A 57,317-nucleotide genomic window follows, 5' to 3' on the forward strand; every position below is an offset into this window, starting at 1 on the left:
TTGAAAACATTTAGAATATTAAGTGAACGCTATCGAAATAGACGGAAAAGATTCGGTTTACGCATTAACTTAATCGCTGCACTGGTAAACCGGATAAATTTTCAATAATGACTTTCGCAAGAGATCTAATATGTATTTTTAATGAGTAGGGTATCTCAAAATAAAAAATCAGGTGGATAAAAAAAGCCAATTCAGGAACTGGCTTTCAAGATCGGTTTTATGAAATAGGATTAAAGCTTAGCGACTAGCTCTACGGGCCTTGTTTTCTGGCTTAGGCGCAGAAATTTCACGTTCACCTTGCCAGACATCCATAAAGTCTTTTTCGTTGATATTGTAGAGTTCAAGCAAAGCCAGAATGACTCCGCCAAACATCATCGAACCTTCTGAATGGTCTTGCCAGTCAAAAATCTTACCGTTTAACACATGCAAAATGTCTGAAATTTCAAAATTTCGGTCCCGGCCATTACTGTCGGTTGGGTACATTTGGGTATTGAGAATAATTCGGGCGGCACTTTTTTCATTTTCTGATAAATCTAAAGAGGCAGTAATATCTTCATCTGGGGAGGAGAAGATGACCTCATCGGTAAATACCGTTCTGAGAAAATGACGGGTCAGCTTGGGTAAGGCTCTTTCTACAAAAGGACGGAATGAAATGGGAAAAATCACATTATGTGAAATACCCTTAAACATTGGGGCAATTTCTTCGGTTTTATAGCCAGCAATGCCACAACCCACCGAGGTAATGAAATAGGTCATTTTCGGATGATTTTTGGTATAAATCTTGAAGTCATCAATATAGTGCTGAATTTGCGACAAGGGCATCTGTTGCAAATGTTCGTTCATGGTGGGAATGGCATAACTTTGACCTGACCAGCCACGTCCTACGCCTTGCATTGCGCCAAAATATTGCAGGGCAGTACGCGCAGCCCCACCTGCATGGTTTCCTGCCATGTTGCTGCCAAAGACAAAAACGGTATCTTCCGGTAGATTTTTGACAATACTTTCGTCATGGTAATGGTAAGTCATAGGCTTTATTGTGATCATGAGGCTTTGTCTCATGTTGCTATTGAATGCACATGCGGTCAAGACAAAAATGTTGGAATTTTCTTTATATGAGTCCCTCGCTAAATATCAGGAGATTGATATTGAATGTTGAGCTTTAACCCTCATATCATTCAAACTGCATTAGTGTATAGAAGCTGAATAATATGTCGGATAGTCATCAACCTTTTGAATTAGTGACCAGCTATCAGCCTGCGGGGGATCAGCCACAAGCCATTGAAAAATTAGTCAAAGGTATTCAAAAAGGCTATCACGACCAGTTGTTGTTGGGGGTAACCGGTTCAGGTAAAACCTATACCATGGCCAATGTGATTTCCCAGTTACAGCGTCCTACCATCGTCATGGCACATAACAAAACCTTGGCTGCACAGCTGTATGGCGAGTTCAAGTCATTTTTCCCGAATAATGCGGTTGAATATTTCGTCAGCTATTACGACTATTATCAGCCTGAAGCGTATGTGCCATCTTCCGATACCTTTATTGAAAAAGACTCGGCGATTAATGACCATATAGACCAGATGCGCCTTTCAGCGACCCGGTCATTACTCGAACGCCGTGATGCCATCATTGTCGCGTCGGTGTCTGCTATTTATGGTCTGGGTGATCCGAATGCCTATATGAGCATGTTGCTGCATATTGTGCAGGGCGACCGGATCAGCCGTGATGACATTATTCGCCGTCTGGTAGAAATGCAATATAGCCGTAACGAACTGGAATTCTTGCGTGGTACTTACCGTATCCGTGGTGAAATTATTGATATTTTCCCGGCCGAGTCGGATCAGGATGCCATCCGCATTGAACTGTTTGATGATGAAGTCGATTCCATTCGCTGGTTTGATCCCTTAACCGGAAAAATGGTGCGTAAAGTACCGCGTGTGACCATTTATCCTAAAAGTCATTATGTTACTCCGAAGGATAATTTACAGCGTGCCATTGGTACCATCCGTGAAGAACTTCAGGAGCGTTTAGGCTTCTTTAGGGCCAATGACAAATTACTGGAAGCACAGCGTATTGAACAGCGTACCCGCTATGACTTGGAAATGATGCAGCAATTGGGCTATACCAACGGCATCGAAAACTATTCACGTCATTTGTCCGGTCGACCGGCAGGCGAGGCACCACCGACCTTATTTGACTATATTCCCGATGATGCCTTGCTGATTATTGATGAATCGCATGTCACGGTGCCACAAATTGGTGCCATGTATAAAGGCGACCGCTCACGTAAGGAAAATCTGGTCAATTATGGTTTCCGTTTGCCAAGTGCGCTGGATAACCGTCCGATGCAGTTTGAAGAATGGGAACGTATTATTCCATCCACGATTTATGTCAGTGCAACACCGGCAAAATATGAGCTGGAAAAAGCGCAGCAAATTGCCGAGCAGGTGGTTCGCCCAACCGGACTGGTCGATCCTGAAATAGAAATTCGTCCCGTGCTGACTCAGGTCGATGATGTGCTTTCGGAAATCAATATCCGTAAGGAACTGGATGAACGTGTTCTGGTCACGACCTTGACCAAACGCATGGCGGAAGACTTAACCTCGTACTTGAAAGAATACGGCGTCAAGGTGGCTTATCTGCATTCAGACATTGATACCGTAGAACGGACCAAAATTATTCATGAGCTACGTAGCGGTGTGCATGACGTACTGGTCGGGATTAACTTGCTGCGTGAAGGTCTGGATATGCCGGAAGTGTCCCTTGTGGCCATTCTGGACGCCGATAAAGAAGGCTTCTTGCGCTCGGAACGTTCATTGATCCAAACCATTGGTCGTGCTGCACGTAACGTGAATGGTAAAGCCATTCTGTATGCGGATCGCATTACCGACTCCATGCAAAAAGCCATGGATGAAACTGAGCGCCGCCGTGCCAAACAGATTGAGTTTAATACCCTGCATGGTATTACACCGCGCAGTACCAAGCGTCAGAATAACCAGGATATCGATACCGGTGAAGTGCTGACTGATGACCAAATTGACGAGAAGATTTCGGATCAGGCCCGTGCCCTAAGTGCCGATGAGCGTCATATTTTGGCTGATCCTAAATTGCTGGCAAAACATTTGTCCAAACTTGAAAAAGAGATGCTCAAAGCTTCGAAAGAATTGCAGTTTGAACAGGCAGCGCGACTGCGTGATGAAATAGTTCGTCTGAAGGCACAGATGCTGAGTTAGCTTGATGATTTTCATTGCAAAATAATTAAGGTCTGTTGGCAATCCATATATGAAATGTCAACAGACCTTACATAACGCTACAGTATGGTGGGGTTGGAGTCGTTATTTTTAAATGTGTAAGCACTTAAAGAATTTAAAATTTTGACTGAAAGGTACTTTTATGACAGGCGATAATCTTCCAAAAGCGGGCTATAAACTGGCTAAAATTGCCGTCGGTGGAGCTGTATTGCTGGGTTTGGGTATGGCGACAATGGCATATGCGCAAACCAAGCCACTACAAACGGTGGAAAAGGTTGAGCTGGATAAATATCTGGGTGTCTGGTATGAAGTGGCTCGCAAGCCGCTGTATTTTCAAAATAAGTGTGATCGTGATGTCACCGCGACCTATACCCTGAACGAGAACGGCAATGTGGTTGTAGATAACCGCTGCTATACCAAAGAGGGTAACCTCACCCAGTCGAGTGGAGAGGCATTTATTGAAAATGCACCTTTTAATAGCAAATTAAAAGTCAGTTTCTTGCCTGAGGCGATTCGCTGGTTACCCTTCGGTCGAGGGGATTATTGGGTGCTTAAGCTTGATGAGAATTATCAGACGGTATTAGTGGGGGAACCACGCCGCAAATACATGTGGGTATTGTCCCGTACTCCACAACCTGATCAGGCAGTCGTCAACGAATATTTGGAATATGCCAAGTCGTTGGGCTATGACGTGGGTGATGTGATTCATACCAAGCAGACGATCAGGTAACATACTACATACTTTAACAAAAGTTCAAAACCATGCTTAGGCATGGTTTTTTATTTGTTAAGATAGCTCCGATTTTAAAGTTGAATGATCCAGTATTTTGGATGGTTTCGCAAAGTCATGAAATGAATAATCCCCTTGAGGTAAAAGATGTATAAAGGCTTGGCTTTGTCAGTATTGGCATCCGTTACTTTTGGGGTGTTGTATTTTTATACGCAATTTTTAAAACCTTTGGACAGCGAACAGACTTTTGCCTGGCGCATGCTGGCCACGCTGCCTTTTCTAACCCTGTTTATGTGGTGGTCGGGTGATTTGCAGCATATTTCCCAGATTTTTAAGCGTATGGTTAAACAGCCTGTGTTCCTGATCTGGCTGATTTTTAGCTCCCTGCTTTGTACCACACAACTGTGGCTGTTTCTCTGGGGTCCCATTAATGGCCGTGGTCTGCAAGTTTCACTGGGGTATTTCCTGTTGCCTTTGGTGATGGTGCTGGTGGGTTGTGTGCTTTATAAGGAAAAACTGTCGAAATGGCAGTTGGCTGCCGTGATATTGGCCATTTTAGGGGTAGGACACGAAATCTGGCGCATCGGCAGTATCGCCTGGGAAACAGTTTATGTCGCTTTGGCTTATCCCTTATATTTCTTTTTACGCCGGGTCTTTAAAACGGATCATTTGGGCGGTTTCTGGTGGGATTTATGCCTCATTTTGCCAGTGGCTTTTTACTTGGGCTTTATGCATAGCGATAGTCTGAGTTTAATGGCTCATTTTCCACATTTAATTATCGCCGTGATTGGCCTGGGTTTTTTAAGTGCGTTGGGACTGGGCAGTTATATGCTGGCCAGCCGTTATTTGCCTTTTGTGATTTTTGGATTGCTGAGTTATCTCGAGCCCGTGCTTTTGGCCTTTGCTTCTATTGTGTTAGGGGAGCGGGTTGAGGCAGGAGAATGGCTGACGTATATCCCCATCTGGATTGCCGTTTTATTGCTGGTCATTGAGGGCACAATTCATATCATCAAACAAAAGCATAAACAGCGTGCACTGAATCAAAATGTGGAAAACTATCAGGATCGTTTGAAATAGACTGCAGTCGGTAAACTGGGTAAAAACTCAGGTTGTTTGATTAAGCAACATTTAACAAAAAAGTATACTTTCACTTTTTAAATCGCTTTCTGATCTTTTAACAGTAAAATCATGAAAATAATTACAACTATTTTATAAATTTATAGTGAATATATCGTAAAAAGCACGTTGAACATTCAGCTTTTGATTCAAAGTTGCTGATAATTCCTTTACAATTGTCGGGTTTGAAATTTATGCCTAGATATACAATTAATTAGAGGACGTAGCTGTGAGCAAAGACACTATCATCGCCCTACATGCAGAGCACCAAGGTCGCTGGAAAAACCGTGAAGAAATCGCGGAACGTATGATTGCCCTGATTGGTCAACTATATCGTGAAAAAAATATCGTGACTTCTGTATACGGTCGTTCTTTAGTTAACCGTTCAGTAATCCAGATTTTAAAAGCGCATCGCCGTACACGTGTTATGGATGTTGAGCTTTCTGTGGTTCACACTTTCCCGATTTTAGAAGCTTTAGCTAAAATTGAAAATATTGGTTCAGCAGAAATTGATCTAGGTAAACTTGCTGTTGAATTCAAGGAAAAAGGCGGTGACGTAGACGCTTTTGTTGCTGAAGCAGTGAAATCTTTAGCAGGTAATGCGAAGGTTGTAGAAGGCAAAGATGTTGTTCTTTACGGTTTTGGTCGTATCGGTCGTATTCTTGCGCGTTTAATCATTGGTCAATCAGGTTTGGGTCGTGGTTTAAATCTTAAAGCAATCGTGGTGCGTAAATCATCTGATGGTGATTTGGAAAAACGTGCTTCATTGCTGCGTCGCGACTCTATCCATGGTCCGTTCCAAGGCACAATTTCAGTTGATGAAGAAAACGAAGCCATTATTGCAAACGGTAACTTCATTAAAGTGATCTATGCATCTAGCCCATCTGAAGTGGACTACACTGCTTACGGTATTAACAATGCACTGGTGATTGATAACACTGGTAAATGGCGTGATGCTGAAGGTCTTGCTCAACACCTTCAATGCCCAGGCGCTGCACGCGTAATCTTGACTGCACCTGGTAAAGGTGACATGAAGAACGTTGTATACGGTGTGAACCAAGCCGACATTCTTGATGAAGATACTATCATCTCTGCTGCAAGCTGTACGACTAACGCTATCACGCCAACACTTAAAGTATTAGAAGACAAATACAAAGTGCTGAATGGTCACGTTGAAACAGTTCACTCGTTCACAAACGACCAGAACCTGATCGACAACTACCATAAAGCTGACCGTCGTGGCCGTGCTGCAACATTGAACATGGTTATTACGGAAACAGGTGCTGCTAAAGCGGTTGCTAAAGCACTACCTGCGCTTAAAGGCAAGTTGACTGGTAACTCTGTACGCGTTCCTACACCAAACGTTTCATTGGCTATTCTTAACTTAACCCTTGAGAAAGAAGTAGATCGTGAAGAAGTGAATGAATACATTCGTCAAATCTCAATCAACTCAAATCTTCAAGGTCAAATCGGTTATACCAACTCAACTGAAGTGGTATCTTCTGACTTTATCGGTTCACGTACTGCAGGTGTATTTGATGCGCAAGCAACTATCACTTCAGGCAACCGTTTAACTTGCTACGTTTGGTACGACAACGAAGTGGGTTATAGCTGCCAGGTATTGCGTATCGCAGAACAGATGGGCGGCGTAAGCTACCCAAAAATTCCTGCTGAAACAAATGCATAATTTGTTAAAGTAGTAAAAGGGAGTCTCTATAGAGGCTCCTTTTTTATGCCGTTATTTTAAGCTCATGCTATAAGCAGAAATTTTTACTGAATTTAATTAAAAAATGATACTTGTAGCCGAAATTCTAATCTGATAGCTTACAAATGGTAAGTACATTAAAAATAGTAAGTAAAAGATAAAAATATACAGATGGAGAGAGCTTGAATGAGTAAATATGCGATCAGTCCTTTGTTGGGGCAGGTGTTATCGAATGAATGTCCATCACGGGAAATATTGGAACATCTCGCGAACAAATGGTCGGTATTGGTTCTACGTTGTTTAAGTGAAGGGGTACATCGTTTTAGTGAGCTGAAACAGCGCATTGAAGGGGTGAGTGAAAAAATGCTGTCACAAACGCTAAAAATGCTGGAACAGGATGGTTTTATCCTGCGCACGGTCTATCCGGTGGTGCCACCCAAAGTGGAATATCAGCTGACCATTTTAGGTTCGCAAGCAGCAGAAAAAATGAATTATTTGATTGGCTGGGTAGAGCGGAGTTTGCCTGAGATTTTGGAAAATAAAGACCGTATTGCTAAATAAGAATTAAATTGTCTTGAGGGAAGCAATAAATGAAAAAATCTGAAAATTTGGTTGCTACTTTATTGGCGATCTATGGGATTTTATGTGCTATCAGCATTGCACTTTATGCGCTGATACAAATGTTTGTAGAAGATAAGTCTACTGCAACAAACCTTTTGATTTGGTCGGCGACAATGTTTGCCCCAATTGTTTTAATCATAAGTTTGAAGCAATGGAGTTTGCAAAAGAGATTAGAAGATTGTGCTTTATTAGCACAAAAAATCAGAAAAATAATGGAATTAAAATCAGCAGATATATGGTTTATAACTTGGTTCTTAAAAGAATATGAATATAAAGAAAATGAATCTAATGCTTTGATATTTGATAAGTGTAAGGAATTGCAAAATATTTTTCTCCAATATCATTACGATTTAAATGTAATTGAAGCTTCATACCATGGAGAAGATTCGGAGATTTTAGAAAAATACTTAAGTCAATTATGGGAAATTGAAGCGGGTATATTATTAGATATTGATGAGGTTAAAAGAGCAGAAGAAATTGAAACATTAAAGTATTTATTAGGTGATCCAAGCAGATTTATGCTCTTACACAAACAAGTTATAGATTTGTTACTTAAAATTTCGCTTTATCGGTTTGAATAATGTGCTTTTAAAGATTAAGAAGGAACAGGCTCTTTTAACCTATTCCTTCATTTAAATTTAAGCCTGCTTCATCTTTTTAAAATCAAAACGGTCAATCAGCAAAATTCCAATTGAAAAGCCCAAGCCAAGCGCGACACAGCCAATCCACCCAAAGTGTTCCCATGCATATACTGCACCCAGCGAACCCAAAGCTGCACCCGAAAAATAGATGGTCATATAGACTGCATTAATCCGTGAACGTGCTTTCAGGTCAATCCGGTAAACCAGATTTTGGTTTAGTACATGAAAGGCGGTGAGACCAAAATAACTCATCAAAACCCCAATTGCGTAAACCCAGATATTCTGCTGGGCAAAGAACAGGGGAATACATGAAAACAGCATCAGAAAAATACACAGTTTTGCGACCAGATTTTCTTTGCCTCGCCCCACGGTTTTGCCCGACCAGCTAGATGAATAAATCCCGATAACACCGAGCAAGCCAAACAGGCCAATTTCAAAATCACTAAAGTAGTAAGGCGCATTGCCTAGGACAAAGGTCATCGAGGTAAATACCATCGACAAGATGCCAAAGCCCAAAGCACCGGCACAGGCACGACGGATTAAATGTGGATTGTTTCGGGCAAGTGCAAACAGTGAACGGTAAATACTGCAGATGGTTAAGCCGGTTTGAGGTTGAGTATTCGGTAATTTTTTCCACATCACAACAGCAAACAGCAGGGTGATCACGCCACTGGATAAATACACACCTTCCCAGGACCAGTACGTTGAGACAAAACCGGCAAAGGTCCGTGACAGGATAATCCCCATTACCAAACCGCTCATGAGTTTTCCAACCGTTGCAGCACTGGATTCTGGTGGACTAATTGTTGAGGCAAAAGGAATCAGAACCTGAGCGGAAATTGCCCCAAAGGTGGCACACAGGGTGAAAAGGTATAAGGTGCTAAGGGTGGTGCTCAATGACAGCAGAATTTGCGAGATGGCAGCAAATACCATCAAACTGACCACAAGTTTACGTTTATTCAGGAAGTCGCCTAAAGGCACTAACAGCATTAAGCCAAGCACATAACCAATTTGGGCAAGCACGACGGTTAAGCCAGCCTGACTGGTGCTAATTTTCAAACTCTTTTCAATCGAATAAATTAGCGGCTGATTAAAATAAGCCGAACCGGCACATAAACCGCAGGCGATTGCCATAAGTAATACAAATTGTGATGACAAAAGGCTGACAGTTTCAGGTTTTGGCAAAGACATGATCAGGACTCAAACAACGCTGCATGCACTATAAGGAGAGTTGTTCAGATTCTGAAATAAGTAAAATCAATCATGTGATCATTAATTTATATCAACGGTTGGAAAATAATTGCTTGGCAAAAAGATCGGACAACATCAGCTTTTTGATAGATGTTTATAAAATAAAACTGAATTCAGTCATCTTCATGGAGTGCTGAATAAATATATTCGAGAAATTCTTTAAAATATGGCAGAATATGGGGTTTTAAAGTTTTTAGAGGATTGGCAGCATGCGCTTTGTTGATGAAGCAGTCATTACCGTAGAGGCTGGCGACGGTGGCAATGGCGTAGCCAGTTTTCGCCGTGAAAAGTTCGTACCATTTGGTGGTCCAGATGGTGGTGACGGTGGCCGTGGCGGTAGTATTTATATTCAGGCCGACGACGACACCAGCACCCTAGTAGATTATCGTTATACACGTAAATTCCGTGCAGAACGTGCAAAAAATGGTCGCGGTGCAAACTGTGCAGGCCGCGGCGGTGAAGACACCGTATTACTGGTTCCGGTTGGAACCACCATTGTAGATACAGAATCTGGCGATATCATCGGTGACTTGGTCGCTGATGGTCAGCGTGTATTGGTTGCAGCAGGCGGTGAAGGTGGTTTAGGGAATACTCACTTCAAATCTTCGACCAACCGTTCACCACGTAAATGTACTCACGGTGCTAAAGGTGAATTCCGTGAAGTGCGTCTAGAACTTAAAGTATTGGCGGATGTTGGCTTGCTTGGGATGCCTAACGCAGGTAAATCGACCTTTATTCGTGCGGTTTCTGCTGCAAAACCAAAAGTTGCAGACTATCCATTTACCACCATGGTGCCGAATCTGGGCGTGGTAGATGCCGACCGTCACCGTTCATTTGTGATGGCCGATATTCCCGGACTGATTGAAGGTGCATCTGAAGGTGCGGGTCTGGGTATTCGTTTCCTTAAGCATCTGGCCCGTACCCGTATTTTGTTGCACATTGTTGATGTACAGCCTATTGACGGTTCAGATCCGGCACACAATGCCAAAGCAATTTTGAATGAGTTAAAAAAATTCTCTCCAACACTTGCTAAATTGCCAGTGGTACTGGTGCTGAACAAGGTTGACCAACTTGACGAAGATACGCGTGAAGAATGGTGTAAGCATCTTCTTGAGGAAATGCAATGGACAGGTCCGGTATTCAAAACTTCAGGCCTCATGTCTGAAGGGACTAAAGAAGTTGTGTATTACCTCATGGATGAAATCGAGAAACAACGTGAACTCGAAGCTGAAGATCCAGAATACGCAGCACAATTAAAAGCGTTCCGTGACCAGCTTGAAGCTGAAACACGTGAACAAACCATCGCAGCGAAAGAAGCGTATCGTGAGATGCGTCGTCAACAGCGTCTTGCCGGTATTCTAGGTGATGACGATGATGATGAAGACGGTGATGATGGTGAAATGGAAGTGTACTACGTACGTTAAGCTCTGCAATAAGAGTAACTGAGGACAAGATGATAGAAGTGGTAGATGGGCAACGTCAGCTCAAGGCTTGTAAACGAATCGTTGTTAAAATCGGATCATCTTTACTCACAGCAAACGGAACAGGGTTAGATCTGGATGCAATTTCGCATTGGGCGAAACAGATTGCAGATCTGCACAATGCAGGACATGAGATTATTCTGGTGTCTTCCGGTGCTGTGGCTGAAGGTATGGTGCGAATGAAACTTGAGAATCGACCCACCGATCTACCCAGTCTTCAGGCTTGTGCTGCCATTGGTCAAATGGGGCTGATTCAAACCTGGTCGAGTGTTCTGGAAAATCATTCCATTCAAACGGCGCAGGTTTTATTGACTCACGATGACCTGGCAGACCGCCGTCGCTATCTCAATTCATGTGATGCCTTACAGAACCTGATTGACTGGCGTGTGATTCCCGTGATCAATGAAAATGACACGGTTTCTACTGATGAAATCCGCTTTGGTGATAACGATACCTTGGCCGCTATGGTGGCAGGTCAGGTGCATGCCGATTTGCTGATTATCCTGACCGATCAGCAAGGCATGTTTGACTCCGATCCACGTTCTAATCCGAATGCCAAACTGTTCCATACCGTGCGTGCTTTGGATGAAAGCCTGTTTGATATGGCCGGTGGTGGCGGTAAATTTGGTCGTGGCGGTATGCTGACCAAAGTCCGTGCTGCGCGTCTGGCGGCAAAATCGGGTTGTCCAACCCTGATTGCCAGTGGTGAAAGTGATAATGTGCTTGCTCGCTTAATGTCGGGTGAATTGTTAGGTACTTTGTTTATTACTGACAATGACCGTATTACCGCACATCAGCAATGGTTGGCGGCACATCTACAAACTGCTGGTCGTCTGGTTCTTGATGATGGTGCAGTCAAAGCGATTAAAGACAATCACCGCAGCTTGTTACCTGTAGGGGTAAAAGCGGTGGAAGGTCACTTTGAGCGTGGTGATGTGGTGGAGTGTGTAGACCAAGAGGGTCATCGCATTGCTGTTGGTCGCGTCAACTTCAGTTCACGTTCTGCGGAAATTGTCAAAGGTCTGGCCTCTGATAAAGTGCATCAGGTGTTAGGTGAAGCACGTTCGCTGGAAATGATTCACCGCAATCATATGGCGATTTACTAATTGCATAGTTTATAGCTTGAAAATCCCGCTTTAGAGCGGGATTTTTTATATCTATCTAGCAAGTTAGCCAGCTTAAATATCTTTCTGGTTCACTCGTTTTGACAGCTCTTCCGCACTTTCAACCCGTTCAAAATATCGGTCACAGTTGTATTATCACGAAGACGATGCAACTGCAGTTGAAGCAGTTCAATGTGCAAAAAAAATTGGAACTCGGTTACGAAACAGAAGAAGACATTGATGTGCCATGTCTTGAGAATGAAGGCGATAAAAGTGTAATTGCTGACTGGATTGCACTGACGCGTGTTGATGAGGTGGGTGGTGCAATATTCACAACTGAACAGGTTGAAGAAAATTTCACTCAATCGCTCGCAGATCAGGTGTTTTCTGAAGTTTCTGGATTTAAAGGTTTGCAATAATTTGCTGAAAAACAGGAAAAGGAATTGAAAACCGAGACGAGTTCTGGGCAGAGTTAGTTCTGAATGGCATCAGTGATCGAACAATAGCTGAGGCAGAAAAATTCTTAGCTATGAGGAATTTATGTTTTGGTCAGGTTACCGAAAAAACGAGGTTTGTTATTTATCAGTAGACGAATTGAGCAAGCCTTCGGAAATTTCTCAAAAGTATATATATCGTCGAAAGGTGCGAAAGATGTAGATGTAACATTATTTATGTCGAATTAAGATACTCCTATGGTGAAAGGGTTGACTTAGGCTTGGTTCCTTTATGCTATTCCAATGTAGTCTAGTTTCTTTTTATTCAATAAATTAGTATCTTATTTTCTTACTATAAGGGGGTATTATGAAAAAATTATTAGCATTAAGTGCTTTGGGTTTGGCTGTATCTGGCTGCACATCAATTCAGGTTAAAAATAACGAAGGATTTCAGCCAAAGACCATTAAGCAAATATGTGTGATCAATAATCCTAAGGTTACAATTGCCGGATTTGATGACTCAATAGTTCGTAGTTTCGCAAGATACAATATCAATGCACGCATTTATCCTGAAAATTCCAAAACGGCATTATGTGAAACCACGATGAACTACACTGCATTGCGCACATGGGATGTTGTGACCTACATGAGTTATGCAAAATTCACATTAATGAAAGAAGGGCAAGTTGTTTCTGAGGCTGAGTTTAAGTTGAAAGGCAAAGGCGGTTTGGCTTTGAATAAATGGCGCAGTACAGATACAAAGATTGATGAGCTAGTAGATGAGCTTGTTGATGCCAAGAAATAGAATAAATTAGCGGCGGCCATCACCCTCTTTAGGCCGTCTCACACTTGATTTAGCTGTAAAGATAGAGGGGAGAAGATTAAGAGCAACACTATCAGCAAAAACCGTGTGTTTACACGGTTTTAAATGAATCTTAAATATTTACTTAAACTGAATCGAACCATTGGCATTAACTGTAATTTTTGATTCACCGGCCTCAACATTTTGCGCATCAGCGGCCTCAGCACCTGCAAATTTCGCCATATTGGCACGCATCATTACCGGTTGTGGGTAGTAGTTATTGGTATTCAGGTTGAGGTTGACCAATTGATAGCCTGATTTATTCCAGGCCGAAGTTAACATTTGTGCGCGTTGCTGAAAGTTTTTCGATGCCTCCACCATCAATTCATTTTCCACTTTTTTACGTTCTGCATCGGAAACGGTAAAGTTGATCGACTGGGTTTGGAAGTTTTGTTGCAATTCGCTGATCAACTGGCTGACGGCTTTAAAATCGGTACTTTTTAGGCGAATTTCAGCCCGGCCACGCCATTCTTTCAATTTCTGGCTGTCATTGTCATACACCGGATAAGTGCTCTGTGTACCCGTTTCAACTTTCACTTGCGGGTATTTTTTCGATGCTGCAATGGCTTGATTCATGAGTTGTGTGATGAGTGCAGAAAGTTCAGCTGGCTGCTTCTTGCTTCTTTCAATATATAAAACCGCATACATTTCATCATTGGAAATCTGGCGAGTGGCTTCAGCCTGGACATTGACTAAATTATAATTCAGCTGCTCTGTTGGCTGCGCAAAGGTAGCTGTTGAAAGTAGGCTAGTAAGTACTAGAGAGGAGAGAGTTAAATATCGCATTATTTTTACCTATTTTTTGTAAAGAAAACTTCAGCCTTTAATAAACATGGTATCGCTACTTCATGAGGATTTTTTGTAGACTTTGTGTCAAGATTGTAAATGGTTTGATTGATCTTATAAAAAAGGCTTTTAAATAAAATATTTAAAAATTAATCACTTAAATTGATTTAACTTGAACAGTTACGTTCATTCAATCTTTTGCATAAAAAAAGTATAAAAATAAGGTTTTCTTTAGTCTGTCACACTGTAAGATGATAATTCAATCTAAGAATTGGCTTGATATATTTTTTTGATCGGTTTTGGGCAGATAAAGTCATAAAACTTGTTTATTTTATTGAAAAATTCTGTATCATCCGCCGTTTAGTTATGATGTATAAATCAAGTCGTCAAACTAGATTCTATAAAGCACCGAGTCAAAGGACCACAAGTCACCCGACTTATTTCTTTCAACCCATATCAGAGATGGTAATTCGATATGAGCGTTTCTTCTGTAAATCCTGCCACTAAGTCTACTAACGAATACTATTTGACTCGCCAAAGCCAGATGGAATCCAATGTTCGTAGCTATCCACGTAAATTGCCGTTAGCGATAGCAAAAGCCTTAGGTTGTTGGGTTACTGATGTTGAAGGTACAGAGTACCTCGATTGTTTAGCTGGGGCAGGAACATTGGCTTTAGGCCATAATCATCCTGCGGTAATTCAAAGTATCCAAGATACGCTAGCAAGCGGTCTTCCATTACATACTTTAGATTTAACGACACCTTTAAAAGATGCATTTACTGAAGCATTACTTGAACAGCTCCCTGGTGGGAAGGAAGAGTATTGCCTACAGTTCTGTGGTCCGTCTGGTGCAGACGGTACAGAAGCAGCAATTAAATTAGCAAAAACTTATACCGGTCGTAGCTCAGTGATCAGCTTCTCAGGTGGCTATCACGGTATGACACACGGTTCTTTGGCAATGACAGGTAACCTGTCTGCGAAGAATGCAGTCAATGGCTTGATGCCAGGCGTACAGTTTATGCCATATCCGCATGAATACCGTTGCCCATTAGGCATTGGCGGTGAAGCGGGTGTTGATGCCTTGACTTATTATTTCGAAAACTTCATTGAAGATGTAGAAAGCGGTGTAACCAAGCCAGCAGCTGTGATTCTTGAAGCGATTCAAGGTGAAGGCGGTGTGGTGACTGCACCGGTTAAATGGTTGAAGAAAATCCGTGAAGTGACTGAAAAACACAATATCGTGTTGATTCTTGACGAAGTTCAAGCAGGCTTTGGACGTTCAGGCAAAATGTTTGCCTTTGAACATGCGGGTATTGAACCTGACGTGGTCGTAATGTCTAAAGCTGTGGGTGGTAGCTTGCCGCTTGCAGTACTGGGTATTAAACGTAAATTTGATGCTTGGCAGCCAGCAGGTCACACCGGTACTTTCCGTGGTAACCAATTGGCGATGGGTACAGGTCTTGCGACCATCAAAACCATCAAAGAACAAAATCTTGCACAAAATGCGCAAGAACGTGGCGATTTCTTACAAGCTGAATTGAAAAAATTAGCAGTGGAATTCCCATGTCTCGGTAACGTACGTGGCCGTGGTTTGATGATCGGTATTGAAATCGTTGACGAACGTCAAAAAGCAGATCATATGGGTTCATTCCCTGGTGATTCTCAATTGGCTGCTGCAATCCAGGCTGCATGTTTCGATAACAAACTGTTGTTAGAAAAAGGTGGTCGTAACGGTACTGTGATTCGTTTACTTTGCCCGCTTATCATCACCCAAGACGAATGTGTTGAAGTGATTGCCCGCTTTAAGAAAGCAATTGCTGAAGCGCTTGTTGCAGTTCGAGGTGCATAAGGCATGGTAGATTTTGCAGAACACCGTAAAGCGTTATTCTGCAATGATGCAGGTTCCATTGCTGACTATCAGTCAGCAATGGACGAAGCGGTAAAAGCCGTTTCTGCATGGTTGCAAAACGACAAAATGTACACCGGCGGCAGCATTAAAGAGCTACGCAGTGCAATTGCATTTCATCCTTCAAAAGAAGGCATGGGTCTACACAAATCGCTTGAACGTATGGTTGAGCTTTTCTTAAACAAAAGCCTGAAAGTTCATCATCCGCACTCGTTAGCACATTTGCATTGCCCGACCATGGTGGCAAGCCAGATTGCAGAAGTATTGATTAATGCAACCAACCAGTCTATGGACTCATGGGATCAAAGCCCTGCCGGTTCATTGATAGAAGTGCAGTTGATTGACTGGCTGCGTCAAAAAGTCGGCTATGGTTCAGGTCAGGCAGGTGTATTTACCTCTGGCGGTACCCAGTCGAACCTGATGGGTGTACTGCTTGCGCGTGATGCCTGCATTGCGAAAAACTGGAAAGATGAAAACGGCAATCCGTGGTCAGTTCAGCGCGATGGTATTCCTGCGGATGCGATGCGTAATGTCAAAGTCATCTGTTCTGAAAATGCACACTTCTCTGTGCAAAAGAATATGGCGATGATGGGCATGGGCTTCCAGTCCGTAGTCACTGTTCCTGTAAATGAAAATGCACAGATGGATGTCGATGCACTGGAAAAAACCATGGCTCACCTTCAAGCTGAAGGCAAGATCGTGGCATGTGTAGTTGCTACTGCAGGTACGACCGATGCCGGTGCGATTGATCCATTAAAACAGATTCGTGAAATCACCAACAAATATGGCGCGTGGATGCACATCGATGCAGCTTGGGGTGGTGCACTGATTCTGTCTAATGACTACCGTTCTATGCTCGATGGCATTGAGTTGTCTGATTCCGTGACGCTCGATTTCCATAAACATTACTTCCAGACCATTTCTTGTGGCGCGTTCTTGCTGAAAGACGAAGCGAACTACCGTTTCATGCATTATGAAGCTGAGTACTTGAACTCTGCTTATGATGAAGAACATGGCGTGCCAAACCTGGTGTCTAAATCACTGCAAACAACACGTCGCTTTGATGCATTGAAATTGTGGATGACGGTTGAAGCATTGGGTGAAGAGCTTTACGGTTCAATGATCGATCATGGCGTGAAACTGACCCGTGATGTTGCTGATTATATTAAAGCGACTGATGGTTTAGAGCTTCTGGTTGAACCGCAATTTGCTTCGGTCTTGTTCCGTGTAGTGCCAGCAGGCTATCCTGCTGAATTGTTAGATACATTGAACCAGAACGTTGCGGATGAACTGTTTGCTCGCGGTGAAGCGAATATTGGCGTGACTAAAGTGGGTCAGGTTCAATCCTTGAAGATGACTACACTTAGTCCAGTTGCGACTTTAGATAACGTGAAGAACCTGCTTGGCCTTGTGCTTGCAGAGGCTGATCGTATCAAAGGTCCAATCGCGGATGGTACATATACGCCTGCAATTGATTAATTGATTGTCTGTGTGAAATGAGGAGGCCATACGGTCTCCTTTTTTTTATTTAAGATTGTACAACCTCATTTGATTTATGAGGTATCAATATTGATCTGATTGGAAGAGATGTGGTTGAAAAGTTTTGCTTTAAATTCAAGCTGTAAATTACAGACTAAAACTTTTTAGAGACCAGTATTCTGCAAGCAAGTCCCAGTCATGTTCTTTAAAGACCATGTGAGCGGGTCAATCAGGATTAGAATTTTTAATTGTTTTAATGTTTATGGTCATATCATTGTCATTATTTATTTTTGACTATATGACAAAATCATGTTTATGAATTTCAGAGATTTGGACAAGTGGTGGTAAAAATTAGAGTAGTGTAACTTTGAGACGGGACAGAGAAAGCCTGATACAGATAGAAAAGAAATCCAGAAACAGAACATTTTTATGGTCTGTACATAGAATAAACACCCTGCAAGTAGAAACAGAAGGCATGAGAAAATGACAGATTTAAGAAATATTACAAATTCGTACTCAAAAACAATGTTTGAATAATATTTTTGATTGGTTTTTAGTTATTGAATTTAAAAGATATTTTTAAAAACCCTACAAAAGAAATGAATTATCATAAAAGCGTCACAAAGCTGTAACTTGATTGTCATATTCTAAAATCAAAATGCAATCATCGAAATAAGTACAAAACTTTATAAAAAGTAGCGTACTTCAAAATTGCATCTATTGAAGAGAGAAAAGAATGCGCTTAAACCACATCGCACTTGCTTTAGCACTTTCAGGGGCAGCTGTAGCAACAACAGCAAATGCAGCTCGTGATACTATCCAGATCGCTGGTTCTTCGACTGTTTTGCCATACGCAAGTATTGTAGCAGAAGAATTTGGTAATACTTTCCCGCAATTTAAAGCACCGGTGGTGGGTTCTGGTGGTACATCTGGCGGTTTAAAACAATTCTGTCAGGGTGTAGGTGATAATACCATCGACATCGCCAATGCATCTCGTAAAATTAAAGATACTGAATTGGCTGCATGTAAAAAAGCTGGCGTAAACCAAGTAATCGAAGTTAAAGTAGGTTATGACGGTATTGTATTCGCATCTAACTCAAAGAAAGCAGCTTATAAATTACGTCCACAACATGTATTTGCTGCACTGGCTGCACAGTTGCCTTCACAAGGCAAATTGGTTCCAAACCCGTATACACGCTGGAATCAAATTGACAAAGCACTTCCAAATGAACCAATCACATTGGTAATTCCAGCTTCTAACCACGGTACACGTGAAGTGTTCCAGGAAAAAATGGTTGAAGCAGGTTGTGAATCTTACGCATATTTCAAAAACTTAGATAAAGATGCTCAGAAGAAAGCATGTTCAAATTTCCGTAAAGACGGAAAAGTCATTGAAATTTCTGGTGATTATACTGAAACACTTGCACGTTTAAAAACTTCTCCAAGTGCAGTTGGTGTGTTTGGTTTAGGTTTCTATGACCAAAACCGTGACAAATTACGTGTAGCTACAGTGAATAATGTGACCCCATCAGAGAAAACGATTCTAAATGGTTCTTACCCGGTATCACGTCCATTGTACTTCTACGTAAAAGGTGAGCACCTTAAATCAATCAAAGGCTTACAACAGTATTCTGAGTACTTCCTGAATAAGAAAGTTTCAGGTAAAGGCTCTAAACTGGAAAAAGCTGGTCTGATTTCTATGTCAGACAAAGAACGTGCCAAAGTTCTTGCAAATTTGAAAGCCGGTAAAGCGGTTAAGTAATTAGGATAAATGAGCTGACGGTAGAATAATTTCTACCTTCGGCTTTTTTGTATAGACAAGTTTTTCAAAGCATGAAAATTGAAAAATGCTGGAGAATACATGAATCTGCTACTTATGGGCGTGTTGTTGGCATTAATTGCCATCGCCTATCAAATCGGGTTATCAAAAAGCCGTAACCTAGCAGGTAAGGGAAATAACACTGCAAAGTTGCACTCGCGTCCTGGCTATTACGGGGCACTGGTGGCTTTATGGTGTGGTATCCCTGCTTTTTTAATTTTACTGGTTTGGAATATTGTCGAACCGAACATTCTGCGCCATGTGGTGTTAAATAATGTCCCTGCAAACGTTGCAGCGACATTGGATCGTGCCGGTATAGAAGTGCTCATTGATCGTGTTAAAGCGATTGCTTCGGGTTTTGGTGTGAGTGATCAAGCCGCAGCCTATGAAATTGCAGCCGCACAGCAACTCGCGAAAATTGAAACGATTAGTTCTTTTGCTAAATTGGCTTTAGTGATTTGTGCCGCTTTGGCGGGTCTGGTGATGGCTAAAAAGCGCATTGCCCAGCAATATCGTGCCCGTAACCAGGTTGAAAAAATCATTAATTGGGGCTTGGCTCTATGTTCCGGTGTGGCCATCTTAACCACCATCGGCATTGTACTTTCGATGTTTAGCGAAGCCATGCGCTTTTTCCATTTTGTCAGTCCGATCGATTTCTTTTTTGGTACGGAATGGAACCCTGGATTTAGTACTTCTGGAAATGCAGAAGGCAGTTATGGCCTGTTGCCATTAATCTGGGGAACCCTGATGGTGAGCGGAATCGCCTTATTGGTTGCGGTTCCTGTTGGACTGATGATTGCTATCTATCTGGCTGAATATGCACCTTCAAGTTTTCGTGCCTGGGCAAAACCTGCCATTGAAGTTTTAGCCGGTATTCCAACCATTGTTTATGGCGTGTTTGCATTGATGGTGATTGGCCCATTCTTCAAGTTGCTTGGCGAAAGCATTGGACTACACATTAATGCAACCAGTGCCTTAACTGCTGGTTTTGTCATGGGCATCATGATTATTCCGTTTGTATCTTCATTGTCGGATGACATTATTACCCAGGTGCCACGTGCACTACGCGATGGTTCTTTAGGGTTGGGTGCAACCAAGTCTGAAACCATTCGTCAGGTGGTTCTGCCTGCTGCACTGCCGGGGATTATTGGCGCATTCCTACTTGCCGCATCACGTGCGATTGGTGAAACCATGATTGTGGTTCTGGCAGCAGGGAATAGTCCATTATTGCATGTCAATCCGCTAGAAGCCGTATCTACAGTTACTATTACCATTGTGAACCAGTTAACCGGCGATACCGACTTTGCCAGCCCGCAAGCTTTGGTGGCATTTGCATTAGGTCTAACGCTGTTTGTCATTACGTTAGGTTTAAACATTGTTGCACTGTATATCGTGCGTAAATATCGCGAGCAATACGAATGAGTACATCAAATACATCTTCTATGGGGCAAAGCTTTGACCCACAAGCTGCAGCTGAATTACGCGAAAAACGTAAACAGAGAATTGCCAGTTCTTTAGCCAAACGTCATCGTAAAGAAAAGACATTCCGTATTTTAGGCTTTTCTGCAGTTGTGACAGGTTTGTTCTTTGTGGTGCTTTTATTCGGAAGTATTTTAGCGAAAGGCTTACCTGCATTCTGGCAAAGCAGTCTCTCTGTACCGGTCTATTTCGATCCTGCCATCATTCAGGTGGGTGCAAAACCTACGCAGAAGGATGGCGAATCTCCAGCCCAGTTTGCAGAGCGTACCATTGCCTGGCAAACCGAAATGGGCATGGTGGATTGGGATGCCTTGATTGTTAATGGCATGATTGCAAAAGATCCTTCAATTGCCTCAAAACGTGATGATTTATCCGCTTTGTATACCAGTTCAGAGGCCTATCGCTTGCGTGATATGGTAATGGCTGATCCAACGCTGATTGGCAAAAAAGAAGAGATCAAGATTCTGGCCGATGCCAATGTCGATGTATGGCTAGCAGGTAATATTGATCGCAGTTTACCTGATGACCAGCAACAGCTTAGTCCTGAAATTCGCCAGCTTGCCGATGATTTAAAAGCCAAAGGTGTGATTGAGAATAGCTTTAATACCAATATCTTTACCAATCCAGACTCACGCAGTTCACCTGCAACTTCTGGTCTTGCAGGTGCATTCATGGGCTCAGTGTTCATGATGCTGATCGTGATTTTTATCTCGATTCCGATTGGTGTGGCATCAGCGATTTATCTTGAAGAATTTGCGCCTAAAAATTGGATTACAGATGTTGTTGAAGTGAATATCAATAACTTGGCAGCGGTTCCTTCGATCGTCTTTGGTTTGCTCGGCGCTGCCATTTTTATTGGCTGGATGCATTTACCCCTTTCTGCCCCCTTGGTCGGTGGTCTGGTACTGAGTCTGATGACCTTGCCAACCGTGATTATTACCACACGTGCATCACTGAAAGCAGTACCACCATCCATTCGTCAGGCGGCATTGGGTCTGGGTGCTTCCCGTGTACAAACGGTATTTCATCACGTGCTGCCTTTGGCGCTTCCGGGCATTTTAACCGGCGCCATTATTGGGGTAGCACAAGCCCTCGGTGAAACCGCACCCTTACTTCTGATTGGGATGAGTGCTTTTGTAGCAAGCGTGCCAGCGACACCACTCGATCAATCTACTGCATTACCGGTACAAATTTTCTTATGGCAGGGTAACGAATTACGTAACTTCTTTGAAGGACGTACTGCTGCCGCAATTATTGTCTTACTGGCGCTGATGGTTGGTTTGAACAGCCTTGCCATCTGGTTACGTAAGAAACTTGAAGTGCGCTGGTAAGTGAGGACAATATATGAATACTGTAACAGCTATGACACAAGCAAATTCCTTAGAACAGGATGAATCCGTGAATCCAGAACAGAAACAGTTTATCGCTCCCGAAGTCGATCAAAAACATCCTGGTACTTCATTTGTTTCTCAATTCGATACTCATACTTCAACGAAAAAAGAAAATGAAACATCGAATGTTAAAATAAGTACTTCAGATGTCCATGTTTACTATGGCGAAGCAGAAGCCATTAAAGGTATTGACATCAATATCTATGAAAATGAAGTGATTGCCTTTATTGGTCCATCGGGATGTGGTAAATCAACTTTCCTGCGTACCTTAAACCGTATGAACGACACCATTGATACCTGTCGCGTGACCGGTAAGGTGATGCTTGATAATCAGGATATCTATGACCCGAATCTGGACGTGGTTTTACTGCGTGCACAGGTTGGTATGGTGTTCCAGAAACCGAACCCATTCCCGAAATCAATTTTTGATAACGTGGCGTATGGTCCTAAACTGCATGGTTTGGCGCGTGATAAATACGACCTGGAAGAAATTGTGGAAAATAGCCTGCATAAAGCGGGGCTGTGGAATGAAGTCAAAGACCGTTTAAACCAGCCGGGTACAGGTCTTTCAGGTGGTCAGCAGCAGCGTTTATGTATTGCGCGTACTATTGCGGTGAGTCCGGAAGTGATTCTGATGGATGAGCCATGTTCAGCGCTGGACCCGATTGCAACGGCTAAAATTGAAGAACTGATTTCAGAACTTTCAACCCAATATACCATTGCGATTGTAACGCACTCGATGCAACAGGCTGCACGTGTATCTGACCGTACTGCCTATTTCCATTTGGGTGACTTGATTGAAGTCAATTCGACTGAAAAAGTCTTTACTCAGCCAGATCACCAATTGACTGAAGCGTATATTACCGGTCGCTTCGGTTAATCTGAACACCATTTCTAAAAAGAGCCGTAAGGCTCTTTTTTATTTCACTATTGTTGTATTGAAGTTAGAAAGACTGGTTTTCTTTTTGGTTAATGATCATTATTTGCAAAATATAAATTGAATTTTTGTGTGATTGCCCACATCTTATGCAAGATAAATATGAATTAAATGAGTCTGTATCTGTATGTTATTTCACAATCCCAAATTACCCGCTGAAATCCGTATCAACCATTTAAACGCACGTGTAAATGAACAACGAAAAAAAATTGCACAAGCGACTGCATCTAAATTGGAACAACTGCATCTTGCCCAACAGCTTTCAAAAGAAGCGCGTTTACGTAAAAAGAATAATCAAAAAATTTATGTGCTTGACTTCAAAGGTGACACAGCAGCCTCTGCCGTAGAAAACTTGCGTGAAGAAATTACCCTGATTTTAGCCACTGCAAAAGCAGGGTGTGATCGTGTTGTGGTGCGTCTGGAAAGCCCAGGCGGTATGGTGCACGGCTATGGTCTGGCAGCTGCCCAGCTGGTGCGTTTGCGGGATGCCGGTTTTAACCTGACGATTTGTGTCGATAAAGTTGCAGCCAGTGGCGGCTATATGATGGCCTGTATTGCCAATGAAATTGTATCTGCACCATTTGCCGTCGTCGGTTCCATTGGTGTGGTTGCACAGGTACCAAACTTTAACCGTCTGCTGAAAGAAAAGCACATTGACTTTGAACTTTATACCGCAGGTCAGTTTAAACGTACCGTGACCATGTTTGGTGAAAATACCGCTGAAGGTAAAGCCAAATTTGAACAAGAGTTACAGCAGACGCATGAGCTGTTTAAGCACTTTGTTGAAAAGTACCGTCCGCAGTTGAATGTTGAAAAAGTGGCAACAGGTGAGCACTGGTATGGAAAAGATGCGCTTGAATTGAATCTGGTAGATAAGCTGCAAACTTCAGATGAATATTTGCTTGCTTTATTGCCACAACATGAAGTCTTTGTGATTGAAACTCGACGTAAACCGACACTGGGTGAAAAGCTGGGTCTACAAGCGGCGCAAATAGCTGACGGTCTAGTCCCTGCAGTGATGAATAAAGTGATGGAATCATTGAGTAAAGCCAATGCAAATTTGCTACAAATGCGTGACCCTAAACTTTAATTGAAAGCTGTTTGCTGATTTTAAAATTGCGCTCTGATGAGCGCAATTTTTTTGACTGACTGTAGCTTAATATCCGATTCAATTTGATCCCCCCTTATGAGGAAATTAAAATAAATGAGCACAGGTTTTTTATGCTTTAGCGTAGAACCACTTCTGCAACGGATTTACTGATCCGGTTTCAGTATATTGGGAGTAAATAGTATTCTGCTTGAAAAATGGCTGACAAAGTAGAGCTGGGGGAGGCTGAAGCTGACTCATGGTTCCCTATTTGCCTGAATGCTATCCTTGGACGTGTGGTCACTTTCTGGTTGCGGTATTTTAGCTAAGTTTTTATAACATAAATCAAGAAGGCCATAGCCTGCAGCGCCGACTGTTGCAAGCAGCATATCTTTATGTGCATCCCACATATCTCCCTGTTGCCCATTATAATTTTCTGCTTCCTCCGGTGATAAACCAATGGCAATCAGCCATTCAAGCCATTCATAAATTAAGCTGGTGGCCATGATAAACTGCACCACCAATAAAAATAGCATGAAGGGTTTAGCCCCAGGCAGCCATACATGAAACAGCCGTAGTAACACTGGGTAGAGCAGTACACCACAGGCAAGATGCACCAGACGGTCATACATATTGCGTGACCAGCCCATCGATTGATTAAGGTCAAAATTGAACAGCTGAATCAGCCATTCGTTATAGGGAACATAGGAATACAGGTAATGTGCACCGATAATATGGATCAGTAAAAAAATGAGATAGAGCACAAAACTATAAAAACTCATGCCAATTTTTTTTTGGGTAAACAATAACAGCGCAAGCATAAACACGGTACCGGCTTGATGCAGTAGATATGCTTCAAATTCTAAAGGCCGAATACTGGCGATGATTACCGCAACAGTGAGCACTGTAAGTGCCAGCCAGTGTTTGATACTCAGTTGATGTTCAATCATTATTTCTTGTATTGGCAAAGTTTTATTGGGAGTGCTGAAATTTTATCAATGGCTTATGTGGTTACAAACATAGATGAATTATCAACAGATTCTATTCTAATAAAAAAGCGAAGCCGAAGCTTCGCTTTTTAGATTTATTTCGAATTAAATTTTAGAAATTAAATCCTTAATCTGTTTCGCTTGAGTTGACGCATTACCTGTATAAGTTGCAGGAGTCATTTCAGCCAGACGGGCACGGTCAGCAGCAGGAACGGCTTCCAGCTCGTTACCATTCACGAAATCAACCATCATGTCGCGAGTCATGGCCTGACCACGAGTCAGGGCTTTTAATTTCTCGTATGGTTTTTCAACTGCATAACGACGCATTACCGTTTGAATTGGTTCAGCAAGCACTTCTTGAGCATGGTCAAGATCTTCCAGAATACGCTGTGCATTCAATTCAAGTTTGCCAATACCTTTAGAGCAAGCTTCGAATGCGATCAAGCTTTGCGCAAAACCAACCCCCATGTTACGAAGCACAGTAGAGTCAGTTAAGTCACGTTGCCAGCGAGAGATTGGAAGTTTTTCGCCCAAGTGTGCAAGAACTGCATTGGCAATACCCAGGTTACCTTCAGAGTTTTCGAAGTCGATCGGGTTGACTTTGTGCGGCATAGTTGAAGAACCAACTTCACCTTCTTTCAAACGTTGTTTGAAGAAACCAAGCGAGATATAACCCCATACGTCACGGTTAAAGTCGATCAAGATGGTATTGAAACGACGTAACGCATCAAAAAGTTCCGCCATGTAGTCATGTGGTTCAATCTGAGTGGTGTACGGGTTAAACTGTAAACCTAAAGATTCCACAAATGCTTGTGAATGAGCAGGCCAGTTGATTTCTGGGTAAGCAGAGTAGTGCGCGTTGTAGTTACCTACAGCACCGTTGATTTTGCCTAGAAGTTCAACTTGTTTGAACTGTTTGATTTGGCGCGCTAAACGGTAAGCCACGTTCGCCATTTCTTTACCCAAAGTGGTTGGGCTAGCAGTTTGACCATGGGTACGAGACAACATTGGTTGTTCAGCATGAGTTTCAGCCAAAGCAACGATTGAATCGATGATTTGTTGCATTGCAGCAACTAAAACTTCACGACCATTTTTCAGCATTAAAGCATGAGACAAGTTGTTGATGTCTTCAGAAGTACAGGCAAAGTGAATGAATTCACCGGCATTCTTCAATTCTTCGATATCAGCAATCTGTTCTTTAAGGAAATACTCAACTGCTTTAACATCATGGTTTGTGGTACGTTCAATTTCTTTAATGCGGTTGGCATTGTCTTCAGAGAAGTTGGCAACAATTGCATCAAGCGCAGCATTGGTTTCTGCACTGAAAGCAGGAACTTCAGTGATTTCAGGACGGTTTGCAAGCGCTTGTAACCAGCGTACTTCAACAGTCACACGAGCGTGGATTAAACCAAACTCAGAGAGGAAAGGGCGCAAAGCATCACATTTGCTAGCATAGCGTCCATCTAATGGAGAAAGTGCGGTTAAAGCGTTCATAGCGATTCCTTAAACTTTGGAATTAAACGTAAAGCGAATAATAAAAATTCGTTCATGATCAGGTTAAACTACCTGATACTGTAAACGGGCAAGATCTTGAATATCCTGGAGCAGTTTGCGCTTGCTAAAAATCATGCCCCATGAGCTGCCACCTAACTGACGCCATAAGTGCGCCAGTTGCAGGCCAGTAAACAGGGAAGCGCGAATTCGGTTGGTATGGGCACTATCTTTAAATGCTTCGGCATTGCCCTTGACCATAATCCGCGGATTAATTTGTCCGGCAGTGTCTATATAGGTTTGGGCAAGGTTAGCAATAATGCTGGGATGCAGATAGTTATTATCGAAAAAAGACAGCTGTTTTAGAATTTTTTGTTGTGATTGTTCAATAATTTCAACAAATTTGGGATTGCTATAGACTTTTTTCTCTAACTGTAACAACGCCATAGCATAGCTCATTGGCAATTTGGCGTTGGAAAATTTCGGTAAACGTGATTTAGGAGAAGGATTAAAGGGTTGGGTAATACTGCTTTCTAAGGTTTTTAAGCCAAGGGAAATATCGGCCAGTTGATTAAAAAAGTCTAGGGTTTGACAGGATTCATTGGAAGTAGGACGGATATTCAGGCTGGCTTTAATCAATTGTTCTAAATAGAAGCTGCCATTTTCACCAATACTGTGTTGTCCTGACATGGCTGTCATATGGGTCAGCTGTGTTGACTGGAACACAGCTGCCAACGCCAAAGCACGGTTCTGACGTACATTCAAAGTCTGAGGCTGTTGAAAGGGTAACTCAGCCATGCCTATCGCTTCCTTTTTAAATAAAATCAGGTTTTGGTGCATTGGTATGATGAATCACACCGCCACCTAAACAAACTTCATCTGCGTAGAACACTACACTTTGTCCTGGAGTCACCGCACGTTGCGGTTCGTCAAATTCAACACGTACGCCATTTGGCATATTGGCATCTTGATAAATGACACAAGCCTGATCCGGCTGGCGATAACGGGTTTTAGCCGTACAGCGGAAACCTGTTACTGGAATATTCTGCTCACCCGCGACCCAGTCAATCGCTTCACTCCAAAGTATAGTACTTTGCATGAGTGGATGCTCATGACCCTGACCAATAACAAGGCGATTGTTTTCAATATCTTTATAAAGCACAAACCAGGCGCCTTCGGCTTCGCCTTTCAGACCACCTAAGCCGATACCGCCACGTTGACCGAGCGTATAGTACATTAAGCCGTGATGTTCACCAACCTCTTTGCCGGTATCCAGTAAAATTTTTCCGGGTTGGGCTGGAAGATATTGTTTTAAAAAGTCATTAAAACGGCGTTCACCAATAAAGCAGATTCCGGTAGAGTCTTTTTTCTTTGCAGTTGCCAGACCCAGTTCTTCAGCAATTTTACGTACTTGTGGCTTTTCAATTTCACCGACAGGGAACAAAGTCTTGTTAATTTCACGGCCATGTACCGCATGCAGGAAATAAGTCTGGTCTTTGTTTTGGTCAAATCCGCGTAATAAAGGTGCATATTCTTCACCACGCGAGTTGGTCATGGTTTCACCACGACGGCAGTAATGACCTGTGGCAATAAAGTCTGCACCCAAGTTCACGGCATGGTCTAAAAAGGCGCGAAATTTGATTTCTTTATTACATAAAATATCCGGGTTTGGGGTACGACCTGCGGCATATTCTGCGAGGAAATGCTCAAACACGCGATCCCAGTATTCCATGGCAAAGTTGGCAGTATGCAGTTTGATGCCAATTTTGTCGCACACGGCTTGCGCATCGGCAAGGTCTTCCATGGCCGTACAATATTCCGTGCCGTCATCTTCTTCCCAGTTTTTCATGAAAAGTCCTTCAACCTGATAACCTTGTTGAAGAAGAAGTGCTGCAGACACAGATGAATCTACACCACCAGACATACCGACGATGACACGTTGTTGCATAGGATTAGGCATCCAAAGTTGTATATAGGGGAGAATTTTGGTGCTCATAAACGAGCGATAAAGGATATTTTTGACCGGATAAGGCATCTTTGACGGCTTTAATCACCAAGGGACTACGTGCGCGTGCAGATTCTTCCAGTTCGTCCAATGTCATCCAGACGGCACCCACGATTCCAGTATCCAGTTTTGCATCTGTATGATGATGCAGATCTGTGGCTAAAAAGCAAAAACGGAAATAGGTACGGTCAGGGAACATTGGCGGAGTATAGGTATATATGCCAAGCAGGTCTGTAATTTCTACATCATGCCCAGTTTCTTCCATGGTTTCACGAATGGCCGCCTGTATAAGCGTTTCTCCACATTCGACATGACCTGCAGGCTGGTTAAATACGGTATGCGTTACACCTTGAGTATGTTCTTCAACAAAAAGGAATTTTCCATTTTTTTCAACAACAGTAGCGACGGTAACGTGGGCAGTCCAAGCGGTCATAGAAAAGCACCATGGGATAAAAGAGGTATTCTACAAAATTTAGGGCGCGGTGGCTATGATGAAGGGCTTTTTCTTTCTAATCAGCTTTTCTGATGCTGACTTGCATGGTTGAAATACATTAAGAATTGGGTTGATAAGCCCAGACACTATGTAGAAACTTCTGTTCTGAGCCCCACGGGGTCAGGTGAATATCATGTTCAAAATGCATTAAATGAAAATCGGCACCGAGTTTTTCCTGTAACTCTTCAATGCTATAACGCTGAATAGTTAAACCGCTGCATTGGGTTGGACCATCTTCAGCAAAGTTGGACATGATCAGATGACCACCTTTTTTTAAAGAGGTCTTTAGGTTGGAAATATATTGCTGCTGTTGCTCAGCACTGACCATGAAATGAAATACGGCACGGTCATGCCATAAATCAAAATAATTGGCGGGAAGCATGACGGTACAGATATCTTCTACCAGCCAAGTGATTTGTTCTGCATGCAGATTTTTCTCCCGTAGTCTGGTTTGGGTTTTTCCCAGAGCTGTCTGGGAGAGATCTAATACATGGATATGTTTAAATCCAAGCTCTAAAAGTTGATCGATAAATACCGACGCACCACTTCCCACATCAATAATCTGCACAGTTAAATCAAGTTTATGTTTATCTCTTAATCTCTGGATCAGTTCTAAAGATTTTTGATCCTGTTCCTGATACCAACTGACTTGATCAGTAGGTTTAGTCTGATAGACATCTTCCCAATGCTTTTTGCTCATGGTGTGACATCCTTAATTTAGAGAAAATTGAACCTGTAAAGTTCATGCCTTGAACTGAACGAACTAGCGAACTTAAACTCTGACCGTTATTGGTAATTCCCCGCCACTTTCACATAATGCCGTGCTGAATAAGGTAAAAATTCTTTTTCTTTCTCTGTAAGCGGACGAACTTTCTGTACCGGACTGCCGACATATAAATAACCACTTTCCAGACGTTTGCGTGGTGGAACCAATGAGCCTGCACCAATCATCACGTCATCTTCAATCACCACATCATCTAAAACGATGGTATTGATCCCCACTAATACCCGATTGCCAATGGTACAGCCATGTAAAGTCACATGATGGCCAATCGTCACATCTTCGCCAATAATTAAAGGTGAACCTTCAGGTTTATCGGCTTTTTTATGGCTGACATGCAGCATGGCATGATCCTGCACATTGGAGTTTTTGCCAATATGAATATGATTGACATCACCACGAATCACGGCAAAAGGCCACACCGAAACATTTTCAGCAAGTACCACATCGCCAATGACGACTGACATATCATCGATATAACATGAGTCATCAACTTGCGGTGCGGTATTTAAATAGGGACGAATATTTTTAGCCATGTGAGGGGTTCAGTCTGTCAATTTTCAAGCATTATAAAATAAAAAAGCATCCAAACCGAAGTAGGGATGCTTTGGTCTAAGCTTAAAAAATTAAACTTAGAACAAGTTTGCGAAGAATTGTTTGATGTGATCAATCATTTTTGCAAAGAAACCAGCTTCTTCAACAGCTTGAAGGGCAACCAGCGGTTTTTCTGCAATCACTTTACCGTTCAAGGTAGCTACATATTTACCGACTACTTGACCTTTTTTAAGTGGTGCAGTCAGTTTAGGTTGAACCACCAATTGAGTTTTAATGGCATTGGCTTCGCCTTTAGGCATGGTCACGTTAAAGTTTTCAGGTAGGCCAATTTGAACATCATTGCTTTTACCGTACCAAACTTTTGACTTGGCTAAAACCTGATTGGCAGGTTGAACTTTTACGGTTTCAAAGCTTGCATAACCCCAAGCTAAAAGTTCACGTGTTTGTGAGGCACGCTCGTTCATGCTTGGTGCGCCAAAAATCACGGAAATTAAACGCATTGGACCACGTTTAGCTGAAGTCGTTAAGCAATAACCGGCTTCTTCAGTATGACCGGTTTTTAAACCGTCTACACTTGGGTCTGTATAAAGCAAGGCATTACGGTTACCTTGTTTAATGCCGTTAAAGCTAAATTCTTTTTCAGAGTAGATTGGGTAATATTTTGAACTGTCATGAATGATATGTTGCGCAAGTGTCGCCATATCTTTGGCAGTCGAGTAGTGACCTTCAGCAGGCATCCCTGTTGCGTTGATGAAGCTGGTATTGGTCATGCCAATACGTTTTGCTTCCTGGTTCATCATGTGCGCAAAGGTACCTTCATTGCCGGCAATATGCTCTGCCATGGCTTTAGAGGCATCATTACCAGACTGAATGATAATCCCACGCAGCATTTCCAGTGCTGTTGCAGTACCGTTAAGCGGGACATACATACATGATTCCGTGCTGCTACCACGACACCACGCCGATTCGTTCATACGAACTTTTTCATTTTCAGTGAGTTCACCGCTCAATAACTTTTGTTCGATGATATAGCTGGTCATCATCTTGGTCATTGAAGCAGGTGCTAATTTTTCATTTTCATTTTTTGATGCGAGGATTTGCCCTGTCTCATAATCCATTAAAACATAAGATTTATTATTGAGTTCTGGCGGTGCAGATAAGACAGTTGCTGCGTATGTGAAGCTCGGCAATAGTAATAATGCAGCAAGGGCGCTTTTGTGGGTCATTCTGGGTGGTTCCAATATCTTAATAATAAGCACAAAGAGCTTTGCATTTTAGGACAAAGCAAAGCTGACTTCTATGGGGGAAATCAGCTTATTTTCAAAAGTATTGTAACCAATTTGTGTTATTTGCTGTATGTGGTGAGTTCTTGGCAAATTTCCTGATTTTTTGCATCTCCAGCTTTTTTTGCATCGTTACGTGCTTCAGCTAAAACAGGCTCAAATTTTTTCTCTTGGCTGAGTTTAGCCAGGCTCGAAACCGCATTATTGTCGGCAGGTAAATATTCTTGTGCCAGCTTGGCATAACCTTGTTCAAATTGAGCGCGATCATTCACTAAATCTGGACATACTTCTGAAAGTACATAAATGGCTGCCAGCTCTTGCTGGGTGACTTTTTGTAGTGGCGTTACTTCAATATTTTCATCTGGTGTGGCTGCATGAATCATAGACAGGGTCATGGCAGCGGTGGTTAACAGTCCCAAAGAAAGCGGTTTAAGCATAGATAATTTCATTAAACAGACCTGAATGATTTAAAAACATCACAATAATAAAAATAAGATTAACGGTATTTTGGGTAATTGTAAGTACACAAATGTATTAAAGCTGTTGAAAATGATGAGGTTCATCAAGAAAATATGAAAACAGCAAAGAATTTAAAAAGGCATAAAGAGGAATCTGCTTTATGCCTGTGGTCATAATAAGAGGTTTAATATTTTAGATAACTTATATAAAACAAGACCGAATGATCAAACCTGATAATTTACAACATCTTCGCAAACCGATTTTTGTTCATCTTTACTGGTTTCTTTTGCAGCTTGGCGAGCTTCCTCCAGAACAGATTTATACTCTGAATCTGCTTGAATTTTATCAAAAGTCATCGACTGATCTGAATAGTCTTGCAGATAAGCTTTAATCAACAGCTGAATGTTTTGATCAAATTTTGCATTTTTACCAATAATGGCAGGGCATACTTCAGCCATCACCTGAGTTGAAGCAAGGTCTTCTTTCACAATTGTGTTGGCTTCTTCCAGAGATAAACCGTCATTGGCGAACACTGTAGAAGATAATAATGCCGCAATGCCTAACCCCAATAAGCCACGAAATGATATGCTTTTAGTCATTTTTAAATCACACTTTTTGAATGGATGTTGAGCGTCAAATATATATAATTTTCTATACAATTCAATCAAATGTTCTGATTAGTCATTTTTAACCGTTAAGAGATGTTTAAGTGAATATATTAATTGCCAATGATGATGGCGTTTTTGCTCCCGGTATTCAGGCCTTGGCTCAAGCTTTGGCTCCCCTTGGTCGTGTAGTCATCGTTGCTCCTGAAAGTGAACGCAGTGGTTTTTCCAGTGCACTTACCTTAGATCGTCCTTTACGACCTGTTCAAATTTCAGCAGATGTCTGGGCAGTCAATGGAACACCCGCAGATTGTGTATATCTGTCCATGAACGGCTTATTTGATTTTGAATTTGATCTGGTGGTCAGCGGAATTAACAGTGGGGCAAATCTGGGCGATGATGTGCTTTATTCTGGTACTGTCGGAGCTGCCTTCGAAGGCCGCCTAATGAAACAACCGGCTATTGCCGTTTCCATGGCCGGTCCCAATGTCCGTTCTTATGACAATCCAAATGATTATGCCGTAGCAGCAAAATGGGTGCATGATTTTATTGCCCAGGGTTTGCCGACTTTACCGCCACGTCATATTTTTAACGTGAATATTCCAGATATATCTGAATTGAGAGGTTCGAAAATTACTTATCAGGGACGTCGCAGTCAATCTAAACCGATTACCAGTCATGTAGACCCACGTGGACGTCAGGTTTATTGGATTGGTTTGTCAGGTGAGGCTGTCGCTGAACCTAAAAAAGGTTTAACTGAAATAGAATCGGATTTTTTTGCGGTGGCAAATGGCTATGTCAGCATTACGCCAATTCAAATGGACGCGACAAATTATGAGATTTTGCACACATTACATGCAGAGTTTTCCAAATAATGCCCAGTAGTGTTATAACTTTGTGAAAAAGCAGAATTGACCCTATTTTTCAGATGCTTTTTTGCTAATCTTAGTGCAAACCAATAAATAGACTTAATGTGTAGAGAGGAAGATTAATGCACTTGGTGTCACCATATCGCTTATTTGCTGCGCCTGTGGGTTTGTTGAAAACCATGGTCTTGTCTACAGCTGTTATTGCCACAGCCATTTTGAGTGGCTGTGCTTCAAAACCACAAGTTCATAATGCGACACGTTATGCGGCTGCACCAGATTACTATACGGTTCGATCTGGAGATACATTAAGCGGAATTGCTGCACGTTATGGTCTGTCTTATACCAGTGTTGCCGATATGAACGATATAGCGCCACCCTATCGCATTTATGTCGGTCAATCTTTACGTTTAAAAGATTCAGGCTCACGTCGCACCACCACTACACAAGCGGTGACCCAAGCCGCACCGATTCAGCGTCAAACAGTTCAACTTCCGACTACACCGGCTAAAACTACAGTTCCTGCAACCACGGCGACTGCCCCCGTAGCATCTTCGAAAGTCTCTGCTTTGCGCTGGGTAAAACCAAGTAATGGCGCAGTCATTGCAAACTTTAATGTGGCTGCAAATGTAAAGGGTATTCGTTATGGTGGTAATACTGGAGATGCGGTTTTTGCTGCGGCTGATGGTCAAGTGGTCTATGCGGCTGATGGTTTGAAAGAATATGGCAATTTAGTTCTGATCAAGCATATCGATGGCTACATTACCGCTTATGCCCACAACAGCAAAATGAATGTGAGCAGTGGCCAGAATGTGACAGCAGGGCAGAAAATTGCTGAAATGGGTTCAACGGGTACAAATCGTACTATGCTGGAGTTTCAGGTGCGTTTAAATGGTAAACCTATCAATCCGACCATCGTTTTACCAATAAATTAAATTTCACAAATACAAAACATAAATTTCGCCGTATAATACAATGAGTTGCTTTTATCGGAAAGATAAAGTAATTATAAGTTCAGAGGGAAATTTATGTTAGATCAACTTCGAGCAATGGGTGTGTTTGCTTGTGTTGTTGAAAAAAACTCGTTTAGCGGTGCTGCACGTGAGTTAGGAATCACGACCAGCGCCGTGAGTCAGCAAATTCGTTCTTTAGAAAATGAAATGGAAGTGACACTTCTACATCGATCTACAAGAAAATTGAATTTGACTGAAGCTGGACAGGCTTTTTTCCACAGCTGTCAAGAAATGCTTGCCGCTGCAGAGCGTGGGAAAATCCGTATCAACGAGTTACGCGATGACTTGGTGGGGGATTTACGCATTGCTACAACCCCGGAACTTGGTGCCAATCATGTGATTCCTGCATTGTCTCACTGGATGCAGGCACATCGTGGTTTAGCAGTCCATTTAGAAGCCGATAATCAATATATTGATATACTTGAAGGGCGTATCGATATCGCTTTACGCATGAGCCCAAAAATAGAAGATCATCATTTGAATGTGATGCCTCTGGCTCTGGTAGAGCAGGTGTTGGTGGCTTCTCCAAGTTATTTGAATCAGTCGGCGCCTGTATCGCGGCCTGAAGATTTAAACCATCATGACCTGATTCCAATCAATATTATGAAAAATTATCAACATTTTTCATTTCAACATGCGGCGTCAGATAAAACAGTGAATCTGGAAATGAAATCACGTTTAAGTACCAATAATGTCCTGGTTGCAAAATCATTATGTTTGCAAGGGCATGGTATTGCCCGAATTTTATATCTGGATGTACAAAAGGATTTAATGAATGGTGCTCTGGTGGAGGTTTTACCAGAGTGGAAACTGGAAAATTTCACTTTATATGCCATCACGGCAAAAAAAGATCAGCAACCCATGAAGGTTCATCGCTGTCTGGATGCATTAAAACAATACTTTAGCCAGTTACCCGGCGGAAGAATTTACCAGGCAGTTTCATAAAAATGAAGCATAAAAAAGCCGCGATTAGCGGCTTTTTTAGACTGGATTGAAGGCTTAAGCTAAATAATCCTTGATCATTTTAACCAGACGTTCAATCAACTGATCAGCCTGTTGTTGGCTAATGTTGAGTGGCGGTAATAAACGGATTACAGAACCTGCAGTCACATTGATAATTAAATGATATTCATCACGTGCCACATTGACCAATTCGCCACAGGCTTTTGGTAACTCAATACCAATCATCAGACCGAAACCACGAACGCTAATATTTTGATCAGCCAGTTGCTGGGTTAACTGCTCAACGATATAACTTCCCATTTTTGCGGCATTTTCAACCAGATGTTCTTTTTGAATGGTATCAATAACCGTATAAACCACACGTGAACCCAGAGCAGTACCACTATAAGTTGAACCATGGTTGCCGGCAGTTAAAACACCCACGCCGCGGCCTTGAGTCATCACCGCACCAATCGGGAAACCATTGCCTAGCCCTTTGGCAGTAGTGAGTACATCGGGAACAATATTGGTGTGCTGGTAAGCAAAGTATTTACCGGTACGACCGTTACCTGTTTGAACTTCATCCAGCATCATCAACCAGCTATGCTGATTACAGATTTGACGGATTTCTTCCAGATAGCTAAAACCTTGAGGTGCAGTATTGACACCACCTTCACCTTGAATTGGTTCAACTAAAATCGCAACGATATCTGGATGGTGAATTGCAGCTTCTTCAATCGCTTCGATATCACCAAATGGCACGCGGATAAAACCTTCAACCAAAGGTGCAAAACCTTCCTGAACCTTTTTGTTGCCCGTTGCTGACAGGGTCGCCATAGTACGGCCATGGAAAGAATGATCTGCAACAATGATTTTAGGTGTGGCTACCCCTTGCATATGACCAAATTTACGCGCAATTTTAATTGCACCTTCATTTGATTCTGCACCACTATTCGAGAAGAAAATTTCTTCCATACCTGAAACTTCAGCCAGTTTTTGTGCAGCAGCAGTTTGCCAAGGTACTTCAAAAATGTTGCTGGTATGAATCAGGGTAGCTGCCTGTTCAGCAATTGCTTCAGTTACCGCAGGGTGTGAGTGACCCAAGCCACATACTGCAATACCGGTCAATGCATCTAAATATTCAGTACCGTCTTCAGTATAAAGATAAGAACCTCGTCCTCGGACAAAGCTGATCGGCTGACGGCCAAATACCGGCATCAAATGAGATGGTTGATCAGTTTGCACAGGAGCAAGGGTAATGTTATTCATGACTAACTCTTATCTGTTAGGAGGGAAAAATAAAAGTTTATATAAGCAAAATCCAGGACAGATTAAAAGCCCAAATGTAAATAAAAATGGAATTATTGCTTTAGACATACTGTTTCCTCCAGTTTTGGGTATAATGCGAGGCAGATTAGTTGAGGATTTATCAATGACTGAACAAGTACGCGATACTGAAGCGTTAATTCGTGACCAAATTGCTAAACATGCAGTATTACTTTACATGAAAGGTACACCACAATTTCCACAATGTGGTTTCTCTGCACGTGCAGTAGAAGCACTCAGTCAAATTGGTCGTCCATTTGCTTATGTCAACATTTTGGAAAACCCGGATATCCGTGCAACTTTACCGAAAATTGCTAACTGGCCTACGTTCCCACAATTGTGGATCAATGGTGAATTGATCGGTGGTAGCGATATCATGCTGGATATGTTCCAAAAAGGTGAGTTAAAACCTTTGGTCGAACAGTACAGCCCGGCACCTGAAGCTTAATTCAGTGATGTGAAGTTGAATTAAAAAAAAGCGCCTTTAAGGCGCTTTTTTATATCTCAGAAAAAAATCATACTTTTTCTGCGAGTGGGTCTTGCTCATTGGCTTTCGGCTCAACTGCTGCAGTGGTTACAGCTTGATTGGCAGATGCTTCAACTTTGTTTTTTTTCTTGTCTTTCTTCTTTTTTTTCTTTTTCTTCGGCTCTTCTTCCAGTTCGGCACCATCTTCAAGCGCCTGCCAATATTCTAATTGATCCATGACCGCCGCATAAATGGAACCTTTACTGTAACGGCCTTTTTTATTCAGTGTGCCGACAGGACGTGCCATTAAAATTTCTAGAGCCTGGTCAATGGTTTCAATGGCGTGAATATGGAACTGACCTTTGGCTACAGCTTCAATCACATCATGACGTAACATCAGGTGTTCCATATTTTGATGCGGAATAATCACTCCCTGTTTGCCCGTTAAGCCTTGCAGCTTGCAGGCATCATAGAAACCTTCAATTTTGGCATTGACACCGCCAATTGGTTGAACCTGACCCAACTGGTTCATGGAGCCGGTAATGGCCCAGGACTGGTCAATCGGTAACTGGCTAATGGCAGAAATAAGGGCAGAAAGCTCAGCTACGGTTGCGCTGTCACCGTCGATTTGACCATAACTTTGTTCAAAGGCGAGGGCAGCCGAAAAATGCAGCATCTGTTCACGACCAAAATGCGCTTTCAGAAAACTCGACATCAGCAATATGCCTTTGGCATGCAGTGAGCCCCCCAATTCGACACTACGCTCGATATCCAGAATGTCACCGCCACCTTGATAGACCGATGCAGTCAAACGTGAAGGCAAGCCAAATTCGACATCGGCATACTGAATCACCGACAGGGCATTAATTTGACCCAAACGGTGACCTTTGGTTTCGATTAACTGTGTGCCACGCGTTAAATCTTGCCAGTACAATTCACGTAAATAACCCAGGCGATACTTGCGATGATCAAGTGCGGTATTGATATGTTTTTCCGAAACGGTTTTATCACCGGCTTGCGCTGCATGATGATGTGCTTCCCGGATCAGATCCCCCAAAGTTAAGGCATGCAATGACAATGAACTTTGATCTTCCGCCTGACGGCTTGAGTCGGTGAGCAGTGCTGCTAGTGCAGAACGGTCAAAAGGTAAGAGTTTGTCAGCTTGAACATAGTCTGCAATCAATTGCATATAGGCTTGTTCATTAACGTCATTACGTTGTAATGTGTCGGTGAAGTCGGCACGAATTTTAAACACGCTGCCGAGTTCAGGTTCCAGTTCTAAAATTTCATAATAAATTTCAGGTTCTGCAAGTAAAATCACTTTAATATTTAATGGAATCGCTTGTGGTTCGATGGAGATGCTGCCGGTTAAGGTCAGCATATGTTCCAGCGAGGACAGCTTTAATTTTCCAGATTTCAGGGCACGTTTTAAACCTTGCCAAGCATAAGGCTGTTCCAGCAGTTGTTCAGCTTCGAGTATCAGAAAACCGCCATTCGCCCGATGTAGTGAACCCGGACGAATCAGGGTAAAGTCGGTGGTGATGGTCCCATTTTGAGTAAGCTGTTCCACGTGTCCTAACAAGTTGTAGTGGGTCGGGAAGTCTTCAAAAATCACCGGCGCACCGCTATTGGGTTTGTAGGAAACAATGATGTTGGCCTGATAACGTGAAGGCACGCGACTGAAGATGCCTGGAGCAAAATCATCCTCTTCTTGCTCAAGGATAATTTCCACATTATTGATAATATCTTCCGCATAATATTGCAGATATTCTGTCAGGCCATCGACATCGGGATATTTGTTCTGAATCAGATCAATGCGCGGCATCACCACCTGTTTAGCAATGTCACGGTTGAGATGCTGGACCTGATCGCGTGCATCATCTTCCAGATCACCTAAATGTAGGCCCAAGCGCTCCAGTTTTTTATTCATGTAGCGAATGTTTGCAGCAATTTCTGCGCGCTGTTTGCTATCCAGGGCATTAATGTCTTCTTTGGACATTTCCTGATATTCATTGTTTTTCAGATGAACCGGCACGAAACAGTGTTCATCATCTTGCGAAATCAGTTTTAAGTCAAAGTTTGCACCTTCTTTGGTCAATTCGACCAAGGCCGATTGCTGTTCATCGCCAGTTTGTTCGCGAATCATTTCAATACGATTGTGATAGGTTTCCGCAGTAAAGCGCCGTTCCAGCTGTTTTAAAATGGTTTGCCAGGTTTGATGCAGCAATGCCTGGAATTTAGGTGCTTGTCCTGGCGGCAGTTCAAGTGCGATCGGCTGACGCGGGAACTTGAAATTGTTGACATAGACCCAGTCATTCGGGGTTTGCATGGTCTTGGCATGCTGTTGCAGTAAACGCTTGATCATGGTGCGTTTACCTAAGCCTGCCGTACCGACTGCAAAAATATTATAGCCCGAGTAAGGCAAGGCGATGCCTGCTTCAACCGAGGCACGTGCGCGATCTTGCCCAAGAAAGTCATTGAGCGGTTTGATTCTTCGTGTTGACGCAGGAATTTTTTCAAGATTGGGAATATGCGTCAGTTGCTTGGGCTGAAGCTGTGTTTTGGTCAGGGTGTTTTGAATTTCCGGTTGATCGAATGCTGAAATTAAACTGCTTTGTAGAGGGTCTGGTTGAGTCACTGTAGTTGTTGCAGATAATGAAGAATTCATTTGATCGAGTTTTTGGGGCACTGTTTAAATCCAAAACTAAAATATTGCAATAGAGATTTAAAGGTATACAGGTTTAGTTGAAAAATTCAAGCGCGCAGGTCGTTTTTATCGACAAAATAAAATAATGATTTCACAATTATTGTTGAAACTGAACTTATTAAGCGTTTGAATAGCAGCATTCAGTTTTGCAGAAAAAAACAACGTAATGACAACACAATCTATAGGGTGGAAATCTGCCTTTACTGCTTTTCTCGATCGTCGTGCATTGATCATGCTGTTTTTAGGCTTTTCAGCTGGTATTCCCATTCTTTTGATCTTTTCCAGTCTGTCCTTATGGCTGGGTGAAGCCGGCATTGAAAAAAGTGCAGTAACCTTTTTTAGCTGGGCAGCCCTGGGCTATTCATTCAAGTTTGTTTGGGCACCTTTGATTGACGAGTTGCCGGTGCCATTTTTGACCCAAAAGCTGGGGCGACGTCGGGCCTGGTTGCTCATTGCACAAGTTTTAATTATCAGTGCCATTTGTACGATGGCTTTTTCTAATCCAGCACTCGGTCAGGGCTATTTATATCAGATGGCAGCAGGAGCTGTGTTACTCGGTTTTTCTGCAGCAACTCAGGATATTGTGATTGATGCCTATCGTATTGAACTTGCAGAAACTGAAATGCAGACAGTGCTTGCCTCGACTTATAATGCAGGTTATCGCATCGGGATGATTGTGGCCGGTGCAGGTGCATTGTTCCTTGCGGCCTCACTTGGAACGGCTAAAGGAAACTATATTTATAGCGCCTGGAAAATTACTTATTTGGTTATGGCAGCAGTCATGCTGGTCGGAATTATCACCACTTTAGTGATTCGTGAACCGAAGGTTGATCGCACTTATAAAGATTATAAGCGTAGTGATTACTATCGTCTGGTGGCCGTATTTTTTGTTGCCGTGATTGGCTTTGTATTGAGCTATATTTTTTCCGGAACTCTAACCGAATCTGTTAAGGCACAATTTGCAATTACCGATTCATTATTGCTGTTTTGCTTTGAAACCTTGCGCTTTGTTGGATCTGCTGCGGTAGCCGTATTGCTGGGCTCATTATTGGTCAAAATGGGTGCGGTCAACAAGCAAATGGCTATGGAAACCTGGATCAGCCCGATTGCCGATTTTTTTAGACGCTATGGCTTAAAGCTGGCTTTGGTTCTGTTATTGCTCATCGGTTTCTATCGCATCTCGGACATTATTGCCGGGGTCATCTCCAATGTGTTCTATCAGGATTTAAACTTCAGTAAAGAGCAAATTGCGGAAGCAGTAAAAATTTACGGGGTGATTTTCAGCCTGGTCGGTGGTTTCCTGGGTGGCTTGTTGGCACAGCGTATGAACATTATGAAACTGATGTTTGTTGGTGCAATTTTGGCCAGCTCAACCAACCTGATCTTTATCGGTTTGGTGAAATCAGGCCAGCCAACCCATGATGTTCAAGTCACGGTAGGTCAGCACAAGTATCAGGTTCAATCGGATGAAGTGGGTTACTGGAAACTGAAAGTGCCGAGTCAGGTTTTGGCACAAGCCAATGCAGTACAGGTTCAAGTGCAATATCAAGATGATACACAACCCTCAGTAGTGAGCACAGTTCCCTATTTAAAACAGAATGCGCAACAGCAAGGTGCTCAATCAGGCATGATGCAAATTCTGCCGGTGACCAGCGATAATGTTATTGCTTCAAATGAACAACAGAACAGTCTGGTGGTACGGGGCCAGTATGTTGGGCAGCCCTTGAATGAAACACAAAAAATTGTCCTGAGTTTGGACGGTCAAAAATTTGATGCCAATCTGGACAAAACAGGTGTATTTAGCACCGCTATTCCAGCAGAAAGCCTGGTAAATTCAGCATCAAAACAGCTCGTGGCTGAAGTGATCGATAATGACAAAGCCATTTTAAGCGCACAGCATCGCTATACTATCGATATGAACTCAACTACAGCCAAAGATCTGGATATTGATGTACAGCCTTTAGCTGCAATCAATGTTCAATCGGCTGACGATGTTGAAATTAGCGGCAAGGTCATTAAACCTTATAGTTCGCTGTGGTTATATTTTGCCATTATTGTCGATAACCTGGCATCGGGATTGGCAGGTGCAGCATTCATCGCATTTTTGTCCAGTTTAACCAGTGTATCTTTCACTGCAGTACAATATGCCATTTTTAGTTCGCTGATGACTTTAACGCCGAAGATTTTAGGCGGCTATTCAGGAACCATTGTGACCAATATTGGTTATCCGAATTTCTTCCTCATGACCACGCTGATTGGCATTCCAATTTTAATCTTGGTGGTCTGGGTGGCGAAGCTGTTGCGTGAACATCAGCAACAGTCCAATTAAGCTCAAATTTTTAAAAAATGAATGAAAAACCCATTTTGTCTTGAAGATGAAATGGGTTTTTTCTTTGGCTAAAAATTGCAGTAAAGGTTCAGTCTTATTTTTTAAATAGCCTAAGTGAAGACTCCATCATTATGGTGCGCTGTGCTGTTAAGCAGAATATTGATTTAAAAATGTAATAATAATGGGGAAGTGAAACAATAAATGATATCCAGCTCCAGTTTGCTAAATTGAATTTTCCCCAGCAACTCCCTATAGTGTCTGTAAAAATTGAAACATAGGAAAATGAATGATGCGCATGCTGCATACCATGTTACGAGTAGGCAATCTAGAACAATCTTTAAAGTTTTATACTGAAGTACTCGGTATGACTTTACTTCGTAAACGTGATTATGAAGAAGGTCGATTCACTCTGGCTTTTGTCGGCTATGGTGATGAAGAAAACCATACCGTACTGGAATTGACGCATAACTGGGACACAGAAAGTTATGAGCTGGGCAATGGCTATGGCCATATTGCGATTGCGGTCGATGATGCCTATAAAGCCTGTGAAGAGATCAAGGCACGTGGTGGTAAGGTGGTGCGTGAAGCTGGTCCAATGAAGGGTGGTGTTACCGTGATCGCTTTTGTTGAAGATCCAGACGGCTATAAAATCGAGCTAATTCAGCAAGATGTTAATGCCAGAAATAACTAACAGACTTCTTTGCTCATTATTGACACTCTTTTTATTTTTTCTCCCATAAGGATAAATAAAAGGAATTGATGACAGAAGTCTCATCATAAAGTGATATAGATAAACTAAATATTCAACATTGAGTTGAAACACTGGCTTTATTTATTCAGCCCAGTAAGATGAAACTTTACCGCAAGGTAAAATCACTTATTGGGTTTTTTATTGGCTGTCATTTACAGGACGTAATAATGTTAAAACTGTTGGCATTGGACCGCTTTACCATTTTGCTGGTAGTGATGGTAATTTTGGCCAGTATAGCTCCAGTAGCAGGCGGAGCTGCAGATGTTTTTGGAATTTTAACCAGCATTGCCATTGCAATCCTGTTTTTTTTACATGGAGCAAAACTGTCCCGAGAAGCGGTGATGCAAGGCATCATGCACTGGAAGTTTCATGTGGTGGTTTTTGTATTTACTTTTGCATTATTTCCTATCCTTGGATTACTTGCACAACCCATTCTGTTACCTCTATTAGGTAAGGAACTGTATTGGGGCTTCCTGTTTATGTGCTTCTTGCCCTCTACCGTGCAATCTTCCATTGCGTTTACTTCGGTAGCAAAAGGTAATGTCGCCAGTGCAGTGTGTAGTGCTTCATTTTCCAATATCGTTGGTATGTTTATTACCCCGGTATTGGTCAGTTTCTTTATTCTAGGTCAGTCACAGCATGGTTTTGATCCAACTTCCTCGATTGTTCAAATCACCTTGTTATTACTGGTGCCGTTTATTTTAGGGCAAATCCTGCGACCATATGTTTATCCTTTGATGCTGAAAAAGCCAGGTATAGTTAAAGCCTTTGATCAGGGCACTATTTTAATGGTGGTGTATGGGGCATTTAGTGGGGCAGTAGTTGCCGGTTTGTGGCAAGAAGTGAGCTGGCAGACGTTGCTGATTTTGACCGTATCCTGTTCAGTATTCTTGACTATCATCATGCTACTGGCTTTATATCTTCCAAAATGGCTGGGTTTTAACCGGGAAGATCAAATTGCCATGTTCTTTTGCAGTTCAAAAAAAACATTGGCTAGTGGAGTGCCGATGGCACAAATTTTATTTATTGGCCAGTCTTTGGGTATGATTGTTTTGCCGATTATGATTTTTCATCAAATTCAGCTTATGGTCTGTGGAGTCATTGCCAACTACTGGTCAAAACATCCTGTAGATGAGTTTAAAGAGATAGAAGAGGGTAAAGAATAATTCGCTATCTGTTATTTTTTCCCGTATAATTGCGCCCACTTGTTGTGCTTAGCCCTGACGGTATCCGTCTCGGTGGGCCAAAAGAATGGTCTGTTGTGGTGTTGGTCTGGCTTTTTCCTGGATCAAGCTTATTCCTCATGAATCATGAGAGTGATCAATTGCGATGACAGCATAAGCCTTTCTTAACTTAGGAGTAATCGACGATGCGCGCCGATATTCACCCAAAATATGAAAAATTAGTTGCTACTTGTTCATGTGGTAACGTAATCGAAACTCGTTCAGCGCTTGGTAAAGAAACAATTTACCTAGACGTATGTTCAGCATGCCACCCATTCTATACTGGTAAACAAAAGAATGTGGACACTGGCGGCCGTATCGACAAATTCAAACAACGTTTTGCAGGTATGTCACGTTCTATCAAACGTTAATACCCAAAATGAAAAAAACGGGCTTCTTGCCCGTTTTTTATGTCCGTTATTTCATCAATGACTCAATTACAGACCTTGTACAAGACCTATTGGTCTTGTACATCAATCAAATGATCCAGTTTTTTCTGGAAATAATCGCCCTGAATAAAACGAGCATCCACGTTCCATGCGTTTGCAAACAGAGTCATGTCATTGAGATCGCGCAGCATGATTTCGCTAGCTTTAATTTCCTGGAAGGCACTCAGCTTTTCCTGTAATTCTTGCGTCGATTTTTCTGTTTGCAGCATTTTGGTCAAATTCTGATGTAAAGTTAAACAATTTACATCAAGTTGACGTAGCATCGACTCGCTATAAATGCTATTACCAAAGTCTCTGAGGGAAACTTCAGCGCCAAATTGACGTAACTGGGCAATATACTTTTGAGCATCTGAGATATTTTGACTAATATCTTCTTCTGAAAATTGTAAAACTAATGGATGCTTCAATTTACTGCGGACAATGGTAATGAGTTTGGAAATGAATTCAGGGAAGCTTCGGTCGTGTAATAGTACAGCTTTATTCAAATTCACAATCAATTTTGCTTCAGGATATTGAGTAATGAAATTATGCAGTTGTTTACATGATTCCACTAATATCCAGCGATCCAGTTTAATGGATAACTCAGGATCGTCTGCAAGTTCTCTTAAGCCAGCCAGATCTTTCCAGGCATTTTCATAAATAAAACCGCTGGTGACTTCATAAGTATATAAATTAGTGTCTTGCTTATCGTAGAGCTGTTGATATTTAAGGTGAATTTCACCGCGATCCAAGCTTTGTTGCAAGGCTCTGAGTAGGGTTGCTTCAGGTGAACTAGGTACTGCCTTAATTTCGGGTTGCTGTAGCTCAATGCTTGGAATGTTTAAGGGTGTTTCTAATTCAAGTGCAGGAGTCGGCTGATTTTCCGGTAAAGCAGTCTTGTAAGCTGTAGCAATAAATTGTTCAAAATGTTTTTCATCACGTATTTCAGTATCGAGCAGTGTATAGCCAATTCTGAGATTCAGCGGATAGGATGTGTGATCAATGGACAATAATTGCGGTTTAGTTAATGAACTTAAACCGATCAGTTTGGACTCTAATTTGGCTTTAGATTCGGCTTGGAACAAGCCCACATAAATACCAAAACTTGTTTGAAATAATGGAGCATGAGTTTGCTCTTTTAAAAAATCCTTGATATTAGTGGAATAATTTTTGAGTGTATCCCACTCCTCTTTAAAAATATTATCAGGACAAGAAGCCAGGGAAAATACCACGAGGGCATTAATATCTGAAGGTTGTTGAGTGATGGTACGATTAATCAGCTGATAGGTATTGGACTTTGGAGCATCGGCTGTTGTAGATGTAGGCTGAACTGATGGTGAAGATTCAATATCAATCGTAATTTGTACGGCATCTTCTTCATTCGTAGAAGGTAAAAACTCAACTTTAAGCGGGTTTGGAACAGATATTTGATGATTTAAGCTGTTGATTTCAAAACGCCCTAAATCAAACTGACCTTGTGAAATTTTTTTAAAACGTAACTTAAAATCATTTAAATCTTTAGGCTGAAGTAGGTCGAGTAAGGGAAGTCCAACAATCTGATCTTCATTATTAAGCCCAAAAAGTGTTAAATATTCAGGGTTTGCCTGGACATGAATACCTTCCTGAATCAGTGCAATGGCTTTGTTGCTCTCTTGAACTAAAGACTGGGCCTGGGTTTGAGCTGTTTCTAGCTCTTCCATTAAATGTTGTTGTGTCAGCAGCAAACGACTGAGTGAAAGGGCACGTAAAAGACCAATATAAAAACGATCTGGATAATCCAGATTAAGAATGTCATAAATCCCTTTACGAATATAACCTGCGTATTGATCGGCCTGATAATCATCAGGTTTGAGCAGGATCATTGGAAGGTTTGGTTGCTTGGACAGGCGGATTAAGCTTAACGCCTGTTCATATTTTAAGTCATAAGCACGACCAAAAATAACCAGATCCCAAGTGTGATGTAATTGCTTTTCGAAGTTTTGTAAATCATCCAGCAAGGTTGCATGTACTAAATGTTCACTGGATGTTAAAAGGTCACGAATTTGGTTAAAACGTATTTGATTATCATCGATAATGAGTAAACGTGTTTCAGTACGTTTTAACTTTTTAGACAATAATGGATTTCTCACTTTAATGCTTCCCATAAATCGTGATTCTTGACTTCATTCGTTTGCTTATTAATAAAGTTGTTGATCAAGTTTTCTTGTTGCTCATTCAGTAATTCGAACTCAAAACGGATAAAACTTTGTGTAATGATTTGTGCTTTGGTGAGATAAATTTTTATTTCTTCTCGTCCCAAGCGTAAATGAATAGTTTGTTTTTCCCTAAACATATGTGAACCAGACACGATCAGGCTGGTGGATACCTCATCAACTTGGCTAGACTGAACGATCAGGGCAGGCTGGTAATTATTGCTATGACGATCTGTTTTGATCATGACAGCACAAGGGAATAAATCTTGTGCCAAGACTTCTAGTCCCAGTTCCAGGCTTTTGGCTGTTGACTGCTTGATCCAGCGGATCACACCGCCACGCCATGGGCTATGGGTATTTTCCTGAATTAAAATAAATTCACCAGTTTTCAAATTCGAAGGTGCAGAGCCATTCCATTTAATTCTGTAACCATTGACACTGATGTCCAGAACTTCTGCAGAATAAATCTGTTTGGCTTCACGATCTAAAGTTTTTGCTGTGGTAATTTCGGCCGGGATATTCGAATTCATCGAATTAATAAAGCTGCTTTCATTATGGAATTGATAATTGATATCTAAATCCAGAGTTTCATGAAAGTTTTTGCCATTAGAGAGGTAAAAGTGTGCCACCAAAAGACTAAAACAGATTTGTAATTGTGCAGAATATTCATAACGTTCATGAAGGCGTTCAGTATTACTGGTAAGCAGGTTGTGAATATGAAAGTGCAGTGCCGGGGTTAAAAATAGCTTTTCATTACGTGATAAATAACCAGACTTTTTGGTTCGGGTTTCAGAAAGATGATCTAATAAATTTTGTGTGGAAATATAGATAGTCGGTTTGTAAAGACTGGCCTGATTGATATTAAAAACAGGTGGATAGTCTTTATTGATATCGACAATATAGCGAGAAAGCGAAGTTTCTTTGGGTAATACATGAACCAGTTTGGCCCAGTCAAAACTGCATAAATATAAGCCCTGCATTTCAGAAGGCCGAATTTGATGAGTATTCAGAATTTCCAGCAATACCAGTTGTGAATAAGCCTGAGCAACGGTTTGTAAAGGATGCTGCGTGTCTAAAATCTGATTGATATTGGTTTGATAAAAATTATTTTTAATTGCACATTCAATCAGCTGATGTGCAATTAACCATTGTCCAAATAAAGGCGTGCTATAGAGCAAATGTTGTTGATAAAGCAATAAAGACAATTGCTGCAAAGCATAATAAGTAGAAACAATTCTGGCCGTTTGCAAACTCTTCTTTTGGTTGAATGCAAATAGAGAAAACTTTTGCATGCTGAGCTGGGTGTTGCAGCGTTTTGAAATATCGATATAAATTTTGGCAAAATGACTACGTAGAAGCATCGCTAGCTCAATGATCTGGTCGCTGCGGTCATTGCTCATCAGCCCCTGATTGAAAAAATGCTTTTCCAGGCTGCCTAAAACATTATCCAGGGTAGGATGCAGGATTTGAATCAAGTCAAAACGCAACATTTCCGGACATTTAAGTTCTGATATTTCCAGCAAGGCATTGAAAAGTTCTTTGGACGAACTCCCCAATTGAAGAATGGATAAATTGCATACCCAGTCTTGTAAGCCTTTTGCATTGGTTGGGCAGAAGCTTAATTTTTCCAACTTTAACTCTGTTGGTGTTTGGAAGATATCTGAATTACTCATAAGCATCGTTATTATTAACTCAAAAAGTTGAAACCCCAAAAAGCGGTGTTTTATTTTTTTCGCCCGCTATTTCCCTAACGAGTTTAGGAACCAAATATCCCGGCAGGTTCTCTAAAACCTCTTTATATATCAGATTAATTTCTTCAGGACTTAAGTCAAAATGATGGGCACCTTTTACTTTGTCTAATACGTGTAAATAGTATGGCATCACGCCCGCTTCAAACAGGCGATAACTTAAATCCACTAACAGCTGCGCAGAATTATTAACCCCTTTTAATAAAACTGCCTGATTCAGCACGGTAATTTGATGTTGAACCAACGCTGAAAGTTTGGAACAGGTAAACTCGTCCAGCTCAGCGGCATGATTTGAGTGTACCACTAGAATAATGCGCAGCCTACTGTTTTTTAATAAGGAAATCAGCTCTTCATCGACACGGTTGGGGATTACGATCGGAACCCGTGAATGAATTCTCAAAAATTTAATTTGCGGCATGGACTCAAGACGTTCAATCCACAGGGCAAGTTTTCGATTTGACAGGGTAAGCGGGTCGCCACCGCTCAAAATAACTTCGTTTATATCTGGTTGATTTTGAATATATTGTTTAATATTTAACCAATCTTCATTTTTTGGCAGGTTTTCCTGGTAGGGAAAATGACGGCGGAAACAGTAACGACAATGAACTGCACATGCCCCAGTTAAGGTGAGTAAAAAACGCGATTTATATTTATGTAATACGCCTGGCTGTTGATTCGCCTGTTCCTCACCTAAAGGATCGGTTACAAAACCAGGATGATCTTCAAGTTCCAGATGATGGGGTAATACTTGTAACAGCAGAGGGTCAAGCGGGTTGCCAATGCTCATTTTTCCGACGAACGCACGGGGAACACGCAACTTAAACTTTTCAGAAGCTAGGATTGCCCCTGATAATAATTGATCAGGCGAGAGCTGAAGTGTTTCAAGCAACTCTAAAGGGTCCGTAATCAGGTCACTCAGTTGAGATTGCCAGTTTTGCTCTTGATACAAATAGTTTATCATGCCAGATGTTAAAAATAATGCTAGTCTAGCATTAATAGATTTAAGTTAGTAAGTTTGGAGCGAGCCTTTCATGGCCAATTATTCTACAAATGACTTTAAGCAAGGCCTTAAAGTAATGCTTGACGGCAACCCATGTTCAATCATGGAAAATGAATATGTAAAACCTGGTAAAGGTCAAGCATTCAACCGTGTAAAACTTCGTAACCTTAAAACAGGTAAAGTTTTAGAAAAAACTTTTAAATCGGGTGACTCTTTAGAAGCAGCGGACATCGTGGAAGTAGAAATGAACTACTTGTACAACGATGGTGAAATGTGGAACTTCATGGATCCTGAAACTTTTGAACAGATTACTGCAGACAAAACTGCAATGGGTGATGCTGCAAAATGGTTAAAAGACGATTCTAACGAACTTTGTACCATTATGTTATTCAATGGCGTTCCATTGACAGTAAGTGCACCAAACTTCGTCGTATTGAAAATCGTGGAAACTGATCCAGGCGTACGTGGCGATACTTCTGGCGGCGGCGGCAAACCGGCTAAACTCGAAACTGGTGCTGTTGTTCGTGTACCATTATTCGTACAGCAAGAAGAAAGTGTTCGTGTAGATACTCGTACGGGTGACTATTTAGAACGTGCATAATGGTTTTAAAATAGACTATTATCGAAAGGGATGATCAAAATCATCCCTTTTTTTATGCCAAAGTATTAGATGAAAAGCAAAATATGAGGAGTACAGTCGCAAGGGAAAAAACAGCAGTATACCGAACAATAAAAAATGAAGGCTGATTTATGCATTAGATATGAGGGCTTTACATGGAAACGATTCAACCGAAGTTATCAATAACTTCCAAAATAGTGTGGCTTCTGGTGGCAGTTCTAGGTGCGGTGTCCTTTGGGATACTTGCAATCAGCAGAGGTGAGCATGTCAATGCAGTTTGGCTGGTTTTAGCTGCCATCTGTGTCTATAGCATCGCTTATCGCTTCTATAGCTTATTTATTGCCAATAAAGTTTTTGAACTCAATGCCAGACGTTTAACCCCCGCTCATCGTCTGGCAGATGGTCTGGATTATGTGCCGACCAATAAATATGTCTTGTTTGGACACCACTTTGCAGCCATTGCCGGTGCCGGGCCTTTAGTCGGACCAATTCTTGCGGCACAAATGGGCTACCTGCCAGGAACCATCTGGTTGCTGGTCGGTGTTGTACTTGCAGGCGCTGTGCAGGATTTTTTAGTCCTGTTTATTTCGACCCGCCGTGATGGACGATCACTGGGTGAAATGGCAAAGCAGGAGCTTGGTTCTTTTGCCGGTATCATTGTGATGCTGGGTGCATTAGGCGTCATGATCATTATTCTTGCTGTGCTTGCCTTGGTGGTGGTAAAAGCCCTAACCAACAGTCCATGGGGTGTATTCACCATTTCAGCCACTATTCCAATCGCCTTGTTTATGGGCGTATATATGCGTTATATCCGTCCGGGAAAAATTGCCGAGGTTTCAATCATCGGTTTTGTGCTGATGATGCTGGCGATTGTCTATGGCGGTAATGTGGCAGCTGATCCGTACTGGGGGCCCATCTTTACCCTTTCAGGTACGCAGTTGACCTGGTGTCTGATCACTTATGGTTTCATTGCTTCTGCATTACCGGTCTGGTTGCTGCTCGCGCCACGTGATTACTTGTCTACCTTCTTGAAGATTGGCGTGATTGCCGGTCTGGCCGTGGGCATTATGGTGGCATTGCCTGAAATGAAAATGCCGGCGGTAACGCATTTCGTGGATGGTACAGGTCCTGTCTTTGCCGGTTCGATGTTCCCGTTCCTGTTCATTACCATTGCCTGCGGTGCCATTTCCGGTTTCCATGCCCTGGTTTCTTCAGGTACGACACCTAAACTGGTTAATAACGAAGTGGATATTCGTGTGATCGGTTATGGCGGCATGTTGATGGAATCGTTTGTTGCGGTTATGGCAATGATTTGCGCCACCATTCTTGAGCCTGGTGTATATTTCGCAATTAACGCACCTGCTGCGGTCCTCGGTACAACGGTGGAAAGTGCGGCAGAAGCGGTACGTACTTTAGGCTTTGTGGTGACACCTGAAGCCTTGACTCTGCTTGCTCAGGAAGTGGGTGAGAGTTCAATTCTATCGCGTACCGGTGGTGCCCCAACATTTGCCATTGGTATGGCGCACATTATTACGGAAATTTTCAATAACCGTTCCATGATGGCGTTCTGGTATCACTTTGCCATCCTGTTTGAAGCATTGTTTATTTTAACAGCGGTAGATGCCGGTACACGTGCTTGCCGTTTCATGGTTCAGGATACTGTCGGTATTGTAATTCCTGCGGTGAAACAATCGCACAATTTCTTTGGTAATTTGTTGGGTACCGCAGTCGCTGTTGCAGGCTGGGGTTTCTTCGTTTATCAAGGTGTGATTGATCCGCTCGGTGGAATTAACAGCTTATGGCCACTATTCGGTATTGGTAACCAAATGCTGGCGGCTATGGCACTGATTTTAGGCACAGTCATTCTGTTCAAAATGAAGAAAGAAAAATATGTTTGGATCACGATTGTTCCCACCATTTTCCTGTTCATTACCTGTATGACTGCTGGCTGGCAAAAAATCTTCCATGAAAATCCGAAAATTGGTTTTCTGGCACAGGCCAACCGTTTCTCTGATGCCATTGCTCGTGGAGAAATCTTAAAGCCAGCCAAAGACATTGCTGAAATGCAAACGATTGTGTTCTCCAATCAGATTAATGCAGTACTGTGCGGTTTCTTCATGATTGTGGCGGTGGTGATGCTGTTTGCTGCGATTGGTGTCATTCGCCGCGCATTGGCAAATCCAAATCCGACTGTGCATGAATCTGAAGCCATTTACAGTGATGAGATTAGCTCAAATGAAGTGGCAGGAGAGGTGAAATGAGTCTAAAAGATCAAATTCGTCAAAAACTGGCACTGGGCAAAATTATCAAGTTTACGGTATTGGCTCAACCAAAACAGTTTTTGATGCTAAATGGCATTAAAACCATTCAGCTCATTTGGCAACGCCTGCAGCAAAGCTTTCGCCTGATGGTGGGGGTGCCGGACTATCAGACCTATTTGGCGCATATGGCAAAACATCATGCCGATTTAACCCCCATGGATGCCAAAACATTTTACCGTCACTGTGTGGATTCACGTTATCCAAGCGCAGGCGGTGGAATGAAAAAATGTCCCTGCTAGCCTGAAGATATGTTTGTCTGAAATCTTCTGATTTATTTGGAAAAACAACAAAACGGTGTATGTTAATCATGCACCGTTTTTTATTGGGGAAAGAGTGTGATTTGGGGTATGAATAAAGTTCAAAAACAGGAACTCACGCTAGCACAACAAGAGCTGAATTTTCAGGTAGAATTTTTTGCTGAAAAAATTCAGGCATTCCTGACTCAAATCAATCGGATTATTTTGGATAAAGAGCAGCAAACCAAACTGGCTTTATGTTGTTTGCTATCCGGTGGACATGTGCTGTTTGAAGATTTGCCGGGGCTGGGTAAAACCACCTTGTCCAGTGCCTTGTCGCATATTGCCGGATTGAAGTTCCAGCGTATTCAGTTTACCAATGACATGCTTGCCAGTGATGTGATTGGGGTGAACATGTTTAACCAGAAAGAGCATCAGTTTGAGTTCAAGCAGGGACCTATTTTTACCCAAATTTTGCTGGCTGATGAAATTAACCGCTGTAGTCCAAAAACGCAAAGTGCTTTGCTGGAAGCGATGGAAGAAGGCCAGGTGACGGTAGATGGGGTACGTTATGATTTACCGCGACCTTTTTGGGTCATCGCTACGCAAAATCCGTTGTTTCAGAGTGGAACTTATAGTCTGCCCGAATCGCAGCTCGACCGTTTTTTGATGCGTTTGTCACTAGGCTATCCATCACGTTCTGCAGAAAAACTGCTATTACAGCAAGATTCCCGCTATGCCTTGATTTCAACCTTGCAACACGTCTTTAATGAAGAGGAAATTTTGACAATTCAGCAGCTAGTGACGCAAGTTTATATTGTCGATGCAGTGCTGGATTATCTACTGGATCTGGCTGCTGAGACCCGTAAAAGCCCGCATGGTTTATCGACCCGCGGATTATTAGCCTTGAAAAAAGCAGCTCAGGCGCACGCCTTTATTGAACAGCGTAGTTATGTGACTCCAGATGATGTGCAAGCGGTGTTTGCTGCCGTGGTGTCGCATCGTATTGGCCTAAGCGAAGCAGAAACCTTGCAGCTGATGCAGCAAGTCCAGATCAGCTAAAGGGTGATTGACTTGACTACACTTTTGACCCAGCCGTGGCACAAATGGTTAGCGAAACGCTTCCAGTTTAAAAAAATCAAACAGCTCTCGCAAAAAGACATTCTGATTTTTATCTATCAGCAGGGATACCTGTATCTGGTGTTGATTTTGCTGACGTTTATTGCCGGGGTAAATTATGCCAACAACCTGATTCTGGGTTTTTGCTTTCTGGTCAGTGCCATTTTATGTATCAGCTTTTATTTAACTTTTAAGCAGCTGCATGGGCTCAAGCTTGAGGTTTCAGTCAATGAAGTTGGGCAGGTGGGCCATCAACTGGATTTGCAACTCCATTTTCAGCAAGCGCAAAAGCAGCCGCGTTATTTGTGGGTTAAAACTAGCCAGCATTTGGAAAAAATATTCATTTCAGAATTGAAGCAAAACATGACCTTGTCATTTTTTACTGAAAAAAGAGGGAGGTTTGATTATCCAACCCTTCAGGTCTATTCAGTTTATCCTTTTGGGCTGGTGCGGGCCTGGACCTATTTTTACTTGAAAGAATATTCATGGGTGGCCCCTAAAGCGGCTTTTTATCCTGCAGAAAACAAGCAGCATCAGCACAGTTTTGAGCCGGATATGGATGAATTCCGTGAACTGCGTAATTTCAAGGCTGGAGATAGCTTGCAAGCGGTGTCATGGAAGCAGGCAGCACGTGGACAAGGTTTATATATCAAGGTATTTGAACAGCACAATGAGCAGCCGAATATTGAAATTCATTATCACAATATGCTGAGTACTCAGCATGAAGAAAAACTGAGCCTCATGATGGGCTTAATTGAACAATGTGAGCAAATGCAGTGTGCATATGCAGTTTTTTTACCGCAAGCTGAACTGGCTGCAGGTTTGGGTAACAGCCAGTTATTACAGGCCAAAAAACTTTTGGCGCAGGCTTAAATCATGATTGATACACAGATCAGAACCTCGATACTGATGACCCTGTTATTGATACTGATGGCACAGGTTATTTTTAATCCGCTGGTATTGAGCCTTATTTTTGCCCTAATTATCTTTTTTTTATTTTATAGCTTAAAAGATCAGTCCAAGGCTTTATCCAGAGTGTGGACCTTTGTGCTGACTTTAGTTGCTTTGGCTGCAATTTATTTTAACTATCAAACTTTTATTGGTATAGAAGCTGGCGTTGCCGTTTTATCTACTTTTTTATTTGCTAAGGCGCTGGAAAGCAAGAATAAACGTGATGTCATTATCCTGTTTAATTTTGCCATGTTTGTTAGTGCCAGTTCATTTTTATTTAGCCAGTCCATCTGGATGGCACTGATGGTGCTGCTCTGTTTACTCAGTTGCCTGATCGGCCTGTACCGTTTACAGACCCATGAATTTAGACAATTGCAAAATTCATCTGGTGCATGGCAAAGTGATGCCAAACATGTGGCTAAATTCCTGATTCTGGCTTTGCCTTTTTTTATCCTACTGTTTGTGTTTTTCCCGCGCTTGCCACCACTTTGGGCGATTCCGATCCCGGTACAAAAAAGTGTCACTGGGATGAGTGACAGCATGTCACCAGGGGATATTGCCGAGTTATCGCAGTCAAGCAGTCTGGCATTTCGAATTATTGGCGATATGAATCAATTACCAGACCGCAATGATTTATATTGGCGAGCGATGGTTTTAGACCAGTATGACGGTAAAACCTGGACCAGCAGTTTTGTCAATGAAAAACCGGTCGCAATTCAAAATCTAAAGAACGGAAAATACAGTTTTAATTATCAGTATTTAGCTGCTGATCCTCATGTGATGTGGGTGATGGGACTAGAACAATCGCGACCATTACAACAGAACTATCAGTTAAAACAGGATGGCCGTATTACGCCGGTACGACAAATTTTGCAGAATCAGCCGATTGTATTGCGATGGCTGGGCAATGCTCAGTCGCAAGAACAGACTTTATATAAAACAGGATTTTTGCAACAGATCAATACCAAAATTCCAGAGCACTTGGATGAGCAATCACGCCAGTTTGCATTTGAGATGTTCAAGCGGAGTGGACAGCAACCTGAACGTTATGTCAGCAATATTTTGCAGTGGTATAAAAATAATGGTTTTGCTTACACCTTGAATCCCGGCTTGCTGGGAGAAAACCGGATAGATGAATTTCTGTTTCAATCACGTCGTGGTTTTTGCGAACATTATGCCTCAAGTTTTGCTTTGCTTATGCGTTATGTCGGCATACCTGCACGTGTAGTAGTGGGTTATCAGGGTGGACAACTTGCCCCTGATCGAGCCAGCTGGGAGGTGCGACAGCTCGATGCACATGCATGGACCGAAGTTTTATTGCATGGAAAATGGCAAAGAATCGATCCTACAGCGATTATCGCGCCACAACGCATAGATGGGGGAATGCAAAATTATATTGAAAGTGATCGCAGTATCTTGGGCAATAAAGAACAGAAATGGAGATATCGCCAGTTTGCAGTGATGAAAAACCTGAGAATCTGGAGTGATTATGCGAGTTATCAATGGCAAAGCAAGGTGGTGGGCTATGATGCCGAAAAGCAGCAAGGCTGGTTGTCCACGCTGGGTATTAAAAATGCTTATGCCAGCAGTATCATCATGTTATTGAGTATTCTGCTGGTGGTGGCGGTTTATTTTATCTGGATTTTTTATCGAAGCAGTCGGTCGGTTTCAGCTTATGAGCGTGCCATTCAACAATTTTCTAAACAATTGGAATTCAACTTGCGCAAGCAGCCTGCAGAAACTTTTTATAGCTGGATGCTTCGTTTGGCTGAACGGGCAGAACAGGATCAGCAACAGATATTTACTCAAACAGCACAGCATTATCAGCAACAGCACTATTCTTTAATGCAAAATCACCAGCAAATAAAGCAATTTAGAAAAATGCTTAAAACATGTGCAAATACTTTAAAAAATAATAGAAAGCACTTGTCTTAAAAAATAAAAGTGAATATGATTCACAGCACTTAGGTGTATAGCTCAGTTGGTTAGAGCGCTACGTTGACATCGTAGAGGTCAGCAGTTCGAGTCTGCTTATACCTACCAATATTCTAAACGTTATGTTATAAGGGTTTTAAGCGAAATCAGTAGTTTAAAACCCTTTTTTGTTGTCTTAAATAAAGTCTACCCTTAACAGCACTATCTTTAAAATCGCTATTTTTTGCCGATAATGCCGTTAAATTTAGACCAAGATTAGACCAAGAATATAGAGTTATTGTAAGTTTTCGGCTTTTTTTGCACTAATTTGTTTTTTATTCTGCACTAAATAAATTGCAGTTATTCTGCACTAAATAAAAATCTAACGCTTCTCATCAAAGCATTAGATAAATATCAATTAAATTT

Annotated in this window: 49 protein-coding genes, 1 tRNA gene and 2 pseudogenes; 33 read left to right on the forward strand and 19 right to left on the reverse strand. The window is 42.0% G+C overall.

The features are described from left to right. Window positions 1–108 (forward strand): annotated as a pseudogene (locus tag FTT87_RS09660) (IS5/IS1182 family transposase); the annotation flags it as partial. Between the two features lie 129 nt (window positions 109–237). Here the strand turns inward: FTT87_RS09660 and FTT87_RS09665 are convergent. Next, window positions 238–1,026: a hypothetical protein gene (locus FTT87_RS09665; RefSeq protein WP_180082740.1), complete on the reverse strand. Its 789-nt coding sequence runs from the start codon at window positions 1,024–1,026 to the stop codon at window positions 238–240. A 182-nt stretch (window positions 1,027–1,208) separates the two neighbouring features. On the opposite strand from FTT87_RS09665, the gene uvrB reads away from it, so the two are divergent. From uvrB to FTT87_RS09695, 6 genes are all read left to right on the forward strand, one after another. After that, complete coding sequence (uvrB, locus tag FTT87_RS09670; protein WP_180174781.1) at window positions 1,209–3,233, forward strand: excinuclease ABC subunit UvrB; 2,025 nt, start codon at window positions 1,209–1,211, stop codon at window positions 3,231–3,233. 160 nt (window positions 3,234–3,393) lie between these two features. Then, window positions 3,394–3,981 (forward strand): lipocalin family protein, encoded by a 588-nt coding sequence (locus tag FTT87_RS09675; RefSeq protein WP_180174782.1) that lies wholly within the window; start codon window positions 3,394–3,396, stop codon window positions 3,979–3,981. A 147-nt stretch (window positions 3,982–4,128) separates the two neighbouring features. Further along, a complete protein-coding gene (rarD, locus tag FTT87_RS09680; protein WP_180174783.1) occupies window positions 4,129–5,058 on the forward strand; it encodes an EamA family transporter RarD in 930 nt (309 codons plus the stop codon). 268 nt (window positions 5,059–5,326) lie between these two features. Beyond that, window positions 5,327–6,784 carry a glyceraldehyde-3-phosphate dehydrogenase gene (locus FTT87_RS09685; protein WP_180044578.1) on the forward strand — a complete coding sequence of 486 codons (1,458 nt, stop codon included), beginning with the start codon at window positions 5,327–5,329 and terminating at the stop codon, window positions 6,782–6,784. Window positions 6,785–6,988: 204 nt separating this feature from the next. Continuing rightward, on the forward strand, window positions 6,989–7,363 hold the full coding sequence (locus FTT87_RS09690) for a helix-turn-helix domain-containing protein (RefSeq protein WP_166167111.1): 375 nt from the start codon (window positions 6,989–6,991) through the stop codon (window positions 7,361–7,363). A 29-nt stretch (window positions 7,364–7,392) separates the two neighbouring features. Continuing rightward, the gene (locus FTT87_RS09695; RefSeq protein WP_180174784.1) at window positions 7,393–8,004 is read left to right on the forward strand and encodes a hypothetical protein; all 612 of its coding nucleotides are present in this window, start codon (window positions 7,393–7,395) and stop codon (window positions 8,002–8,004) included. A 57-nt stretch (window positions 8,005–8,061) separates the two neighbouring features. On the opposite strand, the gene FTT87_RS09700 is transcribed toward FTT87_RS09695, so the two are convergent. Beyond that, entirely contained in the window at window positions 8,062–9,255 is a 1,194-nt protein-coding gene (locus FTT87_RS09700; protein WP_180174785.1) for an MFS transporter, read from the reverse strand. Between the two features lie 269 nt (window positions 9,256–9,524). Here FTT87_RS09700 and cgtA point away from each other — a divergent pair, with 269 nt between their 5' ends. Next, window positions 9,525–10,739 carry an Obg family GTPase CgtA gene (gene cgtA, locus FTT87_RS09705; protein ID WP_180082747.1) on the forward strand — a complete coding sequence of 405 codons (1,215 nt, stop codon included), beginning with the start codon at window positions 9,525–9,527 and terminating at the stop codon, window positions 10,737–10,739. A 29-nt stretch (window positions 10,740–10,768) separates the two neighbouring features. Continuing rightward, window positions 10,769–11,902 (forward strand): glutamate 5-kinase, encoded by a 1,134-nt coding sequence (gene proB, locus FTT87_RS09710; protein ID WP_086196117.1) that lies wholly within the window; start codon window positions 10,769–10,771, stop codon window positions 11,900–11,902. Between the two features lie 72 nt (window positions 11,903–11,974). Here the strand turns inward: proB and FTT87_RS16240 are convergent. Further along, a pseudogene (locus FTT87_RS16240) lies at window positions 11,975–12,052 on the reverse strand (arsenical resistance protein ArsH); the annotation flags it as partial. A gap of 41 nt (window positions 12,053–12,093) precedes the next feature. On the opposite strand from FTT87_RS16240, the gene FTT87_RS09715 reads away from it, so the two are divergent. Together FTT87_RS09715 and FTT87_RS09720 are read left to right on the forward strand one after the other, a co-directional pair. Next, window positions 12,094–12,318 carry a hypothetical protein gene (locus FTT87_RS09715; RefSeq protein WP_180174786.1) on the forward strand — a complete coding sequence of 75 codons (225 nt, stop codon included), beginning with the start codon at window positions 12,094–12,096 and terminating at the stop codon, window positions 12,316–12,318. 382 nt (window positions 12,319–12,700) lie between these two features. After that, on the forward strand, window positions 12,701–13,138 hold the full coding sequence (locus FTT87_RS09720) for an Sbal_3080 family lipoprotein (protein ID WP_180174787.1): 438 nt from the start codon (window positions 12,701–12,703) through the stop codon (window positions 13,136–13,138). A gap of 138 nt (window positions 13,139–13,276) precedes the next feature. Here the strand turns inward: FTT87_RS09720 and FTT87_RS09725 are convergent, their stop codons facing one another. Then, window positions 13,277–13,981, reverse strand: coding sequence for an SIMPL domain-containing protein (locus tag FTT87_RS09725; protein WP_180174788.1), 705 nt, complete (start codon window positions 13,979–13,981; stop codon window positions 13,277–13,279). Between the two features lie 475 nt (window positions 13,982–14,456). Here FTT87_RS09725 and FTT87_RS09730 point away from each other — a divergent pair, with 475 nt between their 5' ends. From FTT87_RS09730 to sohB, 7 genes are all read left to right on the forward strand, one after another. Next, window positions 14,457–15,830 carry a diaminobutyrate--2-oxoglutarate transaminase gene (locus tag FTT87_RS09730; RefSeq protein ID WP_086196113.1) on the forward strand — a complete coding sequence of 458 codons (1,374 nt, stop codon included), beginning with the start codon at window positions 14,457–14,459 and terminating at the stop codon, window positions 15,828–15,830. A gap of 3 nt (window positions 15,831–15,833) precedes the next feature. Further along, on the forward strand, window positions 15,834–17,366 hold the full coding sequence (locus FTT87_RS09735) for an aspartate aminotransferase family protein (protein WP_180174789.1): 1,533 nt from the start codon (window positions 15,834–15,836) through the stop codon (window positions 17,364–17,366). 736 nt (window positions 17,367–18,102) lie between these two features. Continuing rightward, window positions 18,103–19,128 (forward strand): substrate-binding domain-containing protein, encoded by a 1,026-nt coding sequence (locus FTT87_RS09740; protein WP_166167009.1) that lies wholly within the window; start codon window positions 18,103–18,105, stop codon window positions 19,126–19,128. A gap of 99 nt (window positions 19,129–19,227) precedes the next feature. Next, window positions 19,228–20,607, forward strand: coding sequence for a phosphate ABC transporter permease subunit PstC (pstC, locus tag FTT87_RS09745; protein WP_086196110.1), 1,380 nt, complete (start codon window positions 19,228–19,230; stop codon window positions 20,605–20,607). Then, complete coding sequence (gene pstA / locus FTT87_RS09750; RefSeq protein WP_086196109.1) at window positions 20,604–21,995, forward strand: phosphate ABC transporter permease PstA; 1,392 nt, start codon at window positions 20,604–20,606, stop codon at window positions 21,993–21,995. The genes pstC and pstA overlap by 4 nt, the downstream gene beginning before the upstream one ends. A 13-nt stretch (window positions 21,996–22,008) precedes the next feature. Further along, window positions 22,009–22,935 (forward strand): phosphate ABC transporter ATP-binding protein PstB, encoded by a 927-nt coding sequence (gene pstB, locus FTT87_RS09755; protein ID WP_086196108.1) that lies wholly within the window; start codon window positions 22,009–22,011, stop codon window positions 22,933–22,935. A 184-nt stretch (window positions 22,936–23,119) separates the two neighbouring features. Further along, window positions 23,120–24,082: a protease SohB gene (gene sohB / locus FTT87_RS09760; RefSeq protein WP_180043277.1), complete on the forward strand. Its 963-nt coding sequence runs from the start codon at window positions 23,120–23,122 to the stop codon at window positions 24,080–24,082. A gap of 254 nt (window positions 24,083–24,336) precedes the next feature. Here sohB and FTT87_RS09765 read toward each other — a convergent pair whose 3' ends face one another. The 10 genes from FTT87_RS09765 to FTT87_RS09810 form a co-directional block, all read right to left on the reverse strand. After that, complete coding sequence (locus tag FTT87_RS09765; protein ID WP_180174790.1) at window positions 24,337–25,029, reverse strand: DUF2238 domain-containing protein; 693 nt, start codon at window positions 25,027–25,029, stop codon at window positions 24,337–24,339. Between the two features lie 144 nt (window positions 25,030–25,173). Next, the gene (gene purB, locus FTT87_RS09770) at window positions 25,174–26,562 is read right to left on the reverse strand and encodes an adenylosuccinate lyase (RefSeq protein ID WP_180174791.1); all 1,389 of its coding nucleotides are present in this window, start codon (window positions 26,560–26,562) and stop codon (window positions 25,174–25,176) included. 63 nt (window positions 26,563–26,625) lie between these two features. Next, a complete protein-coding gene (hflD, locus tag FTT87_RS09775) occupies window positions 26,626–27,357 on the reverse strand; it encodes a high frequency lysogenization protein HflD (protein ID WP_180174792.1) in 732 nt (243 codons plus the stop codon). A 16-nt stretch (window positions 27,358–27,373) separates the two neighbouring features. Continuing rightward, the gene (gene mnmA / locus FTT87_RS09780; RefSeq protein ID WP_166166997.1) at window positions 27,374–28,507 is read right to left on the reverse strand and encodes a tRNA 2-thiouridine(34) synthase MnmA; all 1,134 of its coding nucleotides are present in this window, start codon (window positions 28,505–28,507) and stop codon (window positions 27,374–27,376) included. A 4-nt stretch (window positions 28,508–28,511) separates the two neighbouring features. Further along, on the reverse strand, window positions 28,512–28,997 hold the full coding sequence (locus FTT87_RS09785) for an NUDIX hydrolase (RefSeq protein WP_180174793.1): 486 nt from the start codon (window positions 28,995–28,997) through the stop codon (window positions 28,512–28,514). Window positions 28,998–29,115: 118 nt separating this feature from the next. Beyond that, the gene (locus FTT87_RS09790) at window positions 29,116–29,757 is read right to left on the reverse strand and encodes a class I SAM-dependent methyltransferase (RefSeq protein WP_180174794.1); all 642 of its coding nucleotides are present in this window, start codon (window positions 29,755–29,757) and stop codon (window positions 29,116–29,118) included. 86 nt (window positions 29,758–29,843) lie between these two features. After that, entirely contained in the window at window positions 29,844–30,374 is a 531-nt protein-coding gene (locus FTT87_RS09795; protein WP_166166988.1) for a gamma carbonic anhydrase family protein, read from the reverse strand. A gap of 96 nt (window positions 30,375–30,470) precedes the next feature. Then, entirely contained in the window at window positions 30,471–31,619 is a 1,149-nt protein-coding gene (dacC, locus tag FTT87_RS09800) for a D-alanyl-D-alanine carboxypeptidase PBP5/6 (RefSeq protein ID WP_180174795.1), read from the reverse strand. A gap of 119 nt (window positions 31,620–31,738) precedes the next feature. Continuing rightward, window positions 31,739–32,113 carry an MCR_0457 family protein gene (locus FTT87_RS09805; RefSeq protein WP_373423515.1) on the reverse strand — a complete coding sequence of 125 codons (375 nt, stop codon included), beginning with the start codon at window positions 32,111–32,113 and terminating at the stop codon, window positions 31,739–31,741. Window positions 32,114–32,359: 246 nt separating this feature from the next. Next, window positions 32,360–32,734 (reverse strand): MCR_0457 family protein, encoded by a 375-nt coding sequence (locus tag FTT87_RS09810; RefSeq protein WP_180174796.1) that lies wholly within the window; start codon window positions 32,732–32,734, stop codon window positions 32,360–32,362. Window positions 32,735–32,844: 110 nt separating this feature from the next. Between FTT87_RS09810 and surE the strand changes: the two genes are divergently transcribed. The 3 genes from surE (at window position 32,845) to FTT87_RS09825 (ending at window position 35,564) form a co-directional block, all read left to right on the forward strand. After that, window positions 32,845–33,615 carry a 5'/3'-nucleotidase SurE gene (gene surE / locus FTT87_RS09815; RefSeq protein ID WP_086195655.1) on the forward strand — a complete coding sequence of 257 codons (771 nt, stop codon included), beginning with the start codon at window positions 32,845–32,847 and terminating at the stop codon, window positions 33,613–33,615. A gap of 116 nt (window positions 33,616–33,731) precedes the next feature. Next, on the forward strand, window positions 33,732–34,541 hold the full coding sequence (locus FTT87_RS09820; RefSeq protein WP_166166973.1) for a peptidoglycan DD-metalloendopeptidase family protein: 810 nt from the start codon (window positions 33,732–33,734) through the stop codon (window positions 34,539–34,541). 93 nt (window positions 34,542–34,634) lie between these two features. Then, the gene (locus FTT87_RS09825; protein ID WP_166166970.1) at window positions 34,635–35,564 is read left to right on the forward strand and encodes a LysR family transcriptional regulator; all 930 of its coding nucleotides are present in this window, start codon (window positions 34,635–34,637) and stop codon (window positions 35,562–35,564) included. A 54-nt stretch (window positions 35,565–35,618) separates the two neighbouring features. Here FTT87_RS09825 and FTT87_RS09830 read toward each other — a convergent pair whose 3' ends face one another. Next, window positions 35,619–36,830 carry an aspartate aminotransferase family protein gene (locus FTT87_RS09830; RefSeq protein ID WP_180174797.1) on the reverse strand — a complete coding sequence of 404 codons (1,212 nt, stop codon included), beginning with the start codon at window positions 36,828–36,830 and terminating at the stop codon, window positions 35,619–35,621. A gap of 163 nt (window positions 36,831–36,993) precedes the next feature. Between FTT87_RS09830 and grxD the strand changes: the two genes are divergently transcribed. Then, entirely contained in the window at window positions 36,994–37,335 is a 342-nt protein-coding gene (gene grxD, locus FTT87_RS09835; RefSeq protein ID WP_086175639.1) for a Grx4 family monothiol glutaredoxin, read from the forward strand. A 67-nt stretch (window positions 37,336–37,402) separates the two neighbouring features. On the opposite strand, the gene FTT87_RS09840 is transcribed toward grxD, so the two are convergent. Further along, complete coding sequence (locus FTT87_RS09840; protein ID WP_300045176.1) at window positions 37,403–40,042, reverse strand: Lon protease family protein; 2,640 nt, start codon at window positions 40,040–40,042, stop codon at window positions 37,403–37,405. A 184-nt stretch (window positions 40,043–40,226) separates the two neighbouring features. Here FTT87_RS09840 and FTT87_RS09845 point away from each other — a divergent pair, with 184 nt between their 5' ends. From FTT87_RS09845 to rpmE, 4 genes are all read left to right on the forward strand, one after another. Further along, the gene (locus FTT87_RS09845; protein WP_180174798.1) at window positions 40,227–42,389 is read left to right on the forward strand and encodes an MFS transporter; all 2,163 of its coding nucleotides are present in this window, start codon (window positions 40,227–40,229) and stop codon (window positions 42,387–42,389) included. Window positions 42,390–42,678: 289 nt separating this feature from the next. After that, entirely contained in the window at window positions 42,679–43,080 is a 402-nt protein-coding gene (gene gloA, locus FTT87_RS09850) for a lactoylglutathione lyase (RefSeq protein WP_166166964.1), read from the forward strand. Window positions 43,081–43,307: 227 nt separating this feature from the next. Continuing rightward, window positions 43,308–44,306 (forward strand): bile acid:sodium symporter family protein, encoded by a 999-nt coding sequence (locus FTT87_RS09855; RefSeq protein WP_180174799.1) that lies wholly within the window; start codon window positions 43,308–43,310, stop codon window positions 44,304–44,306. Between the two features lie 203 nt (window positions 44,307–44,509). Then, entirely contained in the window at window positions 44,510–44,734 is a 225-nt protein-coding gene (gene rpmE / locus FTT87_RS09860; protein ID WP_001200845.1) for a 50S ribosomal protein L31, read from the forward strand. An 86-nt stretch (window positions 44,735–44,820) separates the two neighbouring features. On the opposite strand, the gene FTT87_RS09865 is transcribed toward rpmE, so the two are convergent. From FTT87_RS09865 to epmB, 3 genes are read right to left on the reverse strand one after another with little or no spacing between them, the layout of a single operon-like run. Next, window positions 44,821–46,935, reverse strand: coding sequence for an EAL domain-containing protein (locus FTT87_RS09865; protein WP_180174800.1), 2,115 nt, complete (start codon window positions 46,933–46,935; stop codon window positions 44,821–44,823). After that, window positions 46,917–48,662, reverse strand: a complete 1,746-nt coding sequence (locus FTT87_RS09870) for a GTPase (RefSeq protein WP_180174801.1) — start codon at window positions 48,660–48,662, stop codon at window positions 46,917–46,919. Before FTT87_RS09870 ends, FTT87_RS09865 begins: the two co-directional genes overlap by 19 nt. Before the next feature lie 13 nt (window positions 48,663–48,675). Beyond that, window positions 48,676–49,692: an EF-P beta-lysylation protein EpmB gene (gene epmB, locus FTT87_RS09875; protein ID WP_180043295.1), complete on the reverse strand. Its 1,017-nt coding sequence runs from the start codon at window positions 49,690–49,692 to the stop codon at window positions 48,676–48,678. A gap of 70 nt (window positions 49,693–49,762) precedes the next feature. Between epmB and efp the strand changes: the two genes are divergently transcribed. From efp to FTT87_RS09910, 7 genes are all read left to right on the forward strand, one after another. Further along, window positions 49,763–50,332 carry an elongation factor P gene (gene efp, locus FTT87_RS09880; RefSeq protein WP_086195645.1) on the forward strand — a complete coding sequence of 190 codons (570 nt, stop codon included), beginning with the start codon at window positions 49,763–49,765 and terminating at the stop codon, window positions 50,330–50,332. 173 nt (window positions 50,333–50,505) lie between these two features. After that, a complete protein-coding gene (locus FTT87_RS09885) occupies window positions 50,506–52,611 on the forward strand; it encodes a carbon starvation CstA family protein (RefSeq protein WP_086195644.1) in 2,106 nt (701 codons plus the stop codon). Continuing rightward, entirely contained in the window at window positions 52,608–52,910 is a 303-nt protein-coding gene (locus FTT87_RS09890) for a YbdD/YjiX family protein (protein ID WP_180043297.1), read from the forward strand. The genes FTT87_RS09885 and FTT87_RS09890 overlap by 4 nt, the downstream gene beginning before the upstream one ends. Window positions 52,911–53,006: 96 nt before the next feature. Then, window positions 53,007–53,969, forward strand: coding sequence for an AAA family ATPase (locus tag FTT87_RS09895; protein WP_373423514.1), 963 nt, complete (start codon window positions 53,007–53,009; stop codon window positions 53,967–53,969). Window positions 53,970–53,993: 24 nt separating this feature from the next. Further along, window positions 53,994–54,899, forward strand: a complete 906-nt coding sequence (locus tag FTT87_RS09900) for a DUF58 domain-containing protein (protein WP_180174803.1) — start codon at window positions 53,994–53,996, stop codon at window positions 54,897–54,899. A 3-nt stretch (window positions 54,900–54,902) separates the two neighbouring features. Beyond that, a complete protein-coding gene (locus FTT87_RS09905; RefSeq protein WP_180043301.1) occupies window positions 54,903–56,912 on the forward strand; it encodes a DUF3488 and transglutaminase-like domain-containing protein in 2,010 nt (669 codons plus the stop codon). 31 nt (window positions 56,913–56,943) lie between these two features. Then, window positions 56,944–57,020, forward strand: a tRNA-Val gene (locus tag FTT87_RS09910). Window positions 57,021–57,317 lie beyond the last annotated feature (297 nt).

Origin of the sequence: Acinetobacter sp. YH01022 (genome assembly GCF_013420235.1) — a bacterium.
GTDB lineage: Bacteria > Pseudomonadota > Gammaproteobacteria > Pseudomonadales > Moraxellaceae > Acinetobacter.

What these genes read in the sequence shown, in the direction of transcription:
- sohB (WP_180043277.1), top strand. Translation starts at nt 23,120, where the DNA reads ATGTTATTTCACAATCCCAAATTACCCGCTGAAATCCGTATCAACCAT.
- pstC (WP_086196110.1), top strand. Translation starts at nt 19,228, where the DNA reads ATGAATCTGCTACTTATGGGCGTGTTGTTGGCATTAATTGCCATCGCC.
- FTT87_RS09805 (WP_373423515.1), bottom strand. Translation starts at nt 32,113, where the DNA reads ATGCTTAAACCGCTTTCTTTGGGACTGTTAACCACCGCTGCCATGACC.
- rpmE (WP_001200845.1), top strand. Translation starts at nt 44,510, where the DNA reads ATGCGCGCCGATATTCACCCAAAATATGAAAAATTAGTTGCTACTTGT.
- efp (WP_086195645.1), top strand. Translation starts at nt 49,763, where the DNA reads ATGGCCAATTATTCTACAAATGACTTTAAGCAAGGCCTTAAAGTAATG.
- FTT87_RS09870 (WP_180174801.1), bottom strand. Translation starts at nt 48,662, where the DNA reads ATGCTTATGAGTAATTCAGATATCTTCCAAACACCAACAGAGTTAAAG.
- FTT87_RS09765 (WP_180174790.1), bottom strand. Translation starts at nt 25,029, where the DNA reads ATGATTGAACATCAACTGAGTATCAAACACTGGCTGGCACTTACAGTG.
- grxD (WP_086175639.1), top strand. Translation starts at nt 36,994, where the DNA reads ATGACTGAACAAGTACGCGATACTGAAGCGTTAATTCGTGACCAAATT.
- FTT87_RS09720 (WP_180174787.1), top strand. Translation starts at nt 12,701, where the DNA reads ATGAAAAAATTATTAGCATTAAGTGCTTTGGGTTTGGCTGTATCTGGC.
- FTT87_RS09700 (WP_180174785.1), bottom strand. Translation starts at nt 9,255, where the DNA reads ATGTCTTTGCCAAAACCTGAAACTGTCAGCCTTTTGTCATCACAATTT.
- FTT87_RS09730 (WP_086196113.1), top strand. Translation starts at nt 14,457, where the DNA reads ATGAGCGTTTCTTCTGTAAATCCTGCCACTAAGTCTACTAACGAATAC.
- proB (WP_086196117.1), top strand. Translation starts at nt 10,769, where the DNA reads ATGATAGAAGTGGTAGATGGGCAACGTCAGCTCAAGGCTTGTAAACGA.
- FTT87_RS09855 (WP_180174799.1), top strand. Translation starts at nt 43,308, where the DNA reads ATGTTAAAACTGTTGGCATTGGACCGCTTTACCATTTTGCTGGTAGTG.
- FTT87_RS09790 (WP_180174794.1), bottom strand. Translation starts at nt 29,757, where the DNA reads ATGAGCAAAAAGCATTGGGAAGATGTCTATCAGACTAAACCTACTGAT.
- FTT87_RS09785 (WP_180174793.1), bottom strand. Translation starts at nt 28,997, where the DNA reads ATGACCGCTTGGACTGCCCACGTTACCGTCGCTACTGTTGTTGAAAAA.
- FTT87_RS09830 (WP_180174797.1), bottom strand. Translation starts at nt 36,830, where the DNA reads ATGAATAACATTACCCTTGCTCCTGTGCAAACTGATCAACCATCTCAT.
- FTT87_RS09820 (WP_166166973.1), top strand. Translation starts at nt 33,732, where the DNA reads ATGCACTTGGTGTCACCATATCGCTTATTTGCTGCGCCTGTGGGTTTG.
- purB (WP_180174791.1), bottom strand. Translation starts at nt 26,562, where the DNA reads ATGAACGCTTTAACCGCACTTTCTCCATTAGATGGACGCTATGCTAGC.
- pstB (WP_086196108.1), top strand. Translation starts at nt 22,009, where the DNA reads ATGAATACTGTAACAGCTATGACACAAGCAAATTCCTTAGAACAGGAT.
- FTT87_RS09690 (WP_166167111.1), top strand. Translation starts at nt 6,989, where the DNA reads ATGAGTAAATATGCGATCAGTCCTTTGTTGGGGCAGGTGTTATCGAAT.
- uvrB (WP_180174781.1), top strand. Translation starts at nt 1,209, where the DNA reads ATGTCGGATAGTCATCAACCTTTTGAATTAGTGACCAGCTATCAGCCT.
- FTT87_RS09665 (WP_180082740.1), bottom strand. Translation starts at nt 1,026, where the DNA reads ATGACTTACCATTACCATGACGAAAGTATTGTCAAAAATCTACCGGAA.
- FTT87_RS09740 (WP_166167009.1), top strand. Translation starts at nt 18,103, where the DNA reads ATGCGCTTAAACCACATCGCACTTGCTTTAGCACTTTCAGGGGCAGCT.
- FTT87_RS09905 (WP_180043301.1), top strand. Translation starts at nt 54,903, where the DNA reads ATGATTGATACACAGATCAGAACCTCGATACTGATGACCCTGTTATTG.
- FTT87_RS09825 (WP_166166970.1), top strand. Translation starts at nt 34,635, where the DNA reads ATGTTAGATCAACTTCGAGCAATGGGTGTGTTTGCTTGTGTTGTTGAA.
- epmB (WP_180043295.1), bottom strand. Translation starts at nt 49,692, where the DNA reads ATGATAAACTATTTGTATCAAGAGCAAAACTGGCAATCTCAACTGAGT.
- FTT87_RS09695 (WP_180174784.1), top strand. Translation starts at nt 7,393, where the DNA reads ATGAAAAAATCTGAAAATTTGGTTGCTACTTTATTGGCGATCTATGGG.
- rarD (WP_180174783.1), top strand. Translation starts at nt 4,129, where the DNA reads ATGTATAAAGGCTTGGCTTTGTCAGTATTGGCATCCGTTACTTTTGGG.
- dacC (WP_180174795.1), bottom strand. Translation starts at nt 31,619, where the DNA reads ATGACCCACAAAAGCGCCCTTGCTGCATTATTACTATTGCCGAGCTTC.
- FTT87_RS09810 (WP_180174796.1), bottom strand. Translation starts at nt 32,734, where the DNA reads ATGACTAAAAGCATATCATTTCGTGGCTTATTGGGGTTAGGCATTGCG.
- pstA (WP_086196109.1), top strand. Translation starts at nt 20,604, where the DNA reads ATGAGTACATCAAATACATCTTCTATGGGGCAAAGCTTTGACCCACAA.
- FTT87_RS09725 (WP_180174788.1), bottom strand. Translation starts at nt 13,981, where the DNA reads ATGCGATATTTAACTCTCTCCTCTCTAGTACTTACTAGCCTACTTTCA.
- FTT87_RS09890 (WP_180043297.1), top strand. Translation starts at nt 52,608, where the DNA reads ATGAGTCTAAAAGATCAAATTCGTCAAAAACTGGCACTGGGCAAAATT.
- FTT87_RS09845 (WP_180174798.1), top strand. Translation starts at nt 40,227, where the DNA reads ATGACAACACAATCTATAGGGTGGAAATCTGCCTTTACTGCTTTTCTC.
- mnmA (WP_166166997.1), bottom strand. Translation starts at nt 28,507, where the DNA reads ATGCAACAACGTGTCATCGTCGGTATGTCTGGTGGTGTAGATTCATCT.
- cgtA (WP_180082747.1), top strand. Translation starts at nt 9,525, where the DNA reads ATGCGCTTTGTTGATGAAGCAGTCATTACCGTAGAGGCTGGCGACGGT.
- hflD (WP_180174792.1), bottom strand. Translation starts at nt 27,357, where the DNA reads ATGGCTGAGTTACCCTTTCAACAGCCTCAGACTTTGAATGTACGTCAG.
- FTT87_RS09795 (WP_166166988.1), bottom strand. Translation starts at nt 30,374, where the DNA reads ATGGCTAAAAATATTCGTCCCTATTTAAATACCGCACCGCAAGTTGAT.
- FTT87_RS09885 (WP_086195644.1), top strand. Translation starts at nt 50,506, where the DNA reads ATGGAAACGATTCAACCGAAGTTATCAATAACTTCCAAAATAGTGTGG.
- FTT87_RS09865 (WP_180174800.1), bottom strand. Translation starts at nt 46,935, where the DNA reads ATGGGAAGCATTAAAGTGAGAAATCCATTATTGTCTAAAAAGTTAAAA.
- FTT87_RS09735 (WP_180174789.1), top strand. Translation starts at nt 15,834, where the DNA reads ATGGTAGATTTTGCAGAACACCGTAAAGCGTTATTCTGCAATGATGCA.
- gloA (WP_166166964.1), top strand. Translation starts at nt 42,679, where the DNA reads ATGCGCATGCTGCATACCATGTTACGAGTAGGCAATCTAGAACAATCT.
- FTT87_RS09675 (WP_180174782.1), top strand. Translation starts at nt 3,394, where the DNA reads ATGACAGGCGATAATCTTCCAAAAGCGGGCTATAAACTGGCTAAAATT.